We start from the raw sequence: 44,003 nt of genomic DNA, 5'->3' as shown, positions 1-44,003 counted from the left end.
CCCGTGTGAAAGTAGGTAATCGTCAGGCTCCTTATGCTCCAAACAAAAACCCCACCCCTGCAAGGTGGGGTTTTTGCGTTTTGGAGTCGAAATCCGTCGAGATGATCGGTTCCGACACCATCCCATCTCCAGTGCAGGGTTTCAGTCGGTAGAATGGCGTCGAAAGGTTGTAACCATCATGCCGACCCTTTCCGGAGCGCATATGAGAACGAGCCTGTTGATTGCCGCCGTCAGCGCCGCGTTGCTTGTCGCGGCGTGCGGAAAGAAGAACGACGCAAGCGAGTCCAGCCTGGGCGCCGCGATTTCCGCCGACATGAAAACAAACCGCGGTCTGCTGTGCCTCAATCGAAGCGGTCGCGGGCCGTACGCGTTCCCATCGGTTTATAGTAATCGCGATCTCAACGAGTATTCGGCCGCGGCACTGCGCGAACAACTCGCCGCGCTCGAGAAAAGCGGACTCATTGCCCGCGCGGCGCCGACCGCGGCGAACGCCAACGCCAGGCAGAACGGGATCGCGTACGGACTCACTGGCGAAGGGCAGAAGTACGCGGTCGAAACCAACCGCCCCGCCGGCGATCCCAACGCCACGAGCGATCCGCGCGCCTGGACGCTCTGCTATGCGCACGTCAAGCTGGACAAGGTCGTCGGCTGGACCGAGCCCGATCCCACGGCCCATCGCTCGGACGTTACGTACACGTACAAGCTCGAAAGCGTCGCCCCGTGGATGGACGATCGCGACATCAAGCGCGCCTTTCCCGACGTAACCGCCGCCGACCGTGAAGCCGGCGAAACGAAGCTGCACATGATTCTGGAGCAGCGCGAGGACGGCTGGGTTCGGGTAGATTGACACCCCCTGAGTCACGCATGCCGCCATCCTCCTTCGATCTTCACGCCGCTCCGCCGCGCATGTCCGACGTCGCGCGTCTCGCCGGCGTCTCGAAGATGACCGTCTCCCGCGTGCTCGCCGGCCACAGCGTCGCGGATGCGACGCGTGAGCGCGTCCAGAAGGCAATCGACGAACTCGGCTACGTCGCCGATGCCGCCGCCGGCGCATTGTCGTCCGGACGTTCGGAATTCGTCGCCGTGCTGGTACCGTCGCTCGCGAGCTCCAACTTTTCGGACACGGTGCGCGGTCTATCGGCGTCGCTCGAACCGCATGGCCTGCAATTGCTTATCGGCGACACGGACTACCATCTGGATCGCGAGGAACGGCTCGTGCGCTCGATGCTGCGACATCAGCCGCGCTGCATTGCGCTGACGGGTTCACGTCATACGGAAGCGACGCGCACGCTGCTGCGCCGCTCCGGCGTGCCTGTCGTGGAGATGTGGGATTCGCCTTCCGATCCGATCGATGCCGCCGTCGGTTTCTCGAACGTCAGCGCGGCGAAAGAGATGGTGGGCTATCTTGCCGACAAAGGCCACGAACGCATCGGCTTTCTCGGCGGGGCGAGCGAACTGGACCGTCGCGGCCTGGATCGTCTGAAGGGCTTTCGCGCGCAGATGAAGGCGCTCGGTCTCGACGACGAACGCATCGTTCGTCTGGGCGATTCTCCCATCACGATGAGTCACGGCGGCCCCGCGATGGCCGCGTTGCTCGACACCTGGCCCGACACCCAAGCCGTGATGTGCGTGAGCGACATGTCCGCGTTCGGCGCGATAATGGAATGTCACCGGCGCGGCCTCGTCGTGCCGGACGATATCGCCGTCGCGGGCTTCGGCAACTTCGAAGTGGCCGCGTGCTGCACGCCATCGATCACGACGGTCTCCGTCGACGCATACGGCATCGGCTTGCGCACCGGTGCGACCTTGCTCGCGGCACTGGAAGCGCGCGAAGAAGGCATCGTCGGACCGAGCGGCAAGCGCGTGCGCGTAGCCTATTCCGTGGTGCCGCGCGAAAGCGCCTGAGCCGAAGCGGTGCCCCGATGCGTGCTAACATCGAAACGAATGTTACCGGTAACGACACTATAAACAGAGAGACATTCCATGCCCCAACAGAAATCCAGGCGACTGCGCAGCCAAGAGTGGTTCGACGATCCCTCGCACGCCGACATGACCGCGCTGTACGTCGAGCGTTTCATGAACTACGGCCTGACGCGCGAGGAATTGCAGTCGGGCCGTCCGATCATCGGCATTGCGCAGACGGGTAGCGATCTCGCGCCGTGCAATCGCCATCACATCGAACTCGCCGCGCGTACTAAAGCGGGCATTCGCGATGCCGGCGGCATTCCGATGGAATTTCCCGTGCATCCGCTCGCGGAGCAGAGCCGCCGTCCGACTGCCGCGCTCGATCGCAATCTCGCTTATCTCGGTCTGGTCGAAATCCTGCACGGTTTTCCGCTCGACGGCGTCGTGCTCACCACGGGTTGCGACAAGACCACGCCCGCGTGCCTGATGGCCGCGGCCACCGTCGACATGCCCGCGATCGTGCTCTCCGGCGGTCCGATGCTCGACGGCTGGCACGAGGGCAAGCGCGTCGGTTCGGGCACCGTGATCTGGCATGCGCGCAATTTGCTCGCGGCGGGCGAGATCGATTACGAAGGCTTCATGCGCCTGACGACCGCGTCGTCGCCGTCCATCGGCCATTGCAATACGATGGGCACCGCGCTCTCGATGAACAGTCTCGCGGAAGCGCTCGGCATGTCCCTGCCGACGTGCGCCAGCATTCCGGCCGCTTATCGCGAGCGCGGGCAGATGGCGTACGCGACGGGCAAGCGCATCGTCGACATGGTGCGCGAGGATTTGAAGCCGTCGGAGATCATGACGCACGACGCGTTCATCAACGCGATCGTGGTCGCCTCCGCGCTCGGCGCGTCGACGAATTGCCCGCCGCATCTGATCGCGATCGCGCGGCACATGGGCATCGAATTGAGTCTCGACGATTGGCAACGCCATGGCGAACAGGTGCCGCTCATCGTGAACTGCATGCCTGCGGGTGAATATCTCGGCGAGAGCTTTCATCGCTCGGGCGGGGTGCCCGCAGTCATGCGGCAACTCGACCAGGCAGGACTCATCAAACGCGATTGTCTGACCGTGTCGGGCCGCACGATCGGCGAGATTGCGAACGATGCGCCGCCCGCCGACAACGAAGTCATCCGCACCACGGGCGATCCGCTGAAACATGGCGCGGGTTTCATGGTCCTGTCGGGCAATTTCTTCGACAGCGCGATCATGAAGATGTCGGTCGTCGGCGATGCATTCAGAAAGACGTATCTGAGCGAGCCCGGCGCGGAAAACGCGTTCGAAGCGCGTGCAATCGTCTTCGATGGTCCCGAGGATTACCACGCGCGCATCAACGATCCGTCGCTCGATATCGACGAGCATTGCATCCTCGTGATTCGCGGCTGCGGCACGGTGGGTTATCCGGGCAGCGCGGAAGTCGTGAACATGGCGCCGCCCGCGGAGCTGATCAAGCGCGGCGTCGATTCGCTGCCCTGTATGGGAGACGGACGCCAAAGCGGCACGTCCGCGAGCCCGTCGATTCTCAACATGTCGCCCGAAGCGGCGGTGGGCGGCGGTCTCGCGCTCCTGCGCACGAACGACAAGATTCGCGTCGATCTGAACGCGCGCAGCGTGAACGTGCTCCTCGACGAAGCCGAGCTCGAAAGCCGCCGCGCGCAATCCGCATTCGCCGCGCCGGTTGCGCAGACGCCGTGGCAGGAGTTGTATCGACAAACCGTGGGGCAGTTGTCGACGGGCGGATGTCTCGAGCCCGCGACCCTGTATCTGAAGGTGATCGAAACGCGCGGCAACCCGCGCCATTCACATTGAGCGAGCCGCCATGTCCTACGCCATCTACCCGAGTCTTGCGGACAAGCGCGTCGTCGTGACGGGCGGCGGCAGCGGCATCGGCGCGGCGATCGTCGAGGCGTTCGCGAAGCAGGGCGCGCGCGTGTTTTTCATCGACGTCGCCGAGGCCGATTCGCGGCAGCTCGAACAGGCGCTCGCGAGCGAGAAGCATGCGCCGAAGTTTCTGCATTGCGATCTGCGCGATACGGCCGCCATCGAAAAGGTTTTTGACGACATCGCCAGCGAAGCCGGTTCGATCGACGTACTGGTCAACAACGCCGCGAACGACGATCGTCATCAGTGGGACAACGTGAGCGCCGCGTACTGGGACGAGCGCATGGCCGTGAACCTGCGGCATCAATTCTTCTGCGCGCAGGCCGCCGCCAAGCGCATGCGCACCCAGAAGCACGGCGCGATCGTGAACATGGGCTCGATTTCGTGGCATCTCGCGCTGCCCGATCTCACGCTCTACATGACCGCGAAGGCCGCGATCGAAGGACTCACGCGCGGGCTCGCGCGCGACCTCGGCGAGCACGGAATCCGCGTGAACACGGTGATTCCTGGCGCCGTGCGCACGCCGCGTCAGATGAAGATGTGGCAATCGCCCGAGAGCGAGGCAAAGCTTCTCGCGCAGCAATGCCTGCATGAGCGCATCGACCCGGAGCACATCGCGCGCATGGTGCTGTTTCTCGCATCCGACGATGCGGCACGCTGCACCGCGCGCGACTTTTACGTCGATGCGGGCTGGTTCGGGACGTAACGCATGACGTAACGCTTTCAGAGGCGCGCGTCGCGCCGCCGCACGAGCTTCGGCGTCGCCTTGACCGTCGGCATCGTGCCGCTTTCGATGCAATGCTGCACGGCGTCGGCGGCTTCGTGATAGCCGCGTTCATCGAGCCAGTGCCAGACCGCGGCGAGAAAGAGACCGAGTCCCGCCTGCCCGCAATGGGCGATTACCTCGGCGATGCCTTCAGCAAGCGCCTCGTCGCGGCCTTCGGGCCGCATCGCACTCGCTACATGCGATGCCGCCCGCGATACCAGCATCGCATGCATCGTATGCAGTTGCGGGTTAAAAGTGCGTACGGCGTTTTGTCTTTGACTGCTGCCCATGGGGCCCCCGTTTCTGGCACCGACGTGCTGCGTGCCCTATCGATTTTCGAATGCGCCGTTTTCGGCTTGGATGGGCGAATGCAAGAAGTGGGCCGACGCTTCGCTTTGTTCGGAACATTCTCTTTCGCGCCTTGTGCGGCGGCGAAGGGCGCATATTGCTAGTTCCGCAAGGAAAATCGTGCAAAAACGATTCGACATGCATTTCGTACAATCTAGAGCCGTATGCGGCACGCAATTCATCAAAACATGCGTCTTATGTCCTACATTTGGTCCGCTGTGTTTGCGCTGCTCGCCGGTTGCTCGTCAACAACGACCGCGCGTAGTGCGGAGCCCGCGTCCGCACCGGCATCGCAAGCGCCGCAAGCGCTGCACCATGCGAAGCGCACCTTGTCCGGCTTCGAAAACGACTACGGTCATCTGCCGCGGGAATCGTTTCTGAAGTGGCGCTGGGAGCGCTTCACACAAGGCTTGCCGAAGCCGCCCGCGAACGACTATCACTTTCCGATGGCGCATCCCGACATCGCGTGGCTCAAGGCCAACCGCAGCGCCGACACGCTCACGTGGATCGGCCATGCGAGCGCGCTGGTGCAGATCGACGGCGTGAACATCCTCACCGATCCGGTGTTCTCGGAGCGCGCATCGCCGTTCTCATTCGCGGGCCCGAAACGCCACACGCCGCCCGGCCTCACGCTCGATGAACTGCCGCACATCGATATCGTGCTCATTTCGCACAATCACTACGATCACCTCGACAAGCCGAGCATCGAGGCGCTCAACGCCCAAGCGGGCGGCCCGCCGCGCTTTCTCGTGCCGCTCGGCATCAAGCAGTGGATGAACGACATCGGCGTGACGAACGTCGAAGAACTCGACTGGAGCGACGAGACGCACGCCGCCGGGCTCGATATCTGGTTCGTGCCGAGTCAGCACTGGTCGGCGCGCACGCCGTTCGACCGTGCGGAGACTCTGTGGGGCGGCTGGGTCGTGAAGACGCCGGCGGGCGCGGCGCATCCGTACTCGTTCTATTTCGCGGGCGACACCGGCTATTCGCCGGACTTCCGCGATATCGGCGCGCGCTTCGGCGGTTTCGACCTCGCGCTGATTCCGATCGGCGCCTACGATCCGCGCTGGTTCATGCACGCGCAGCACGTCGATCCCGAGGAAGCCGTGCGCATCTTCCAGGACGTCCACGCGAAGAAGGCGATCGGCATTCACTGGGGTTCGTTCGAACTGACCGACGAGCCGCTCGACGAGCCGCCACGCCGTCTCGCCGACGCCGTGCGCCGCGCCGGTCTGCCCGCGGACGCTTTCACCGTGCTGAAACACGGCGAAATGATTCATCTCGACACGCCGAACTCAAGCGCGCCCACAATCGGCCGATAACACGGTCTGGCGGCGCAGCTTTCACGCGCAAGAATTCATCCTACAATTGAGACGTCTCGTCTTCGAGGCGGCTCGCGGTTGCGCGCGGCACGGCAACCGTCTTTATCAACTGATGAGGCTTATCGCGTGAAGCAACTGTCCATTCGGCATCGCATTCTTGCCAGCTTCGGCATCATCCTTTCCCTGATGCTCGTCATGGCCGCACTGTCGTACACGCTGCTCGGCGGAATCGATCGCGAAGCAAAGAGCCTCGAAGACGATTCGATGCTCGGCTTCTCGCTCTCCAGCGAACTGCGCGCGGCATGGTTCGAGAACTACACGATCACGCAACGGCTCGTCTTCATCGATAAAGACGCCGAACAGACGCGCCGCGACACGCAGCGTCTCACCGAAATGCGCGCCACGATCGACAAGCTGATGGACACCTACGTGCCCACCATCTTCGAAGACGAAGACCGTCGCCTCTTCAACGATTTCAAACGCCAGCGCGATCTCTATCTTCCGGTTCAGGACCAGACGCTGCGCGAACTCGCCACGTCGAAGGACACAGCCGCCGCGACCTTCAACACGCGCCTCACGCCGGTATGGGAAGCGGGACAGACCGCGACGCGCGCGCTCGTCGATCACAACGAGACCTTCAACGCCAAATCGGTGGAAAGCATTCGCGGCTCGGTGCAGAAGTCGGAAGCGACGCTCATCGTCATCATGCTGACTGCGATCGGGGCGGCGTCGGTGCTCGGCTTCATGCTGATGAAGGCGTTGACAGCGCCGATGCTGCGCATGGTAGATGTGGTCGACAAGATGCGCACCGGCGACTTGACGCAGCGGCTCGCGCTCGCGCGCCGCGACGAATTCGGCACGCTCGAAGCGGGCTTCAACCGCATGACGGACGAATTGACGGGTCTCGTCGGCCAGGCGCAGAAGTCGGCGGTGCAGGTGACGACATCGGTGTCGGAAATCGCCGCGACCGCGCGCGAGCAGCAGGCCACCGCGAGCGAGACGGCCGCGACGACCACGGAAATCGGCGCGACCTCGCGCGAGATTTTCGCCACGGCGCGCGACCTCGTGCGCACGATGAACGAAGTGTCGGGCGTGGCGGAGCAATCGGCGGCGCTCGCGGGCACGGGCCAGGCAGGACTCACGCGCATGGAGGAAACCATGCGCCTCGTGATGGAAGCGGCGGGCTCGGTGAACGGCAAGCTCGCGATCCTCAACGAGAAGGCGGGCAACATCAATCAGGTCGTTGCGACCATCACGAAAGTTGCGGATCAAACCAACCTGCTCTCGCTGAACGCGGCGATCGAGGCGGAGAAGGCAGGCGAGTATGGGCGCGGTTTCGCTGTCGTCGCGACCGAGATTCGCCGCCTCGCGGATCAGACGGCCGTCGCCACGTTCGACATCGAGCAGATGGTGAAAGAGATTCAGTCCGCCGTCGCGGCGGGCGTGATGGGCATGGACAAGTTCTCGGAGGAAGTGCGCCGGGGCATGCTCGACGTGCAGCAAGTGGGCGGGCAACTCTCGCAGATCATCCATCAGGTGCAGACGATGGCGCCGCGCTTCTCGATGATCAACGAAGGCATGCAGACGCAGGCCACCGGCGCGGACCAGATCTCGCAGGCGCTGTCGCAACTGTCCGAAGCCGCGCAGCAGACGGCCGAATCGCTGCGCCAGTCGACGCAGGCGATCGACGATCTCACGCACGTCGCGAACGGCCTGCGCACGGGCGTGTCGCGCTTCAAGGTGGCGGCTTAAAGCCGCGCCGAGATGCTCTTCGTCCAGTTCACGCTCGGGTCCGACCGTTATCTGCTCGACAGCGCGCAGATCGAGCGCATGCTGCCGCTCGCGCCGCTGAAGGCGTTGCCGGGCGCGCCCGCATGGGTCGCGGGCGTGCTCGATTACGAAGGCGCGAGCGTGCCCGTCATCGACGTCGCGGCACTTGCGCTTCTTCGTGCATCGCAGGAGAGACTGTCGACGCGGCTCGCGCTCGTCATGTATCCGCGTTGCGGCGATGACGGCGTGACGACGCATCATCGGCTCGGTCTTCTGCTCGAACAGGCGACGCGCACCGTGACGTTCGATGCCGCCTCGTTCAGCGATGCGGGCATCGACACGCCGCACGCCCGCTATCTCGGCCCGCTCACGCGCGACGATGCGGGGCTGCTGCAATGGGTGCGCATCGAGCATTTGTTGCCCGATGACGTGCAAGCGCTGCTCTTCGCCGGGAGCGACGCATGAGCGCGTTGCCGAATCCGTTCATCGATGCCGGTCACGGCGAGCCGTTCGGCATCGGCCGCTTCATCGAGCTTTTGCATCGCACGATCGGGCTCGATGCCGAATCGATCGGCGCGAACTCGGTGTCGCGTGCGGTGCGCGAGCGCTACACACTGTGGCGCGGCGAACAGGGCGGCACGCTGGACGACTACTATCGCGCGGTCACGCAAGATGCCGCGCGCATGCAGGAACTGATCGAAGCGGTCGTCGTGCCGGAGACATGGTTCTTTCGCGATCCCGAAGCCTTCGCCGCGCTCGCGCGTCTTGCGCGCGTGCGTCTGCACGAGCGGCCCGCGAAGCCGGTGCGCGTGTTGAGCGCGCCGTGCTCGACCGGCGAGGAAGCCTATACCGTTGCGATGGCGCTGATCGAAACGGGCATTCCCGCCGAGCGCTTCACGATCGAGGCGATCGACGTGAGCGAACGCGCGCTCGCCATTGCGCGCCGCGCGCACTACGGGCGCAACGCGTTTCGCGGACGCGCGCTCGATTTTCGCGAGCGTCATTTCCGCGCAATCGATGGCGGCTGGCAACTCGATCCCGCCGTCGCGCAAAGCGTGCGCTTCTCGCAGGCCAATCTCCTGCAACTCGATACGCACGCGTTCGAGCGCTTCGATTTCATTCTGTGCCGCAACGTGCTGATCTATTTCGACCGTGACACACAGCGCGCGGTCTTTCGCGTGCTCGATGGACTGCTCGCGCAAGGCGGCACGTTGTTCGTGGGCCCGGCGGAGACGGGTCTGCTGATGCGCGAGGGCATGAGCTCCGCGAACATTCCGCTCGCATTCGCGTTTCATCGGGCCGAGCGCGAAAGTATCAGCGTCTTCGACGCCGCGTGGCCGAGTCTGCCCACCGTGAAAACGCCGCCGCCGATGAAGTCCGCGTTCGTCCTGCCTGCATGGGCCAGCGTGCCGCCTGCGGTTCGCGCGGCGCCGCTGACGGTAACGAAGGCGCGCGAAGAAACGCGCGTTCAGCCCGAGCCCGCGAATGGCCTCAAGCATGCGCGCGAACTCGCCGACGCCGGACAACTCGACGCCGCCGCGAGCGCGGCGCATGCGTATCTGGGCGTGAATCCGTCGAACGCGGATGCGTACTATCTGCTCGGCGTAATCGCCGATGCGCGTGGCGAGCATCAGACATCGCGCAGTCATTATCGTCGCGCGCTGTATCTCGACCCCTTGCATCGCGAAGCGCTCACGCATCTGGCCGCATGCCTTTCGCTCGACGGCGACGAAAGCGGCGCGCGCCTGTTGCTCGCGCGCGCGGAACGTGTGACAGGGAGCGCGCGATGAACGCCCGCGATATCAACGTCACGATCGACATCGACGATTGCTGGAATCGCATCGGCGTGCGCGGCGATGCGTCGTGCCCGAAGCTCGAACGCTACGTGCATTGCCGCAATTGCCCGGTTCACGACGAAGCGGCCGCGCGCGTGCTCGATCGTGTGGAAGCGCGCACGTCGATCGAACGGACGAGCGCGGTCTCGTCGAAGGAAACGCAGAGCGGCGGCGAGACCGATACGATTTCGTGCCTCGTGTTTCGCATCGGCGGCGAATGGCTCGGCCTGCCGACGACCGTGTGCGCGCAAGTCGCTCAGCTGCGTCCGGTGCATTCGCTGCCGCATCGGCGGCATCGCGCGGTGCTGGGTGTCGTGAACGTGCGTGGCCGGCTGGCCGTGTGCGCGTCGCTTGCGCGGCTCTTCGGCATCGAGGAACGCGCCGTGAAAGATGCGTCGCACAACCAGGCTCTCGATGCGCGCGAACTCGGCCGTCTGCTCGTGATTCAGCGCGCGCAAGGCCGCGATCATCACGCGAACGGCGCGCATGAAGGTCCGATAGCGTTTCCCGTCGATGCTGTCGACGGCGTGCATCGTTTCACGAGCGCAAAGCTTGAGCCCGTGCCCGCGACGCTCGCGCAGCGGCTGGCATCGCATGCACATGCGGTCGCTGAGTTCAAGGACACGACCGTCGGTCTGCTCGACGCCGATCGTCTCATCGACAGCATGAACCGGAGCCTCACATGACGAGCATCGATCCGGGCCGCTCGTCGTTGCTCGAACTCTTTCAGGAAGAAGCGCGCGGCCAGGCGCAGATTCTTTCCGATGGTCTCATCGCGCTCGAACGCGCACCGCGCGATCCCGTCACGCTCGAAGCGTGCATGCGCGCCGCGCATTCGCTGAAGGGCGCGGCGCGCGTGGTCGGCGTACCGGTGGGCGTGACGCTCGCGCATGTGATGGAAGATTGCTTCGTCGCCGCGCAGGACGGCCGCGTCGTGCTCGACGCGGGCTATATCGACATGTTGCTGCGTGGCGTCGATCTGATCGTGCAGATCGGCGAGGCGCGCGACATCGATGCGCAAACGGCGCTCGAACGCCATGTCGATGCGTTCGTCGATGCGCTCAACGCGCGTCTCGAAGGCACGGAAGCGGCCGAAGCGCCGCTTTCGAGCAACGCCGCCGTGGATCTTTCGCAAGAGCTGACGCTCGACGAAACGCCCGATCCGGTTCAGGCGCCTTCGCGCACGAACGAAGCCCGCATGTTGCGCATGCGTGCCGACACGCTAGATCGCCTGTTGAGCCATTCGGGCGAATCGCTCGTGGAATCGCGCTGGCTGAAGCCGTTCTCGCAATCGATGCTGCGCGTGAAGCGCATTCAGCACGATGCGAGCCGCGCGCTCGAACGTCTGCACGAAACGCTCACCGAAACGAACGCGGCGCAACTCGATGCTCGCGCGCACGCCGCGCTCGACGACGTGCGGCGCCTGACGGCCGAAGCGCATCGTCAATTGAGCGAACGCCTGGCGGAACTCGAAAACTTCGATCGCCGCTCGACGCATCTCGCGCAGCAGATCTACGACGAAGCGCTCGCGTGCCGCATGCGTCCCTTCGTCGATGGAACCGGCGGCTTCGCGCGCATGGTGCGTGACGTTGCGCGCGGCCTCGGCAAGGACGTGCGCCTCGTCATCGCCGGCGAAACGACGCAAGTGGATCGCGACATTCTCGATCTGCTCGACGCGCCGCTCGGCCATCTGTTGCGCAACGCGGTCGATCACGGCATCGAGGAACCGTCGCTCAGGCGCGCGCTCGGCAAGCCCGAGGCCGGCACGATCACGCTCGAAGCGCGCCACAGCGCGGGTTCGCTTTTCATCAGCGTGTCCGACGATGGCGCGGGCGTCGATCTCGATGCATTGCGCCGCGCCGTCGTGCGCAAGAATCTGGCGAACGAGGAAACGGCCGCGCGTCTCACCGAAGCCGAGCTGCTCGAATTCCTCTTTCTGCCCGGCTTCTCGATGCGCGATGCCGTCACGGATGTTTCCGGACGCGGCGTCGGCCTCGATGCGGTGCAGGACGTCGTGCGGCAAGTGCGCGGCAGCGTGCGCGTGACTCAGGAAGCGCACGCGGGCACGCGCTTCACGTTGCAATTGCCGCTCACGCTGTCGGTGATCCGGAGCCTCATCGTCGAGGTCGCGGGCGAGCCTTACGGCCTGCCGCTCGCACATGTCGCGCGCACGCTGGTGCTGCCCGCGAGCGCCATCGACACGCTCGAAGGCCAGCAGCACTTTTCGTTCGACGGCAAGCGCGTCGGCCTCGTCACCGCGCATCAGATCTTGCAGACCGCCGCATTCGAAGCGGCGAGCGATGCGCTCAACGTCGTCGTGATCGGGCAGGGCGCGGCGAGCTACGGCATCGTCATCGATCGCTTTCTGGGCGAGCGCATGCTCGTCGTTCAACCGCTCGACAAGCGGCTCGGCAAGGTGCGCAACATCGCGGCGGGCGCGCTGATGGAAAACGGCGATCCGCTGCTCATCGCCGATCTCGACGACTGGCTGCGCTCGGTCGAAAAGCTCGTCGGCAGCGGCGAACTCGGGCGCGTGGGGGCGGGCGCGGCGCGCGCGAGCGTGGCGAGTGCGAAGCGCGTGCTCGTCGTCGACGATTCGCTCACCGTGCGCGAGCTGGAACGCAAGCTGCTCGCGTCGCGCGGCTACGACGTGTCCGTCGCGGTGGATGGCATGGACGGGTGGAACGCAGTGCGCGGCGAGCGCTTCGATCTCGTCATCACCGACATCGACATGCCGCGTCTCGACGGCATCGAACTCGTCACGCTCATCAAGCGCGATGCGCAGCTTTCCGCCCTGCCGGTGATGATCGTGTCGTACAAGGATCGCGCGGAAGACCGTCGGCGCGGCCTCGATGCGGGCGCGGACTATTACCTCGCGAAAGGCAGTTTCCACGATCAGGCGCTCATCGACGCGGTGCGCGATCTCATTGGTGAGGCGAAGTCATGAAGATCGGCATCGTCAACGACGTATCGCTCGCTGTCGAAGCGCTGCGGCGCGCGCTCGCGGCGCGTCCCGACTTCGAGATCGCGTGGGTCGCGCACGACGGTCAGCAGGCGATCGACTATTGCGCGGCGCACACGCCCGATGTCGTGCTGATGGATCTCGTGATGCCGAACGTCGATGGCGTGCAGGCGTCGCGAACCATCATGGCGCATTCGCCGTGCGCGATTCTCGTCGTCACCGTGGATGTCGGCGCGAACGCATGGCGCGTGTACGAAGCGATGGGCGCGGGCGCGCTCGATGCCGTCGATACGCCCACGCTCGCCGGCGCCGATGCGCGTCGCGGCGCGGCGGCGTTGATCGCGAAGATCGATCAGATCGGCGCGCGGCTCGCGTCGTCGAGTGCCTCGCCCGCAAGCATGTTGAGCATGCCGAAAAGCACCGCGCGGCTCGTCGCGATCGGCGCATCGGCGGGCGGCCCGGCCGCGCTCGCGACGCTGCTCGGCGCGTTGCCGAAGGACTTCGCGGCGGCGACCGTCATCGTGCAGCACGTGGATCGCGCGTTCGCGGAAGGCATGGCGCAGTGGCTCGACGCCCAGTCGGCGCTGCGCGTGCGCGTTGCGCGCGAGGGCGACAGACCCGTGCCGGGCGAAGTGCTGCTCGCCGCGACCAACGATCATCTCCATTTCGCCGATGCTTCGCGCCTCGGCTACACCGCCCATCCCGAGCAACTGCCTTACCGGCCTTCCGTCGACCTGTTCTTTCAGAGCGTGACCGAGCGCTGGACCGGACGCGCGATCGGCGTGCTGCTGACGGGCATGGGCCGCGACGGCGCGATCGGCCTGAAGGCGATGCGCGCGAAGGGCTATCACACGATCGCGCAGGACGAGGCGACGAGCGCGGTGTACGGCATGCCGAAGGCCGCGGCCGCCCTCAATGCGGCGGTGTCGATATTGCCGTTGCCGCGCATCGCCGACGCCATCGCCACGGCATTCGACTGATCACGCAACGAACCAATCGATAAGCACTCAATAAAGGACACGTTCATGAAACTTCCTCATCCCGATCCGCTGGCCGAGCGCGCGAGACGGGCCGCGTCGGCAGCGGCGGCGAGTCTCGAGCGCGCGGGTTCGCGCGCGATGGCGGACGAGCGCGCCGTGTCCGACTTGCTCGCAGCCGCGTTGAACGCGCCGCCCGCGGCCGAGTTGCCGGTGATGGTCCTGCTCGTCGACGATCAGGCGATCATCGCGGAGGCGCTGCGCCGCGCGCTCGCGGATGAGGCGAACGTCGATCTGCATTACTGCGCCAATCCGGAAGAGGCGCTGCGCACCGCGCAGGAAACGCGGCCGACCGTGATCCTGCAAGACCTCGTAATGCCCGGCGTCGATGGCCTGACGCTCGTGCGTCAGTACCGCGAGCATCCCGCGACGCGCGACATTCCGATCATCGTGCTCTCGACGAAGGAAGAGCCGCGCATCAAGAGCGCGGCGTTCGCGGCGGGCGCGAACGATTACCTCGTGAAGCTGCCCGATACGATCGAGCTCGTCGCGCGCGTGCGCTATCACTCGCGTTCGTATCAGAACCTGTTGCAGCGCGACGAAGCGTATCGCGCGCTGCGTCAGTCGCAGCAGAAGCTGCTCGAAACGAATCTGGAGTTGCAACGCCTGACGCATTCGGATGGGCTGACGGGCTTATCGAACCGCCGTCGTCTCGATGATTATCTGAATGCCGAATGGCGGCGCGCGGCGCGCGAACATGCGGCTATCGGATTCCTGATGATCGATGTCGATAACTTCAAGTCGTACAACGATACGTATGGGCACGTCGCCGGGGACGATGTGCTGAAGCTTGTCGCGCATACGATCGAGACGAGCCTCAGCAGTCCAACCGATCTGGCCGCGCGTTTTGGCGGCGAGGAGTTTGCGGTGGTGTTGTTGTCGTCGTCGGCGCCGGGATTGAGGTTGCTCGGCGAGAAGATACGCATCGCGGTGGAGGCGTTGAACGTACCGCACACGGGTTCGGCGAGCGGGCGTGTGACGATCAGCATCGGCGGGGCGACGCAGATGGCCGTTCACGACGATGCGTCGAAACAGCTCGTGGAAGCGGCGGATCTCGCGCTGTATCGGGCGAAAAGGGATGGGAAGAATCGGGTGGTTATTACATGATTCGATGTGCGAAGCGGCGTGCAAAAAACAGCGCGGCGGCATGTTTGCGTCGTGATGAAAAACGGATTCAACGCACATGAAACCAGTTCTGGCCAGTGCTCTGCATCGCCGCTTTGACAGTCGGAGCATGGCAGAACAGCGCACAGCTGACGTTCTCGATCTGCAAGGGATAGGGCTAACCTGGCTTCTAGCAGCAAGCCGTTCGGCACTTCTCTGACGCATCACTGACACGGAAGTACGGCGGCGCTCCTTCTCACAGGGGCGTCGCCGCTACGGAGTCAATGACGCACATTACCGGGATCGACGGTAACTCCAACATCATCGCCGAAAGCGGCGGTCATAGCGGGTGGTTGCTAAACGCAGGGCACGCGAAACCGCTGTCTCGCTTCCTAGGCCTAATCCCATATGTCGCCATTGATCGGACGATTCAATTGACGGCTTTGCGTTGCAACCTGAAATTCAGGCGAACCTTGAACGAGAACCCGCGCCTTCCACTTCGACCACGTTCACCGCACGCCCAGCGTCATCGCCTGAACACGCCAAGCAGCAACGTCGCCAGAAAGATCACGATGAAAATGAAGAACAGGATCTTGGCGATTTCCGCCGCGCCCGTTGCGATGCCGCCGAAGCCGAAGAAGGCCGCGATGATCGCGATGATGAAGAAAATGACAGCGTAACGCAGCATGAAGCCCTCCCGTAAAGAATCGTTTGATCGTCGATTCGCAGCGGGCCGATGCCGCCGCTTTCGCGCATCGTTCAAAGCAACGGGCGTGCCCGGTGCGTCGAACGCGCTCAGGATGCAAAAACGCCGCAACGTTGAAGAAACATTGCGGCGTTGCGGATCGCGTCCTCGTTGGCGCGATGGGCCTGGCTGTCGAGGCTAACGGCCTAGTGTGCGATCGGAGTCGGGATCGTCGACATCATCTTCATCGTCGACGCTGTTTAGCGCATCCGGCAGGTTGTTCTCCAGTTCATCGCGTTCGATCTGATCGGCTAGGTCGAGGGATTTGCGCGTGGCGGGACCGGATGGGCGATTGGCTCCAGACATGGCGTACTCCTTGAACAGATTTCAAAGCCGCGCCGACGATTCGGCGCGAACCAACGGACTAGCAAGGCATGTACGCGCCGGGCTGAAATGCCGCCTTGACGGATCGCTTAGGGATCGCTCGGACGGCCGAGTGGACAGACAATGCTGGCGAGAAAGAAACGCAGTCCCAAACTTGCAAGCGGGACGGCAGATTTTGCGTGCCGGCGCGTAAGGTCAGTATGCACCGGTCCGGCGTCGAGGCAAAGAGGGCGCGCGCTTTTGATGCAGCGCGCATTCCTCCTCATGCATCAATCGAAGCATCAATCGAAGAAATGGGCGACGATCGGATACAGCGACAGCACGAGCAACACCGCCATCGTGATGTTGAAGATGCGCAGCCAGCGCGGATTCGCGAGGAAACGCCGCAACGACATGCCGAACGCCGCCCACATCGTGATACACGGCAGCCCGATCACGACCAGCACCAGCGCCATCAGCGCAGCATTCAGCGAAAGGCTCGCATGCAGATGGATGGTCGTCGCCGCGGTGAGCACCATCATCCATGCTTTGGGGTTGATCCACTGGAACGCGATCGCTTCGTGAAAGCGCATCGGGCGACCCTGGCCATCGCGCATCTGCACCGACGACGATGTGCCGATCTTCCACGCCAGATACAGCAGATACGCGACGCTCGCCGCTTCCAGCACGGTGTAGAGCCACGGCAGACGCTCGAACGCCTGCGACAGCCCCAGACCGACCGCGATCATGAGAATCGCCATGCCCGTGCTGATGCCGAGCACATGCGGCACCGTTCGCTTCAGGCCGAAGTTGACGCCCGAGGCGAGCAGCATCGTGTTGTTGGGGCCGGGCGTGATCGTCGTCACCAGCGCGAAAAGCGCAGCGGCAGGCAGGGCGTTGAGAAGTTCGGCGGGCATGGCGCATTCCGGTGATTGCAGATTCGATGGCGCCAAGTGTACGGAAGCTGTCCTGTACAGTACCGATACAGATTTACAGAAGCTTCCCGGTACGGATCGCGAACGTGGCGGGCCGGTTCCCGCCACGCATATCCAAGACTTAAACCGGAAACGGATTACGTTCCGCGAATCCTTGCTGATGCCAATACGGATACGCCGGCTTGACAGTGCTCGCCTCATCGAGCTTCTTTACCTGCTCGGCAGTCAGATTCCAGCCGACCGCGCCGAGGTTCTGCCGCAATTGCTCCTCGTTGCGCGCGCCGACGATCACCGTCGCGACCGTCGGACGCTGCAGCAGCCAGTTGAGCGCGATCTGCGGCACGCTCTTGCCGGTTTCCTCGGCGACGGCGTCGAGCGCATCGACGACGCGATACAGATATTCGTCCGCCACCGGCGGCCCCATGTCGGCGGTTTTGTGCAGGCGGCTCGTGGCGGGAAGCGGTTGGCCGCGGCGGATCTTGCCGGTGAGACGTCCCCAGCCGAGCGGACTCCACACAATCGCGCCGACGCCCTGATCGAGCCCGAGCGGCATCAGCTCCCATTCGTAATCGCGGCCGATGAGCGAGTAGTACGTCTGATTCGCGACATGGCGCGCGTAGCCGTAACGATCGGCCACATCGAGCGATTTCTGCAGATGCCAGCCCGAGAAATTCGACACGCCCGTATAGCGGATCTTGCCCGCGCGCACGAGATCGTCGAGTGTGGAAAGCGTTTCTTCGACGGGCGTCTTCGCATCGAAGCCATGCAGTTGAAAGATGTCGATGTAATCCGTCTGCAGGCGCTGGAGCGCCGCGTTCACGGCCCTGATGAGATGAAAGCGCGACGAACCGACGGCGTTCGGGTCGTCGTCGTCGAAGCGGAACGTGGCCTTCGTCGACACGATGACCTTGTCGCGCCGGCCTTTGATCGCCTCGCCGAGTATCGATTCCGACGAACCGCGCGAGTAGATGTCGGCGGTGTCGAACATCGTGACGCCCGCATCGAGACAAACGTCGACGAGCTTGCGCGCCTCGTTCACGTCGGTCTCGCCCCATGCCTGAAAGAATTCGCCCTTGCCGCCGAAAGTGCCGGTCCCGAAGCTCAATACGGGAACCTTGAAGCCCGAAGCACCGAGATGTCGATATTCCATTGCCTGTCCTCGTGGATGAAGTCGGAAGGCGCCGCGTTTCGTGCGTGAAGCGCGGCGCAACGTACGTTCATGGACGAGACTACCGCAACCGACCGCCGCATGCAGGACGCGGACGTCAGCGCCTGCGCGCCGCGCGCTCGCCGAGCGAATCGTAGATCGGCGGCACGCGAAGTAGCATCGGCACGATCATCGCGGTGAAGCAGGCGGTGAGCATCGGCAGGAGCAGGGTGAAGCTCGCCGTCATCTCGGTGACGAGCACGATGCCCGTGACCGGCGCGCGCACCACCGCGACGAAGAACGCGGCCATGCCGACCACCGCGAAGGTGGTCGTGTCGCCGGCGTCGGGCGCCATGCCGGGGAACCAGTCGAGACACACGCGCCCGAACACGAGGCCCGTCTGCGCGCCGAGCGCGAGCATCGGCGCGAAGATGCCGCCGGGCGTGCCCGCCGCGTACGACACCGGGCCGAGCAGGAAGCGCAACGCGAACATCGACGTCACACCGGCAAGGGTGCCGCTGCCGAGCAGGGCGCGCTCGCTCAGCGCGTCGCCGCCGCCGGCGAGATCCGGCGCGAACCAGGCGAGCAGGCCGACCGCCGCGCCGACCGTCGCCGCGCGCGCCGTCGCGTGCTTCACGGAGCCGGACGGCGCGATCGATTCAGCGACATCGAGCGTCCAGACGATGAGGCGGCTATACGCCGCGCCGACCAGTCCCAGCAATGCGCCGAGCAAAAGATGCGCGCCGCTCATTTCGAAGCCGGGAAAAGGTTGCGCCGGGACGTGAAAGTCGGGGAGATCGCCGTGCAGCAGGCGCGCCATCGCAATCGCGCTCGCCGATGCGCCGAGCGCCGCGACCGCCGTGCGCGTATCGAAGCGGCGCATGAGTTCTTCGAGCACGAAGACGGCGCCCGCGATCGGCGCATTGAACGCGGTCGCGAGCCCCGCGCCCGCGCCGGCCGCGAGCAGCACGCGGCAATCGACGACATTGCGCCTGAAGAACCTGCCGATGGCATGCGCGATCGATGCGCCCATCTGCACCGTCGGGCCTTCGCGGCCGAGCGCGAGCCCCGCGCCGATGGCGAGCACGCCGCCCGCGAACTTGATCGGAATCAGCACGAGCGGCGCGGGCGGCAATCTGCCGTGCAGCACCGCTTCGACATGCGGAATGCCGCTGCCGCTCGCCATCGGCGCGAAGCGTGCGACGAGCCACGCGGCGAGCGCGGCGGCCGCCGATGCAGCGAGCACGACGAGTACGATGGCCGCATCGTGTCCCGCGTGCGCCCACGCGACGAACGCGTTGCGCCACGCATCGGCGCGTTCGAGGCCGAAGCGAAAGAGCACGCCGATCGCGCCCGTCGCCGCGCCCACGACAACCGATGCCGCCGCGAGCGCAACCAGTCCCGCGTGCTCGTCGTCCTGATTGTTGACTTCGTTATCGTTCATCGCGCACGTCGCTCCGAAAGCGGCAAATGCAACGAAGCGTATCACCGCGCGGCGCGGCGGGCATGGTGCTTGCAAAACGAAAGTTATTTCGACGCGGAGTGCTGTCGAGAGGCACATGAGTCAAGCAAATCACGACGAACCGTTTTTTCAGCCTGGACGCAATTGCGCGAGCGTGCGCCATGCAGAGCGCTTCAGCCTGCTCATCGACGGCGCGGATTATTTCCGCGTGCTGCGCGAGGCGCTCACGCGCGCGGAACGCACGGTGTTTATCCTCGGCTGGGATATCGACAGCCGCATGAAGCTCACGCCCGAAGGCGCGGGCGACGGCTATCCCGAAGCGCTCGGCGATTTTCTGCACGCGCTCGCCGGCGACAAGCGGCGCCTGCGCATCTACATTCTCGCGTGGGATTTCGCGATGCTCTACGCATTCGAGCGCGAGTGGCTGCCCGTCTACAAGATGGGCTGGCGCACGAACCGGCGCATCGCTTTCCAGATGGACGGCAGGCATCCGCTCGGCGGCTCGCAGCATCAGAAGATCGTCGTGATCGACGACCGCCTCGCGTTCGTCGGCGGTCTCGATCTCACGCGCTCGCGCTGGGATACGACCGCGCATGCGCCCGACGAGCCGTTGCGCCGCGATGCGAACGGCGCGGCATATCAGCCGTTCCACGATGTCCACACAATGTTCGACGGCGACGCCGCGCGCGAGATCGGCCTGCTCGCGCGCGAACGATGGGCGCGCGCATGCGGCAAGCGCCTCGCGATCCGCGCGCATCGCGCGGCGCTTGCACAAGATCCGTGGCCGCCTTCGCGACGCGTCGACCTTGAAGATGTCGATATCGCCATCTCGCTCACCGAGCCCGACTATCTCGGCCGCCAACCTGTACAGCAGATCCGCACGCAGTATCTCGACGCCATCGCGCGGGCGCGGCGCAGCATCTATATCGAGAACCAGTACTTCACGTCGGGCACCGTGGGCGCGGCGCTTGCCGGTTCGCTCGCGCGCGAGGATGGCCCCGATCTCGCGATCGTCGTGCCGCGCAATCAAAGCGGCTGGCTGCAGGAAGTGACGATGGGCGTGTTGCGCGCGCGCCTGCATACGCTGCTCAAGCGCGCCGATACGCATGGCCGTTATCGGCTGCTGTGCCCGAGCGTGCCCAATCTCGGCGACGAGATCGTCAACGTGCATAGCAAACTGATGATCGTCGATGACGAATTGCTGATCGTCGGCTCGGCCAACCTGAACAATCGTTCGATGGTGCTCGACAGCGAGTGCAACGTGTCGATCGACGCGGGCGCCGATGCGCGCATCCGCCGCGCGATCGCGACGATGCGCGACACGCTGCTCGCCGAGCATCTCGGCTGCGAGATCGCCGATGTCGTGCGCGAGCGCGATGCGCGCGGCGGCATGAACGCCGCGATTCAGGCGCTGCTGCGCGACCGCGATGCGCATCGCACACTGGTGCCGCTCGACCCGCAAGTATCGAAGGAGCTCGATCAGCTGATTCCGCCGGAAGCGTTGATCGACCCCGAAACGCCGATCGCCGCCGACGAACTCGTCGATCAGTTCGTGCCCGCTGAGAAGACGCGCCCGCTCATCGGACGCTTTGCGCTGCTCGGCGTGCTCGCGTTGACGATCGTGCTCGTCGCCGCGCTGTGGCACTGGACGCCGCTCGGCGACTACGCGAACCTGAAGTCGCTCACGAACGCGACGCGCCATATCGACTCGCTGCCGTTCGCGCCGCTGTGGATCGTCCTCTGTTATGTCGTCGCGGCGGTCATCGCGGTGCCGGTCACGCTGCTGATCGCGGCGACGGGCATCGTCTTCGGCGCTTCATGGGGCGGCGCGTACGCGTTCCTCGGCACGATGGCCGCGGCCGCCATTTCGTATTCGCTCGGCAACTGGCTTGGCCGCGATGCGGTGCGCAAGCTCGCGGGCGCGCGCGTGAACCGGCTGTCCGAACGCGTCGCGAAGCGCGGCATCGTCGCGGTCGTCGTGTTGCGGCTCTTGCCGGTCGCACCGTTTTCGATCGTCAATCTCGTCGCGGGCGCATCGCATATCCGCATGCGCGACTTCATGATCGGCACGATGCTCGGCATGGGGCCGGGCATCTTTCTGACGGTCGCGTTCGCGCATCAGCTCGTCGCATCGCTGCATCGGCCGACGATCGGCTCGTTCGCGGTGCTGATCGGCATCGGCGCGGCGTTGATCGGCATATCGCTGCTGTTGCAGCGCTTTCTTGGCCGCGCGGATCTTCAGGAAGCGCACGAAGGCGCGCCGAGCGATGCCGACAAGCCGCGCGCAAGCGACGAAGCCCGACGCGCGAACGAACTGCGCGAGAACGGCACCATGCCGCGCGATGCCGCGAGCGCATCGTCGAAGAACGAGCGTCCCGACGAGGTCAATTCATGACGCTGATGCACGAAGCCGGAATCAATAGCGAAGCCCTGAACGACATCCGCGCGCGCGAGTTGCGTATCGCCACATACAACCTGCATGGCGCAATAGGCATCGACGGCAAGTTCGCGCCGGAGCGCATCGGCGAAGTGCTCGCCGAGATCGATGCGGACATCTTCGCGCTGCAGGAAGTGCCGCTCGGCGGCAACGGTTCGCCCGATGTACTCGACGTGCTTCAACGCATGACGAACCTGCATGCGGTCGCCGGCCCGACGCTCGACACGCCCGAGCGCCGTTACGGCAACGCGGTGCTAACGCGTTATCCGGTGCGGGCGGTGCGCACGCTCGATCTCTCGTTCAGAAGCCGCGAGCCGCGCGGCGCTCTCGACGCCGACATCGATTGCGGCGGCGAAGTATGGCGCGTGGTCGCGACGCATCTCGGTCTTGCATCGAGCGAACGGCGCGCACAAGTGGAGCAGGTGTTGCAGAACTTCGATACGCCGGCGCTGCCCGTGATCCTCCTCGGCGATCTGAACGAGTGGTTCGTCTATGGCCGCACGCTGCGGCGTCTCGTCACGCACTTTCATCGCGCGAGCGCGTTGCGCACCTTTCCGACGCGCTATCCGCTCTTCGCGCTCGATCGCATCTGGGTGCATCCGGGCGAGCGTCTCATGCGTGTCGACGTGCATCGAACGCGGCTCTCGCGCATCGCATCCGATCACTATCCGCTCATCGCTCATATCGAACACCGCGCGCGTGCATCGTCCATGCAGTGATAAAACGCGTGACGTGTGCGACGTAAACGCAGCGAAGAAACATTGCCAACGATGCCTTCATGGCTCGCGTGTCAGCGAGACGCCACGAAAAACCCCTATAAAAACGATATAAAAGCGCAAAAGACTCGCACGAACTCGTCTGGCCTATGTAGAATCCGGCGTGATACGAACGCATCGGTGCGAACGTATTCGAATATCACTGACCAAAAAACAGGTAGGAGAAACATGCCGACTTCCGCTAAAACCGCTGCCAAGAAGGTCCCGGCCAAGAAGGCCACGGCGAAGACCGCCGCCGCACCGGCGAAGAAAGCTGCAGCACCGAAGGTTGCCGCGAAGAAAGTAGCCGCGAAGAAAACCACGGGCGCTCCCTCGCCGATCAAGGATACGTTCACGAAGGCATCGCTCGCGACGCATCTCGCGGACCGCGCCGCAGTCGACCTGAAGGCGGTGAAGGCCGTGCTGGTCGCGCTGGAAGACACCATCCTCGGTTCGATCCATAAGAAGGGCGCTGGCGAATTCACGCTGTCGGGTCTGCTGAAGATCTCCGCGCAAGCCGTGCCGGCGAAGAAGAAGCGCTTCGGCAAGGACCCGTTCACGGGCGAAGAGCGCTGGTTCCCGGCCAAGCCGGCAAGCGTTCGCATCAAGGCGCGCGCGCTGAAGAAGCTGAAGGACGCCGCGGCTTAAGTTCCTTTTCGCAGGCGTTGCGGCTTCGGTTTCGTTGGCGAAATCGAAGCTCGATGAAAAAGAGGCCAGCTTCCGTCATCGGGATGCTGGCCTCTTTTGCTTAGGTGTTTGCGTTTAGCCGCGCATCTTGAATGGAGCGAAGATCTCGCTCAACCAATCCGCGAAAACCCGTACACGTGCCGAGAGCTGACGGTTATGCGGATAGAGCACGGACACGGGCATCGGTGGTGGCGCAATGTCTGGTAGCACGACTTGCAGACGACCGTCGGCGAGCGCATCGTCGACGTGATAACGCGGCACCTGAACGATGCCGAGTCCCGCGATAGCCGCTTGCGTATAAAGCTCGACGCCCGACACCGACAGCGACGCCCGCAATTCGATGTTCTCGATGCGCTCGTCGACCGCGAATTCGAGCGGCAGCACGCGCCCCGTCGCGCTCGACACGAAGTGCACCGCGCGATGCGATGCGAGCGCTTCGAGATCATGCGGCGTGCCTTCACGCGCGAGATACGCGGGACTCGCCACGGTCACCTGTTCGAGCAGCGCGACGCGCCGGCCGATCATCGACGAATCCTGCAACGTGCCCGCGCGCAGCACGCAATCGACGCCTTCGCGCACGAGATCGACGAGCCTGTCGTCCTCGCCGATATGCAGTTCGATCTGCGCGTGCCGTTCGAGAAACGCGGGCAGTCCCGGCATGATGAAGTGCCGCGCGAGCGTGCCTTGCAGATTCACGCGCAACAGACCCTTCGGCTCCGCATGCCGGAACGAGCCTTCCGCTTCCTCCAGATCGGCGATCAGACGCACGCAACGCCGATAGTGTTCTTCGCCATCGTGCGTGAGACGCACGGTGCGCGTCGTGCGTTCGAGCAGGCGCGCGCCGAGGCGCTCTTCCATGCGCTTCATCAGATTGGTCACGGTGGCGCGCGGTATCTGCAAATCGTCGGCGGCCTGCGTGAAGCTATGCCGTTCCGCGATGCGCACGAAGACCTGCATTTCCTGGAATCGATCCATGGATACGAGATTGTTGAAGCAACTGGAACGATGATACTAAGCCACACGCGATGATTGCGGAAACGGAATGATTCATCATGCTTCCCATCGAACAGCTTACTTTGAGGGCACATCATGAATCAGATCAATACGAAGCGCGTGGCCATCGTCACGGGTGCGTCGCGCGGCATCGGCGCCGAGATCGCGCGGCGTCTCGCGCGTGACGGCTTCGCGGTCGCGGTGAACTATGCGTCGAGTGCGAAGGAAGCGGACGCGCTCGTCGCGGAATTGCGCGAAGCGGGGAGCGCATCGATCGCGGTGAAGGCGGATGTCGCCAACGCCGACGACGTGCGCCGCATGTTCGAGACCGTCGAAGCGCAACTGGGCCACGTCGATGCGCTGATCAACAACGCGGGCGTGCTGAAGACGATGCCGCTCGCCGACACGAGCGACGCGCTCTACGAGCAGACCTTCGGCATCAACGTGCGCGGCACGTTCAACACGCTTCGCGAAGCGGCGGCGCGCATGAACGGCGGCGGGCGCATCGTCAATTTCTCGAGCACGACGCTCGCGCTCAACATGCCGGGCTATGCGATCTACAACGCGACGAAGGCCGCGGTCGAATCCTTCACGCATGTGTTCGCGAAGGAATTGCGCGGGCGCGGCATCACGGTGAACGCGGTCGCGCCGGGGCCGGTGGCGACATCGCTTTTCCTCGACGGCAAGACCGACGAACAAATCGCCTCGTTCTCGAAGATGCCGCCGCTGGAACGACTCGGTCAGCCAGACGATATCGCGTCGGTCGTCGCGTTTCTCGTCGGGCCGGATGCGGGTTGGGTCAACGGACAAGTGCTGCGCGCGAACGGCGGCATCGCGTGAGACGCGTTTAGAACATCAGCGCGAACTGATCGGCGGCGATGGGGCGGGGCTTCATCGCGCGTTTCGTCTGCTGTGCGAGGACAGCGACCGCGCGCGCCGGCGCGTCCTGCACGACGAGATGGAACGCAGGCCGCGCATCGCACGCGATCCACGTGAGCTGCCCTGACGCGAGACGTTTCGCGATCAGGCTGTACACGTCGCCATCGAAAGGGCGCAGATCGGGTGCATCGGCGAGCAGCGTCGCAATGTCTGCAAGCGTCGCGCAGGTGCCGATATAGCACCATCGATCGATCACGTGCCATGCCTCGCGGCCGGATTGTTCGTCGCGCTCGGCGATGGCGATAGGCCCTTCGTGCGGCCATTTCACGAGGCGTGCAGGGTCGAGCGCGGCGAGGGCGCGCGCGGCGTGATCCGCGAATGTTTCGGCGCCCGCGCACGATCCGAGGCAGCGCTTCACCTGATAGCCGAAGCAGCCGCGCCCGCGCGAGATGGGCGCTTTTTCGAGTCCGAGCGTCGCGTGACAGAGCGTGTGTTCGTCGGCGAGATGGCGCATGAACGCGAGCGCCTTCGCCCGCGATGCGAACACGCCGAAGAGATGATCCTCGCGCGACAGATCGCGCCGGTTCGCCTTCACGAGCGTCGGTGCGCTCGCGCCCGGCAGCCACTGCCACGCGCACGTTGCCGACGCGCCCTTCAGCAAGCGGTTGTGCGTCGGCTTCAATGCCTTGACGAGCTGCGCCTCGAGCAGCAGCGCGCCGAGTTCTCCGACCGTCTCACGGCATTCGATGCGTCGGATGGCCTGCGAGATCGACAAGTCCTTCTGAAGCCTGTGATCGCCCGAAAAATGCGCTGCGACGCGCTGCTTCAGGTTGATGCTCTTGCCGACATAGAGCGGCATGTCGCCGTCGCCGTGAAAGAGATAGACGCCGGGCGTCGATGGCAGCGCGTCGAGCGCGCCTTCGGGCAGCGCGGCGGGCAAGCTCGCGCGCCGCACCAGCGTCTTGATGGCGGCATCGACGAGATCCTGCGGATAAAGCGCGTGAATCTTCTGCCAGAACTGCCAAAGCAGATCGGCGTCGGCGAGCGCGCGATGTCGTCCTTCCGGCGCGAGATTCAGCCGTGCGATGAGCGCATCGAGACCATGCCGCTCGACCGATGGAAAGAGCGCGCGCGACAGCCTCACCGTGCACAGCGTATCCGCGCGAAACGCGATGCCCGCGCGCCGGAATTCGTTCTTGAGAAAGCCGTAATCGAAGCGCGCGTTGTGCGCGACGAAGAGCTTGCCGTGCAGGCGCTCGGCGAGCGCGGGCGCGAGTGATTCGAAGCTCGGCTGGCCACGCAGCATTGAATCTTCGATGCCCGTCAGGCGCGCGATGAACGGTGGCACCGGGACGCCCGGGTCGACGAGCACGCTCCAGCGCTCGATGCCGGCGGTACTCGCTTCCACCACGCCGATTTCGGTGATGCGATCCTCGTTGGCGTTCGAGCCCGTGGTCTCCAGATCGACGAATACGATCGGCCGCGCGAGTCCCGCGAGCAGGGCATCGGCGAGGGAATCGGTTTCGTCTTGAAGTGCGTCTGGCATGGATGAAACGTTGAGCATGAACGCCGAGTCTAGCGCAAACGAGCATGCATCATCGCGGCGCGTCAAAAAATCCGCACACGTGGAGTGCTTTCGTTCGATACTGCAAGAAGCCGCTGAAAAACGCCGCTCAAAAAAGCCGCTGAAAAACGCGAAGGACGCAATGATGCAGATCTACGATGAAATGCGTCAGGACGATTCCGTGCGCCGTCACTACGCACGGTTTTCCCGCTGGCTCGCGATGCAGAGTCCCGAGACGATCGCGCGCAAGCGGGCGGAGGCGGACGTGCTGTTCCGGCGCGTCGGCATCACGTTCGCGGTGAACGGCGACCTCTCCGGCACCGAGCGGCTGATTCCCTTCGACATGATTCCGCGCATCATTCCCGGCGACGAATGGCGCGTGCTCGAAGCCGGTTTGCGGCAGCGCGTGCAGGCGCTCAATCTCTTTCTGCACGACGTCTATCACAACGGCGATATCGTGCTCGCCGGACGCATTCCCGCGGAGCAGGTTTATACGAACGCGCAGTATCGGCCGGAGATGCAGGGCGTGGACGTACCGCTCGACGTGTATGCGCACGTCGCGGGCGTCGACGTCGTGCGCGCGGGTGCGGCGGGCGAGTTCTACGTGCTCGAAGATAATCTGCGCGTGCCCTCGGGCGTGTCGTACATGCTCGAAAACCGCAAGATGATGATGCGGCTCTTTCCCGAGCTCTTCGTGCAGAACCGCGTCGCGCCGGTCGCGCACTATCCCGACTTGCTGCTGGAGACGTTGCGTTCGATCGCGCCCGAAGGCGTCGACGATCCGACTGTCGTCGTGCTGACGCCCGGCATGTACAACCCGGCGTATTTCGAGCACACGTTCCTCGCGCAGCAAATGGGCGTGGAGCTCGTCGAAGGCAAGGATCTCTTCGTCGACGACAACTACGTCTTCATGCGCACGACGCACGGGCCGCGCCGCGTCGACGTGATCTATCGCCGCGTGGACGACGACTTTCTCGATCCGCTCGCGTTCCGCGCGGATTCGGCGCTCGGCATTTCGGGCTTGCTGACGTCCTATCGCGCGGGCCGCGTGACGCTCGCGAACGCGATGGGCACCGGCATCGCCGACGACAAGTCGATCTATCCGTTCGTGCCGGACATGATCGAGTTCTATCTCGGCGAGAAACCGATCCTCAACAATGTGCCGACATATCAATGCCGCAAGGCCGACGATCTCGCGTACACACTCGCGCATCTGCCGGAGCTCGTCGTGAAGGAAGTGCACGGCGCGGGCGGCTACGGCATGCTCGTCGGGCCGGCATCGACGAAGGACGAGATCGAAGCGTTCCGCGCGCTGCTTCTCGCGCGCCCCGAAGGTTATATCGCCCAGCCGACGCTCGCGCTCTCCGCATGTCCGACGTTCGTCGACGCCGGCATCGCGCCGCGTCATATCGACTTGCGGCCGTTCGTGCTCTCCGGCCGCGATGTGTCGATGTGCGCGGGCGGCCTCACGCGCGTCGCGCTGCGGGAAGGCTCGCTCGTCGTCAATTCGTCGCAAGGCGGCGGGACGAAGGACACGTGGATGGTCGATTGACTCACTTACCGCACATCACCTCATGCTGAGCCGCACTGCAGATCACCTCTTCTGGATGGCGCGCTACATGGAACGCGCGGAGAACACCGCGCGCATGCTCGACATCGACATGGAAGGCGCGCTCCTGCCGCAAACGCCCGAGCAGGCGGCGCGTTCGCACCGCTCGGTGCTGAAGATATCCGAGCTGGAGGAGATGTTCGACGAGCGTCATCCGGGATCGCGCTCGCGCGACGACATGCTGCATTTCATGGTCGCCGATGCGCGCAATCCATCCAGCATCCTGTCATGCCTGCAGGCGACGCGCGAAAACGCGCGCGCGGTGCGCGGCACGCTCACGACGGAAAGCTGGGAGACGATCAACTTCACGTGACTAGAATTCAATCAGCGGCTCGCGAACATGGAGCTCGAGACGGGCCCGGATGCGCTCTTCGAATGGGTCAAGTACCGCTCCAATCTCTGCCGCGGCGTGATGCAGGGCACCGCGTTACGCGACGACGCGTTCTTCTTCATGCAGCTCGGCGCCTATCTCGAACGCGCGGACAACACCGCGCGCATTCTCGACGTGCGCTTCGCCGATGCAACGCCCAACTCGCGCGAGGCGGCGCGCCAGCTCAAAGACTTCTACTACTGGACGTCGATACTCAGTTCCGTGTCGGCGCTGGAGATCTATCGCAAGGTGTATCGCGATGTCGTGACGCCGGCGCGCGTCGTCGAACTGTTGATTCTCAACGAGCAGATGCCGCGCTCGCTGCTCGCATCGCTCGACGGCGTGTGCGAGACGCTCGCGAAGCTGCGCACGGATGCATCGAAGGAATGCGAGCGCTTCGCGGGCAAGCTGCGCGCGGACGTGCTGTACTCCGACATTCGGCTCATTCTGGAGACGGGCGTGCACGGCTGGCTCACGCAGTTCCTGAAGCTTGTCGACGAACTCGGCCTGCGCGTGATGCACACCTTCCTCATGTTGCCGATCGCGTGAATCATGCTGCTGACCATACGCCACGACATTCGTTATCGCTACGCCACGCCGGTCACGTATTCGATCCAGCAGTTTCGCGTCAGCCCGGCGAGCGGCGCGTCGCAGATCGTGCGGCACTGGCATGTCGAAGCGCCGGGCAAGCTCGACGCGACGCGCGACGCCTACGGCAACGCGTTGCACACGCTCGTGCTGACGAAGCCGCACAGTGAGATTCATGTCAGCGTGACGGGCGAAGTCGAGACGGAAGCGCTGGCGGACGGCCGTCTCTTCGACGAGGCCGGGCCGATTCCGCTCGAGCATTTCACCTGCGCGACGCCGCTGACGATGCCCGATGCCGCGATCCGCGCGCTCGCGCATCGTGTGCCCTCGCTGGATACGCCCGCGTCGCTCATCGCGCTGGCGGAGCGCATCGGCGAGCGCGTGCAGTATCGCAACGAGCCGGCGTATGCCGCGGGCACGGCCGCGCAGGCGCTCGCGAACGGCTTCGGCGATGCGCGCGACTTCGCGCATCTGCTGCTCGCATGTTGCCGCGCGCGAGGCGTGCCTGCGCGCTGCGTGAGCGGCTATTTCGACGCGGGCGCGCAAGAGCCCGTGACGGCGCACGCATGGACCGATGTCTGGGCGGAGCACGGCTGGATATCGGTCGATGCGACGCAGGCCGCGTTCGCGGGCGAGCGCCATTGCCGGCTCGCGGTGGCGCGCGACTACGAGGCCGCGGCGCCGGTGCGTGGCTCGCGCGTCGGCGGCAAGGATGAGACGCTCTCGGTGCTCGTCAGCATCGATGCGCATCAGGATCAGTAGCGGGCTGGATGCGACGCGCGGTCACGCTCAGTACAATGTGGGTTTGCTCGTTTCAGGATCGATTGACATGACTTATTGCGTGGGTATGTGCGTGGACGAGGGACTCGTGTTTCTGTCCGACACGCGCACCAACGCCGGCGTGGACCACGTAAGCGCCGCGCGCAAGATGGTTGTTTTCGAACAGCCGGGAGAGCGCGTGATCGTTTTGCTCGCGGCCGGCAATCTCGCGCTGACACAGGCCGTGACGCATCTGCTCGCGGAGCCGTCCGATCCCGCCGCGCCCACGCTCTATAGCGTCCCGACGATGGCGGAAGCGGCGCGTATCGTCGGCGACGCGGTGCGCGAGGTGCATCGGCGCGATGCGCTGTCGCTCGCGGAATTCAGCGTCGACTTCAATTGCAGCTTTATTCTCGGCGGACAGATCTGCGGCCAGCCGCCGCGTCTTTTCATGATCTACGCGGCGGGCAATTTCATCGAATCGACGCGCGTGTCGCCGTATTTTCAGATTGGCGAATCGAAGTACGGCAAGCCGATCATCGATCGCGTCATCACGCCCGCGTCGCCGCTCGATGAAGCTGCCAAATGCGCGCTCATTTCGATGGACTCGACGCTGCGCTCGAATCTCTCGGTCGGTCTGCCGCTCGATTTGCTTGTGTACGAGAAGGACTCGCTGCGAGTCACGCGCTTCGCCACGCTCGACAACAACAGCGCGTATTACCAGATGATCAACAAGACCTGGGGCGAGCGTCTGAGGCAACTCTTCGGCGAGATTCCGAACCCGTCGTGGACCGAACTCGACAACGTCCCGCTGCGCCCGCGCGAAACGCGCAGCACGGTGCCGCGGCTCGTCATCGGGGATTTGCCGAGCCCCGGCGCGCCCGCGCAGACGCTCGCGGAAGACGTCGAGCAGAAGGGCAAGGGCCACGCGCCGCAACTCTGAAGTCACATTCCCGAGCGCATAAAAAAACAGCCATCGGAAATCCGATGGCTGTTCGAGGGTGCCGATGTCCTCCCGGCGCGGCACTTGCGTGCCACGCCAGTCGGTTGTTCTTAGAACTTGTGGCGCAGACCGATCAGCACCAGTTCCTGGTGGCTGCGGCCGCTGTCGAAGCCGAAGTCGCTGATCGAAGCCGTCGCGCCGACCGTCGAGGTCGTGCCGTCCGAGTTCGTCACGCGCTGCGTGCCGCTTGCGTGCTGATACGCGCCGACAGCGTAGACATCCGTACGCTTGGACAGCGAGTAGTCGGCGCCCAGGCTGACCTGGTGGTAGTTCGCCGAAGTGTCGCCGCTGGCGTGCGTGTACGTGTAGCCCAGGCCGAGCAGCGTAGCCGGCGTCAGCTGGAAGTTCACGTAGCCGTTGCCGACCTGGAACTTCTCTTGTTCCGCGAAGAGCGAGCTGCCGTCGTTCTTGTACTGCGCGAAGCTGTACGATGCGCCGACCGTGAACGGGCCGAACACGTATTGGCCAGCGCCGCGTGCGATGCCGATAGCGTGAGCCGTCGAGTAGCCGCCGTTGATCACCGAGTTGAACAGCGAGTCCGACGACGGGCTGTTCCAGCCGGAGTTCGTCCCGGTCAGAGGCGTGCGGCCTGCGCTCGGGTTGTTCACGTACAAGTAGCTGGCCGCGACGGAGAACGGACCGTTGCCGTACGTCGCTGCGCCGCCCCAGGTCTGGCCCTGGCCGGTCGTGCCTGCCAGATTGCTGAAGCCGTAGATGCCTTCGAACTGGAAGCCCGAGAACACCGGCGAAACGTACTTGACGGCGTTGCTCACGCGCAGGCTGTTGTCGTAGTTGTCGACGTCGCCCGGCGTTGCGAATGCTGCGCCCCAGTAGTTGTCGCCCGTGAGGCCCTGAACCATGTCGACGGACGGGTCATATTGACGACCCAACGTGACCGTACCCCACTGGTTGCCGCTCAAGCCGACGAACGCTTGACGACCGAACTCGCGGCCGCCCTGGTTCAACCGGCCGGTGCCCGGATCAAAGCCGCTTTCCAATTGGAAAATTGCCTTCAGGCCGCCGCCCAGATCTTCCTGACCCTTCAGGCCCCAACGCGGGCCGGAGAGCGTACCGTTGACCATGCCGAAGAGGTGGTCGCCGTTTGCGTTAGCGTGGCTCACGTATGCGAGGCCGGTATCGATCACGCCATAAAGCGTGACGCTGGTTTGTGCTTGCGCCGCGCCTGCTGCGCCGAGAAGCGCCAGCGAGAGGGACGTCAGTGCGATTCGTTTCATCGAATTCTCCACGCGAATGATTAAAATCGTTGTTGCCGGCGCAGAGAATAACGCAACGTTTCGTAACTTAAGAAACGAAAAAATATTGACTGTCTCGAAAAACACACACTCGGGCCGAATGCCCGCCTGTTAAGGTTCTCCGGCATCTCAAAGGGGAATTTTGCGAGACAGGGGCGTTTCGGAAAAGTTCCGCGCGCAATCGGACATTCGGATTGCGATTTTCAGCGTCGATATTCGATTACGTTCGATTCAAATAACAAAGAGCTTTCCCGGCGCGGGATTTTTCGGATTCGACGGACAGCCGCGCCCTATGCGCGGAAGGTCAGTTGCGGAAGTCGGCGTCTTCCGGCCGCGCAGCATCGCGCCGGGACAGCAATGCGACGGCCAGGCCCGCGCCCGCCGCGACGAGCACGGCGCGCCACGGATGACGCCGCACCGCCGCGTTCGCATGCGACGCCTTGCGGCCCGCGCCGATCATCGCGAGCGCGGTGACGCGCGTCGCAGTCGATTCCGCCCGCGCCACCTTGCGCGACAGTTCCAGCGCCCGCGCCACGGCGGACACCTTCTTGCGCGCCTGTCCCGTCAGTTGTTGCGCATGCTGCGCACGCGCACCGATCGCGCGTCGCGCGCTCGCCGTGACCGGCGCGTCCGCGCGAGCGCTCGCCGGCGTGACGGGCGCAACCGTCGATGGGCCCGCAGCCACCGGCGCGGCGGTGCGCGTCGACGCGGCGAGCATGGAACCGATCTTCGCGCGGCTTCCGGGCGGCACGCGGCCGTTGCTTTGTTGTCCCCATGCGCCGCGCGGATCATGCAGACGCGCGCGCGCCGCCGAAAACTCCGCGCCGAGCAAGAGCACGGCGGCGGAGAAGTACAGCCACATCAGGAGCACCGCGAGCGAACCCGCCGCGCCGAATGCGCTCGCGGTGCCCGCGTGCGTCAGATAGACCGCAAACAATTTCTTGCCCGCCGAAAACAGCAGCGCGGCGACGAGACCGCCTACGAGCGCATCGCGCCATTCGACGGGCGCATCGGGCAAAAACTTCAACAGCGCGCCGAACGCCGCCGTGAGAATCGCGAGGCCGACGCAGAGCTGCACGATATCGCCGACGATCACGAACGGCGAATTCGCCCACAGCCACATGCCGACCGCCTGAATCGCGGTATCGAGCACGAGCGAGACGATCAGCAGGAACGCGACGCCGAGCACGAGCCCGAAGGAGACGAGCCGCACGCGCACCATCGCCATGACGCTCGAACGCTGCTCTCCGGTCAGCGGCCACACGATATTGAGCGCCGTGTTGAGGGAGGAAAACGTCGCCGACGCGCCGACCGCCAGCAGCACGAACGAAATGATCGCGGCAATGCCGGTCCCGCCGCTGCGATGCGCATTCTCGACGATGCTTTGCACGCTGGCGGCCGCCTGGTCGCCGAGGAGTCCGTTCACCTGATGAAAGAGCTGCCCGCGCGCCGCTTCCGGCCCGAACACCCAGCCCGCGACTGCGATCACCATGACGAGCGTCGGCGCGAGCGAGAACGCCGAGTAGAAAGCGATGCTCGCGGCCATCGCGGCGCAACGGTTCTCCGAGAATTGCTTGAGCGCGCCCATGATCCAGGAAGCATCTTTTTTTACAACCGCTTCGATCTTCTGCGTGGAGACGGAACTCATGACGACCTCTCGATTCGATGATGTAGCGCGGATGCCCGGCGACGTTTATCGACCGAGCACGTTCCATTCCAGGCGCGCGACTTGCTGGACCGGCGCGATCCGCAGCGGCAAATAGGCGCATTGGTGCAAACACCGTGTCAACCTGTCTGCGCGATGTAATCGGCCACCATATACTTTAGACACCCACTTACGACGCCGAGGGCAATCATGCTCCAGATGTCACGGCGACAGTTCCTGAAGGTTTCCGCAAGCACGCTGGCCGGTTCGAGCCTGGTAGCAATGGGCTTCTCTCCGACACCCGCGCTTGCCGAAGTCCGGCAGTACAAACTGTCGCGCACCACGGAAACGCGCAACACCTGCCCGTACTGTTCGGTCGGGTGCGGCATTTTGATGTACGGCCTAGGCGACAACGCCAAGAACGCCAAGGCGAGCATCATCCATATCGAGGGCGATCCGGATCATCCGGTCAATCGCGGCACGCTCTGCCCGAAAGGCGCCTCGCTCATCGACTTCATTCATAGCCCGAGCCGGTTGTTGTATCCCGAGCATCGCGCGCCGGGGTCGAACGAGTGGAAGCGCATCTCGTGGGAAGAGGCGCTCGATCGCATCGCCGTGCTGCTCAAGGAAGATCGCGACGCGAACTTCGTCGAGACCACGCCCGACGGCAAGAAGGTCAATCGCTGGCTGACCTCGGGTTTCCTGGCGGCGTCGGCGGGGAGCAACGAGGTCGGCTATCTGACGCACAAGACCGTGCGCAGTTGGGGGATGCTCGCATTCGACAACCAGGCGCGTGTCTGACATGGCCCGACGGTGGCAGGTCTTGCCCCGACGTTCGGCCGTGGAGCGATGACGAACCATTGGGTCGACATCAAGAACACGGACCTGATTCTCGTGATGGGCGGCAACGCGGCCGAGGCGCACCCGTGCGGCTTCAAGTGGGTGACCGAGGCGAAGGCGCATCGGCGGGCGCGGCTCATCGTCGTGGATCCGCGCTTCACGCGTACGGCATCGGTCGCGGATTTCTACGCGCCGATTCGCACCGGCACGGACATCGCGTTCCTGGGCGGCGTCATCAACTATCTGCTCACGAACGACAAGATCCAGCACGAGTACGTGAAGAATTACACGGACATGTCGTTCATCGTGCGCGAGGACTTCGCGTTCAAGGACGGCCTGTTCTCGGGCTACGACGCGGACAAGCGCAAGTACGACAAGGCGAGCTGGGACTACGAACGCGGCGAGGACGGCTACGTCAAGACCGATCCGACCTTGCAGCATCCGCGCTGTGTCTACAACCTGCTCAAGCAGCACTACGCCGCCTATACGCCCGAGATGGTGACGAAGGTCTGCGGCACGCCGACCGACAAGTTCCTCAAGGTCTGCGAGATGCTCGCGACGACCGCAGCGCCGAATCGCGCGGGCACGATCCTCTATGCGCTTGGCTGGACGCATCACTCGGTCGGCGCGCAGATGATCCGCACGGGCGCGATGGTGCAGCTTCTGCTCGGCAATATCGGCATCGCGGGCGGAGGCATGAACGCGCTGCGCGGGCATTCGAACATTCAAGGCCTGACGGACCTCGGCCTGATGTCGAACCTGCTGCCCGGCTACATGACGTTGCCGATGGAAAGCGAACAGGACTTCGACGAGTACATCAAGAAGCGCGCGGCGCAGCCGTTGCGGCCGAATCAGTTGAGTTACTGGAAGAACTATCGCGCGTTCCACGTGAGCTTCATGAAATCGTGGTGGGGCGACAACGCGACGGCCGATAACAACTTCGGGTTCGACTACTTGCCGAAGCTCGACAAGGCCTACGACATGCTGCAGGTCTTCGAGCTGATGGCAGCGGGCAAGATGAACGGCTACATCTGCCAGGGCTTCAATCCGCTCGCGGCCGCGCCGAACAAGGCGAAGATCGGGCTGGGTCTATCGAAGCTGAAGTGGCTCGTCGTCATGGATCCGCTCGCAACCGAAACGTCGGAGTTCTGGAAGAATCACGGCGAATTCAACGACGTCGATTCGTCGAAGATCCAGACCGAAGTCTTCCGTCTGCCGACGAGCTGCTTCGCGGAAGAGCGCGGCTCGCTCGTGAGCTCGTCGCGCGTGCTGCAATGGCACTGGCAGGGCACGACGCCGCCGGGCGAAGCGCGTAGCGATCTGGAGATCATGTCGGGGTTGTGGCTGCGTATGCGAAAGGCGTATCAGGAAAAGGGCGGCAAGTATCCCGATCCGATTCTGAAGATGACCTGGCCGTATGCGGACCCGGAGAGCCCGACGCCCGAAGAGGTCGCGATGGAGTTCAACGGCCGCGCGCTCGCCGATGTCACCGATGCCGCGGATCAGACCAAAGTGCTCGCGAAACGCGGCGAGCAGCTCTCGAGCTTCGCGCAACTGCGCGACGACGGCTCGACCGCAAGCGGCTGCTGGATCTTCTGCGGCTCGTGGACGCAGGCGGGCAACCAGATGGGCCGGCGCGACAACTCGGACCCGACGGGCATCGGGCAGACGCTCGGCTGGGCGTGGGCGTGGCCGGCGAATCGCCGCGTGCTGTACAACCGCGCATCGTGCGATGTGAACGGCAAGCCGTTCGATCCGTCGAGGAAGCTCATCGCATGGAACGGACGCGCATGGACGGGGCCCGACATCCCCGACTTCAAGGCCGACGAGCCGCCGGACAAGGGCATGAGCCCGTTCATCATGAATCCGGAAGGCGTCGCGCGTTTCTTCGCACGCGACGGCATGAACGAAGGGCCGTTCCCCGCGCATTACGAGCCGTTCGAAACGCCGCTCGGCTACAACCCGTTTTTCCCGGACAACAAGGCCGTGACGAGCAATCCGGCCGCGCGCGTGTTCGCCGACGATCGCGCCGCGTTCGGCACCGCCGACAAGTTCCCGAACACGGCGACCACGTACCGGCTCACCGAGCACTTCCACTACTGGACCAAGCACGCGCGCCTGAACGCGATCGTGCAGCCGCAGCAGTTCGTGGAGATCGGCGAGGAACATGCGAAGGAAGTGGGCGTCGTCGCGGGCGATCGCGTGAAGGTGTCGAGCAATCGCGGGCATATCGTCGCGGTGGCGCTCGTCACCAAGCGGATCAAGCCGTTGACCGTGGAGGGCAAGAAGGTGCATACCGTCGGCCTGCCGTTGCACTGGGGCTTCAAGGGCCTTGCGCAGCCGGGCTATCTCGTCAACACGCTGACGCCTTCCGTGGGCGACGGGAACTCGCAGACGCCCGAGTTCAAGTCGTTTCTCGTGAAGGTCGAAAAGGCATAAGGGGGACGAGATGGCTCTGCAATCGCTCGATATCAAACGTGTCTCGGCGACGACCACGCCGCCGCCGGGCGACCGCGTCCCCGCGACGGGCACCGTGGCGAAGCTCATCGACGTATCGAAGTGCATCGGCTGCAAGGCGTGTCAGACGGCATGCATGGAGTGGAACGATCTGCGCGACGACATCGGCCATACGACCGGCGTCTATGACAACCCGCGCGACCTCACGGAGCATTCGTGGACGGTGATGCGCTTCACCGAATACGAGAACCCGAAGGGCGATCTCGAATGGCTGATCCGCAAGGACGGCTGCATGCATTGCGAGGATCCGGGTTGTCTGAAGGCGTGTCCGTCGCCGGGTGCGATCGTGCAGTACACGAACGGCATAGTGGATTTTCACGAGGAGAACTGCATCGGTTGCGGTTACTGCATCACGGGATGTCCGTTCAATATTCCGCGGATCTCGAAGGAAGATCACCGCGCGTACAAATGCACGCTGTGTTCGGACCGTGTCGCGGTCGGGCAGGAGCCCGCGTGCGTGAAGACGTGTCCGACCGGCGCGATCATGTTCGGCACCAAGGCCGACATGCATCAGCAGGCGGCGGAACGTGTCGAAGATCTGAAGGAGCGCGGCTTCGCGAATGCCGGTTTGTACGATCCGGCGGGCGTGGGCGGCACGCATGTGATGTACGTGCTGCATCACGCGGATCAGCCGGAGCTGTATCACGGACTCGCGAAGGATCCGCACATCAGCCCGCTCGTGTCGATCTGGAAGGGCGTGACGAAGCCGCTCGCGATGGCGGGCATCGCGCTCGCGGCGCTCGCGGGCTTCTTCCATTACACGCGCATCGGCCCGAACGAAGTCAGCGAGGATGACGAACTCGAAGCGCATCGCGAAGCGGACGAAGTGCGGCGTCGCCGGGAAGGCGGACAGGAGCGTGAAGATGAAACACGATAGCGAACTGCGCGACGTGAAGGGCCATCGTCTGATCGTGCGCTACACGCCGAACGAGCGCAGCAATCACTGGATCACCGCGATCACCTTCGTGCTGCTCGCGCTCTCCGGGCTCGCGATGTTCCATCCGTCGATGTCATGGCTCTATGCGATCTTCGGCGGCGGGCAATGGACGCGTATTCTGCATCCGTTCGTCGGCTGCGTGATGTTCATCTCGTTCCTGATTCTCGCGCTGCGCTTCTGGCATCACAACTATCTGGACAAAAACGACATCCAGTGGATGAAGCAGATGAACGACGTGCTGACCAATCGCGAGGATCGCTTGCCGGAGATCGGCAAGTACAACGCGGGCCAGAAACTGCTGTTCTTCGTGATGGTCGCGAGTCTCGTGCTGCTGCTACTGAGCGGGATCGTGATATGGCGCGCGTACTTCGCGTTCTATTTTCCGATCACGGTCATTCGCATCGCATCGGTCGTGCATGCGGCGACTGCGTTCGTGCTGATCGTGTCGATCATCGTGCATATCTATGCCGCGCTGTGGGTGAAGGGATCGATCGGCGCGATGACGCGCGGAACGGTCACGTACGGATGGGCAAGGAAGCATCATCCGCGGTGGTTCAGGGAGATTATCGGAAAGTAGGGGGCCTGTCGCAGTGGCGGGCCAGCGTACGCGGGGTGCGGTCCGTTTCATATCGAATTAGCTGATATCCTTGATCGACCGCTCATCCCCGCGAGGAAACCTTCCGTGGTTCAACGCATAGTCGAAGCCGCGAAAATCGAATCGCTCGATCCCTCGGCGATTCCGCGCTTGCGCATGCCCGAGCGCGCCACGATATTCGCCGCCCGCGCCGCGCGTCTCCTGCAACTCGCCGACGCGAGCAATCCTATCGCCGGTTATCTGCGTCTGATGGCCGCGCTCGCCGATGCCCAGCAGCGCGTGCTCGCACACTTCAACGCGCCGATGCCTTCGCGCGCATCGATCGAACTGAACCAGCGTCATTCGATGCCGATCGTGCCCGCGCTCACCGACGCGCGCGATCCCGCGTGGCGCGACGTGCTCTTCATGCTGCTCGACGGCATCGAGGCCGCGGGCGCGCTGACGCCCGCGCTCACGCAACTCGTCGGCCGTCTGCGCGCACTGGACGCCGCCGCGCTCGACAGCCAAGCCGATGCCGTCCTCGCGCTGCGCTTCGCCGAAATCGATCCGGCGGCCGCGCCCTTCGTCGCGGCCGCGCTGCAAGTCGTGTGGACCGATCTCGCGAGCCGCATCGACATGAAGGACGTGCCGTATCTCGACACGCCCGGCGTATGCCCCGTCTGCGGTTCGGTGCCGGTGGCGAGCATAGTGCGCGTCGGCGGCGCATACGACGGCTATCGCTTCGCGCAATGCGGCCTGTGCGCGACGGAGCTTCACGTGGTCCGCGCCAAGTGCACGAATTGCGATTCGACCAAAGGCATCGCCTATCACGTGATGGGCGCCGGCGACGAACCCGAAAGCGAGCATTCCGCGAAGGCGAAGAGCGCGCCGCTCAAGGCGGAGTCGTGCGACGAATGCGGCACGTATCGCAAGATCGGCTATCAGGAGAAGGCCTACGATTTCGAGCCCTACGCCGACGATCTGGCGAGCCTCACGCTCGACCTCTTGATGGGCGAGGCCGGCTATCGGCGCGCGGCGCCTCATCCGTGGCTGTGGCCCGAACATTCGGAAGACGAGCAATGAGCGACGTCAAAGGCGGCGAGGGCGGCGAACTGCGCGCATTGATGGCCCGCGTGCCGTCGGTCGAGCGCGTGCTCGCGTCGGCGGAATTCGAGGCGGTGATCGCCGGGTACGGACGCACGCAGACGCTCGCCGCGTTGCGCGAAACACTCGACGCATGGCGCGCCGATGCGCAGGCAGGCCGCGCATCCGTCGATGCCTTGAGCGATGCGCAGCTCGCGCGCACCGTCGATGCCAGGGTCGCCAAGCGCGCGCGAAGCAGCGTGCGCAGCGTCTTCAATCTCACGGGCACGGTGCTGCATACCAACCTCGGCCGCGCGCTCTTGCCCGACGAAGCGGTGCGCGCGGTGGCCGAGATTCTCACGCGGCCCGCGAACCTCGAATTCGATCTCGACACGGGCGCGCGCGGCGATCGCGACGATCTCATCAACGGCTTGATCTGCGAACTGACGGGCGCGGAAGCCGCGACCGTCGTGAACAACAACGCGGCGGCGGTGTTGCTCACGCTGTCCGCGCTCGCGCCGCGAAAGGAAGTGATCGTGTCGCGCGGCGAGCTCGTCGAGATCGGCGGCGCGTTTCGCATTCCCGACATCATGAGCCGCGCGGGCGCGAAGCTGCGCGAAGTCGGCACGACGAATCGCACGCATCTGAAAGACTACGACGAAGCGATCAACGCGCGGACCGCGCTCCTGATGAAGGTTCATTGCAGCAACTACGCGGTAAGCGGCTTCACGAAGGAAGTGACGCTCGCGGAACTCGCGCCGCTCGCGAAAGCGCGCGGATTGCCCCTCGCGATGGATCTCGGCAGCGGCACGCTCGTCGATCTCGCGCAATGGGGCTTGCCGCGCGAGGCGACGGTGCGCGAGACCGTGGCGGCGGGCGCGGATCTCGTCACCTTCAGCGGCGACAAGCTGCTGGGCGGGCCGCAGGCGGGGCTGATCGTCGGGCGGCGCGAGCTCATCGCGAAGATCAAGAAGCATCCGCTGAAGCGCGCATTGCGCGTCGGCAAGCTGACGCTCGCGGCGCTCGAAGCGGTGTTGCGGCTGTATCGCGCGCCCGAAACGCTCGCCGAACGTCTCACGACATTGCGTCTGCTCACGCGTCCCGCCGACGCCATGCGCCTCGCGGCCGAACGCATCGAGCCTGCGCTGCAAGGCTTCGTCGGAGACGAATTCACGGTGAGCGCCGAGCCGATGTTCAGTCAGATCGGCAGCGGCGCCTTGCCCGTCGATGTGCTGCCGAGCTACGGGCTCGCGGTGCGCCTCGCGAGCGGCAAGCGGCCGGGCGGTGCGCTCAACCGCATCGAGAAGCGGCTGCGCGACTTGCCGCGGCCGGCGCTCGGGCGCATCGCGGACGGCGCATTGCGGCTCGATCTGCGCTGTCTCGAAGAGGCCGATGAAGCCGCGTTCGTCGCGCAACTGGAAGCGCGCGCATGATCGTCGGTACGGCGGGGCATATCGATCACGGCAAGACCACGCTCGTGCGCGCGCTGTCGGGCGTCGACACCGATCGTCTGAAGGAAGAGAAGGCGCGCGGCATCTCCATCGAACTGGGCTACGCGTACGTGCCGTTGAGCGACGGCGGCGTGCTCGGGTTCATCGACGTGCCCGGACACGAGAAGCTCGTGCACACGATGGCGGCGGGCGCGTGCGGGATCGACTTCGCCTTGCTCGTGATCGCCGCCGACGATGGCGTGATGCCGCAAACACGCGAACATCTCGCGATACTCGAACTGCTCGGCGTGAGGCACGGCGCGGTCGCGGTGACCAAATGCGATCGCGTGGAGGCCTCGCGCGTGCGCGACGTGCACGCGCAAATCGAAGCGCTGCTCGCGCACGGCCCGTTGCGCGACGCGCCCTTGTTCGACACCGATGCGACGAAGCCCGACGACGATGGCGTTGCCGCGCTGGACGCACATCTTCGCGATGCCGCCGCGCATTGGCGCGCGCGTCGCGACGACGGCTTTTTCCGGCTCGCGGTCGATCGTGTCTTCACGTTGACGGGGCAGGGAACGATCGCGACGGGCACGGTCTTCGCGGGCCGCGTGAACGTCGGCGACATGCTCGCGCTCGCGCCGCGCGATGCGGGTGGCGCGCCCGTGCGCGTGCGCAGTATTCACGCGCAGAATCGCGCGACGCAGACGGGCCGGGCAGGCGAGCGTTGCGCGCTCAATCTCGCGGGCATCGACAAGGATGCGCTCGCGCGCGGCGACTGGATCGTCGATGCGGGGCTCGCGCGTGCGGCCGAGCGGCTCGATGTCGAACTGAGCTTGCTCGATGACGCGCAACTCACGCTCACGCATTGGGCGCCCTTGCATGTGCATCTCGGCACGACGCATCGCGTCGCGCATGTCGCGCTGCTCGAAGCGGACACGCTCGCATCGGGGCAGACCGCGCGCGTGCAGCTCGTCTTCGATCAACCCGTCTGCGCGTTGCCCGGCGATCGCTTCATCGTGCGCAATGCGCAGGCGAACCGGACGGTCGGCGGCGGGCGCGTGCTCGATCCGTTCGCGCCCGCCCGCAAGCGCCGCACGCCGCAACGCCGCGCGTGGCTCGATGCACTCGCCGCGATGCTCGACACGGACCGCGTCGATGCGCTCTTCGCAGAGGCGCCGTATGGCTTGCCGCAATCGCTCATCGAGCATCTTTGCGGACGATCGATGTCGGCGGAAGGCCTGCGCGCGGTATCCACACACGACGACACGCTTTACATTGCGTCGCGTCATTGGGACGCCATGCAAACGCGTCTCGTCGGCGCGCTCGCCGCGTTCCACGAACGCTTTCCCGATGAACAAGGCGCCGACGCCGCGCGTCTGCGCCGCATGGCCGCGCCGCTCGCGCCCGATGCGCTGTGGCGCGCGCTTGTCGACGATGCCGTGGCGAGCGGAACGATTGCGAGAGGCGGGCCGTGGCTGCATCTGCCATCGCATGCGGTGACGCTCGACGAAAGAGAGGAGACGCTGGCGCGCGCGGTGCTCGCATCGCTGGAACAGGGTCGTTTCGAGCCGCCGTGGGTGCGCGATCTGGCGCGCGCGCACGGCATCGGCGAGGACGAGATGCGCAGGCTCCTCAGGAAGCTCGCGCGCCGCGGCGACGTGTATCAGGTCGTACGCGATCTGTTCTATTGCCGCGCGTCGATCGGCGCACTGGCGAAACTCGTCGCGCAGCAGGCGCACGTGCAGGGCGGCGCAATCGGCGCGGCCGCTTTCCGCGATGCGAGTGCGCTCGGCCGCAAACGCGCGATACAGATTTTGGAGTTCTTCGACCGCGTTGGGTACACTCGATTCCACCGCGACCTTCACCTGTTGCGCGGCGATAGCCTCTGGCACGAGTCCGTCTGACGATTGCGCTTGCGCGCTTTCGCCTGTCGATCACGATGGAGCATTCCTACTTCAAGCTGTTGCATCTCTTGTCGGGCCACCCCGAGTGGGCGCTCGCGGTGGTGCTGCTTGCGTCGTTTCTCGAATCGGTCGCGTTCATCGGCACCTTCGTGCCCGGCAGCACCGCGATGTTCATCGCCGGGGCGCTCGTCGGCGCGGGCGCGCTGAATCTCGGCTGGGTATTCGTCTGCGCGATCGCGGGCGCCATCGCGGGCGACGCCGCGAGCTTCTGGTTCGGCCAGCGCTATGCGGACACGATCGCGCAGATGTGGCCGTTTCGCGCGCATCCGGGCGCGCTCGTCGCAGGCAAGAGGTATTTCGATGCGCACGGCGCGAAGAGCGTCGTGCTCGCGCGCTTCGTCGCGCCGATGCGCGCCGTCGTGCCTGTCGTCGCGGGCGTGGCGGGCATGACGCCCGCGCGTTTTCTCGCCGTCAACATCCTGAGCGCGCTCGTCTGGGCGCCGACGCACATCCTGCCGGGCGTCGTGTTCGGCGCGTCGATCGAACTGGCGGGCGCGGTGTCGATCCGGCTCGTCGTGATTCTGATCGTCGTCACCG

General features: G+C 64.7%; 36 protein-coding genes and 1 pseudogene (1 of these 37 cut by a window edge). 27 read left to right on the top strand and 10 right to left on the bottom strand.

Going from position 1 to position 44,003, the window contains the following annotated elements:
- The first annotated feature begins 73 nt into the window (after positions 1-73).
- The 4 genes from NCS28_RS20250 to xylB all read left to right on the top strand — a co-directional run bounded on the left by NCS28_RS20250 (position 74) and on the right by xylB (position 4,546).
- Positions 74-847 (top strand): SEN1982 family lipoprotein, encoded by a 774-nt coding sequence (locus tag NCS28_RS20250; RefSeq protein WP_250515531.1) that lies wholly within the window; start codon positions 74-76, stop codon positions 845-847.
- 17 nt (positions 848-864) lie between these two features.
- Positions 865-1,905 carry a LacI family DNA-binding transcriptional regulator gene (locus NCS28_RS20245; RefSeq protein ID WP_250515530.1) on the top strand — a complete coding sequence of 347 codons (1,041 nt, stop codon included), beginning with the start codon at positions 865-867 and terminating at the stop codon, positions 1,903-1,905.
- A 78-nt stretch (positions 1,906-1,983) separates the two neighbouring features.
- On the top strand, positions 1,984-3,768 hold the full coding sequence (locus tag NCS28_RS20240) for an IlvD/Edd family dehydratase (RefSeq protein ID WP_250515529.1): 1,785 nt from the start codon (positions 1,984-1,986) through the stop codon (positions 3,766-3,768).
- 10 nt (positions 3,769-3,778) lie between these two features.
- Entirely contained in the window at positions 3,779-4,546 is a 768-nt protein-coding gene (xylB, locus tag NCS28_RS20235) for a D-xylose 1-dehydrogenase (RefSeq protein WP_250515528.1), read from the top strand.
- A gap of 17 nt (positions 4,547-4,563) precedes the next feature.
- Here the strand turns inward: xylB and NCS28_RS20230 are convergent, their stop codons facing one another.
- Positions 4,564-4,830 carry a hypothetical protein gene (locus tag NCS28_RS20230; protein WP_250515527.1) on the bottom strand — a complete coding sequence of 89 codons (267 nt, stop codon included), beginning with the start codon at positions 4,828-4,830 and terminating at the stop codon, positions 4,564-4,566.
- 321 nt (positions 4,831-5,151) lie between these two features.
- On the opposite strand from NCS28_RS20230, the gene NCS28_RS20225 reads away from it, so the two are divergent.
- The 8 genes from NCS28_RS20225 to NCS28_RS20190 all read left to right on the top strand — a co-directional run bounded on the left by NCS28_RS20225 (position 5,152) and on the right by NCS28_RS20190 (position 14,987).
- Positions 5,152-6,276, top strand: a complete 1,125-nt coding sequence (locus NCS28_RS20225; RefSeq protein WP_250515526.1) for an MBL fold metallo-hydrolase — start codon at positions 5,152-5,154, stop codon at positions 6,274-6,276.
- 126 nt (positions 6,277-6,402) lie between these two features.
- Positions 6,403-8,028: a methyl-accepting chemotaxis protein gene (locus NCS28_RS20220; protein WP_250515525.1), complete on the top strand. Its 1,626-nt coding sequence runs from the start codon at positions 6,403-6,405 to the stop codon at positions 8,026-8,028.
- Between the two features lie 12 nt (positions 8,029-8,040).
- Complete coding sequence (locus NCS28_RS20215; protein WP_250515524.1) at positions 8,041-8,511, top strand: chemotaxis protein CheW; 471 nt, start codon at positions 8,041-8,043, stop codon at positions 8,509-8,511.
- Positions 8,508-9,836, top strand: coding sequence for a CheR family methyltransferase (locus NCS28_RS20210; protein ID WP_250515523.1), 1,329 nt, complete (start codon positions 8,508-8,510; stop codon positions 9,834-9,836). Before NCS28_RS20215 ends, NCS28_RS20210 begins: the two co-directional genes overlap by 4 nt.
- Entirely contained in the window at positions 9,833-10,567 is a 735-nt protein-coding gene (locus tag NCS28_RS20205) for a chemotaxis protein CheW (RefSeq protein ID WP_250515522.1), read from the top strand. The genes NCS28_RS20210 and NCS28_RS20205 overlap by 4 nt, the downstream gene beginning before the upstream one ends.
- Entirely contained in the window at positions 10,564-12,828 is a 2,265-nt protein-coding gene (locus NCS28_RS20200; protein WP_250515521.1) for a hybrid sensor histidine kinase/response regulator, read from the top strand. The genes NCS28_RS20205 and NCS28_RS20200 overlap by 4 nt, the downstream gene beginning before the upstream one ends.
- Positions 12,825-13,823 (top strand): chemotaxis response regulator protein-glutamate methylesterase, encoded by a 999-nt coding sequence (locus NCS28_RS20195; RefSeq protein WP_250515520.1) that lies wholly within the window; start codon positions 12,825-12,827, stop codon positions 13,821-13,823. The genes NCS28_RS20200 and NCS28_RS20195 overlap by 4 nt, the downstream gene beginning before the upstream one ends.
- Before the next feature lie 45 nt (positions 13,824-13,868).
- Positions 13,869-14,987, top strand: coding sequence for a diguanylate cyclase (locus tag NCS28_RS20190; protein WP_284505265.1), 1,119 nt, complete (start codon positions 13,869-13,871; stop codon positions 14,985-14,987).
- A gap of 523 nt (positions 14,988-15,510) precedes the next feature.
- Here the strand turns inward: NCS28_RS20190 and NCS28_RS20185 are convergent.
- From NCS28_RS20185 to clcA, 5 genes are all read right to left on the bottom strand, one after another.
- Positions 15,511-15,672, bottom strand: a complete 162-nt coding sequence (locus NCS28_RS20185) for a DUF1328 family protein (RefSeq protein ID WP_035509367.1) — start codon at positions 15,670-15,672, stop codon at positions 15,511-15,513.
- A gap of 195 nt (positions 15,673-15,867) precedes the next feature.
- Complete coding sequence (locus NCS28_RS20180) at positions 15,868-16,035, bottom strand: hypothetical protein (RefSeq protein WP_250515519.1); 168 nt, start codon at positions 16,033-16,035, stop codon at positions 15,868-15,870.
- A gap of 299 nt (positions 16,036-16,334) precedes the next feature.
- Positions 16,335-16,949, bottom strand: a complete 615-nt coding sequence (locus NCS28_RS20175; protein WP_250515518.1) for a LysE family translocator — start codon at positions 16,947-16,949, stop codon at positions 16,335-16,337.
- Between the two features lie 139 nt (positions 16,950-17,088).
- Positions 17,089-18,117 (bottom strand): aldo/keto reductase, encoded by a 1,029-nt coding sequence (locus tag NCS28_RS20170; RefSeq protein WP_250515517.1) that lies wholly within the window; start codon positions 18,115-18,117, stop codon positions 17,089-17,091.
- Between the two features lie 115 nt (positions 18,118-18,232).
- Entirely contained in the window at positions 18,233-19,558 is a 1,326-nt protein-coding gene (gene clcA, locus NCS28_RS20165; protein WP_250515516.1) for a H(+)/Cl(-) exchange transporter ClcA, read from the bottom strand.
- A gap of 115 nt (positions 19,559-19,673) precedes the next feature.
- On the opposite strand from clcA, the gene NCS28_RS20160 reads away from it, so the two are divergent.
- The 3 genes from NCS28_RS20160 to NCS28_RS20150 all read left to right on the top strand — a co-directional run bounded on the left by NCS28_RS20160 (position 19,674) and on the right by NCS28_RS20150 (position 23,416).
- On the top strand, positions 19,674-21,971 hold the full coding sequence (locus NCS28_RS20160) for a VTT domain-containing protein (RefSeq protein ID WP_250515515.1): 2,298 nt from the start codon (positions 19,674-19,676) through the stop codon (positions 21,969-21,971).
- Entirely contained in the window at positions 21,968-22,732 is a 765-nt protein-coding gene (locus tag NCS28_RS20155; protein ID WP_250515514.1) for an endonuclease/exonuclease/phosphatase family protein, read from the top strand. Before NCS28_RS20160 ends, NCS28_RS20155 begins: the two co-directional genes overlap by 4 nt.
- A 225-nt stretch (positions 22,733-22,957) precedes the next feature.
- Positions 22,958-23,416 carry an HU family DNA-binding protein gene (locus NCS28_RS20150; protein WP_061117918.1) on the top strand — a complete coding sequence of 153 codons (459 nt, stop codon included), beginning with the start codon at positions 22,958-22,960 and terminating at the stop codon, positions 23,414-23,416.
- A gap of 114 nt (positions 23,417-23,530) precedes the next feature.
- Here the strand turns inward: NCS28_RS20150 and NCS28_RS20145 are convergent, their stop codons facing one another.
- A complete protein-coding gene (locus tag NCS28_RS20145) occupies positions 23,531-24,430 on the bottom strand; it encodes a LysR family transcriptional regulator (protein ID WP_250515513.1) in 900 nt (299 codons plus the stop codon).
- Positions 24,431-24,544: 114 nt separating this feature from the next.
- Here NCS28_RS20145 and NCS28_RS20140 point away from each other — a divergent pair, with 114 nt between their 5' ends.
- On the top strand, positions 24,545-25,288 hold the full coding sequence (locus tag NCS28_RS20140; protein WP_250515512.1) for an SDR family oxidoreductase: 744 nt from the start codon (positions 24,545-24,547) through the stop codon (positions 25,286-25,288).
- Positions 25,289-25,295: 7 nt separating this feature from the next.
- On the opposite strand, the gene NCS28_RS20135 is transcribed toward NCS28_RS20140, so the two are convergent.
- On the bottom strand, positions 25,296-26,873 hold the full coding sequence (locus NCS28_RS20135) for a 3'-5' exonuclease family protein (protein ID WP_250515511.1): 1,578 nt from the start codon (positions 26,871-26,873) through the stop codon (positions 25,296-25,298).
- Positions 26,874-27,036: 163 nt separating this feature from the next.
- On the opposite strand from NCS28_RS20135, the gene NCS28_RS20130 reads away from it, so the two are divergent.
- From NCS28_RS20130 to NCS28_RS20115, 4 genes and pseudogenes are all read left to right on the top strand, one after another.
- Complete coding sequence (locus NCS28_RS20130; protein ID WP_250515552.1) at positions 27,037-28,443, top strand: circularly permuted type 2 ATP-grasp protein; 1,407 nt, start codon at positions 27,037-27,039, stop codon at positions 28,441-28,443.
- A 22-nt stretch (positions 28,444-28,465) separates the two neighbouring features.
- Positions 28,466-29,419: pseudogene (locus NCS28_RS20125) on the top strand (alpha-E domain-containing protein).
- Between the two features lie 3 nt (positions 29,420-29,422).
- Positions 29,423-30,220: a transglutaminase family protein gene (locus NCS28_RS20120; RefSeq protein ID WP_250515510.1), complete on the top strand. Its 798-nt coding sequence runs from the start codon at positions 29,423-29,425 to the stop codon at positions 30,218-30,220.
- Positions 30,221-30,287: 67 nt separating this feature from the next.
- Entirely contained in the window at positions 30,288-31,160 is an 873-nt protein-coding gene (locus tag NCS28_RS20115) for a proteasome-type protease (protein WP_250515509.1), read from the top strand.
- A 110-nt stretch (positions 31,161-31,270) separates the two neighbouring features.
- On the opposite strand, the gene NCS28_RS20110 is transcribed toward NCS28_RS20115, so the two are convergent.
- Both NCS28_RS20110 and NCS28_RS20105 read right to left on the bottom strand, forming a co-directional pair.
- Positions 31,271-32,455, bottom strand: coding sequence for a porin (locus tag NCS28_RS20110; protein ID WP_250515508.1), 1,185 nt, complete (start codon positions 32,453-32,455; stop codon positions 31,271-31,273).
- Between the two features lie 322 nt (positions 32,456-32,777).
- Positions 32,778-34,121, bottom strand: coding sequence for a YihY/virulence factor BrkB family protein (locus tag NCS28_RS20105; protein ID WP_250515507.1), 1,344 nt, complete (start codon positions 34,119-34,121; stop codon positions 32,778-32,780).
- A gap of 207 nt (positions 34,122-34,328) precedes the next feature.
- Between NCS28_RS20105 and fdnG the strand changes: the two genes are divergently transcribed.
- The 7 genes from fdnG to NCS28_RS20070 all read left to right on the top strand — a co-directional run.
- A complete protein-coding gene (gene fdnG / locus NCS28_RS20100) occupies positions 34,329-37,397 on the top strand; it encodes a formate dehydrogenase-N subunit alpha (RefSeq protein ID WP_250515506.1) in 3,069 nt (1,022 codons plus the stop codon).
- Between the two features lie 10 nt (positions 37,398-37,407).
- A complete protein-coding gene (gene fdxH, locus NCS28_RS20095; RefSeq protein WP_250515505.1) occupies positions 37,408-38,352 on the top strand; it encodes a formate dehydrogenase subunit beta in 945 nt (314 codons plus the stop codon).
- Positions 38,339-38,989 (top strand): formate dehydrogenase subunit gamma, encoded by a 651-nt coding sequence (locus NCS28_RS20090; RefSeq protein ID WP_250515504.1) that lies wholly within the window; start codon positions 38,339-38,341, stop codon positions 38,987-38,989. The genes fdxH and NCS28_RS20090 overlap by 14 nt, the downstream gene beginning before the upstream one ends.
- A gap of 105 nt (positions 38,990-39,094) precedes the next feature.
- Complete coding sequence (gene fdhE, locus NCS28_RS20085; protein WP_250515503.1) at positions 39,095-40,069, top strand: formate dehydrogenase accessory protein FdhE; 975 nt, start codon at positions 39,095-39,097, stop codon at positions 40,067-40,069.
- A complete protein-coding gene (gene selA, locus NCS28_RS20080) occupies positions 40,066-41,502 on the top strand; it encodes an L-seryl-tRNA(Sec) selenium transferase (protein WP_250515502.1) in 1,437 nt (478 codons plus the stop codon). Before fdhE ends, selA begins: the two co-directional genes overlap by 4 nt.
- A complete protein-coding gene (gene selB / locus NCS28_RS20075) occupies positions 41,499-43,406 on the top strand; it encodes a selenocysteine-specific translation elongation factor (RefSeq protein WP_250515501.1) in 1,908 nt (635 codons plus the stop codon). The genes selA and selB overlap by 4 nt, the downstream gene beginning before the upstream one ends.
- 35 nt (positions 43,407-43,441) lie before the next feature.
- A protein-coding gene (locus NCS28_RS20070; RefSeq protein ID WP_250515500.1) for a bifunctional DedA family/phosphatase PAP2 family protein crosses the window boundary here: on the top strand, positions 43,442-44,003 show its 5' end (the start). The gene runs 1,442 nt beyond the window's last position; the window shows 562 of its 2,004 coding nt (coding positions 1-562); it begins with the start codon at positions 43,442-43,444; the stop codon falls past the right edge of the window.

Source organism: Caballeronia sp. INDeC2 (assembly GCF_023631325.1).
In the GTDB taxonomy this organism is placed as follows: domain Bacteria; phylum Pseudomonadota; class Gammaproteobacteria; order Burkholderiales; family Burkholderiaceae; genus Caballeronia.
This window is presented reverse-complemented; position numbering and strand designations above follow the sequence as displayed.

Bases quoted from the DNA above. Each gene is read 5' to 3' on its own strand.
- NCS28_RS20090 (WP_250515504.1), top strand. From the start codon at position 38,339: ATGAAACACGATAGCGAACTGCGCGACGTGAAGGGCCATCGTCTGATC.
- selA (WP_250515502.1), top strand. From the start codon at position 40,066: ATGAGCGACGTCAAAGGCGGCGAGGGCGGCGAACTGCGCGCATTGATG.
- NCS28_RS20245 (WP_250515530.1), top strand. From the start codon at position 865: ATGCCGCCATCCTCCTTCGATCTTCACGCCGCTCCGCCGCGCATGTCC.
- NCS28_RS20200 (WP_250515521.1), top strand. From the start codon at position 10,564: ATGACGAGCATCGATCCGGGCCGCTCGTCGTTGCTCGAACTCTTTCAG.
- NCS28_RS20240 (WP_250515529.1), top strand. From the start codon at position 1,984: ATGCCCCAACAGAAATCCAGGCGACTGCGCAGCCAAGAGTGGTTCGAC.
- NCS28_RS20110 (WP_250515508.1), bottom strand. From the start codon at position 32,455: ATGAAACGAATCGCACTGACGTCCCTCTCGCTGGCGCTTCTCGGCGCA.
- NCS28_RS20160 (WP_250515515.1), top strand. From the start codon at position 19,674: ATGAGTCAAGCAAATCACGACGAACCGTTTTTTCAGCCTGGACGCAAT.
- NCS28_RS20230 (WP_250515527.1), bottom strand. From the start codon at position 4,830: ATGCTGGTATCGCGGGCGGCATCGCATGTAGCGAGTGCGATGCGGCCC.
- xylB (WP_250515528.1), top strand. From the start codon at position 3,779: ATGTCCTACGCCATCTACCCGAGTCTTGCGGACAAGCGCGTCGTCGTG.
- NCS28_RS20105 (WP_250515507.1), bottom strand. From the start codon at position 34,121: ATGAGTTCCGTCTCCACGCAGAAGATCGAAGCGGTTGTAAAAAAAGAT.
- clcA (WP_250515516.1), bottom strand. From the start codon at position 19,558: ATGAACGATAACGAAGTCAACAATCAGGACGACGAGCACGCGGGACTG.
- NCS28_RS20180 (WP_250515519.1), bottom strand. From the start codon at position 16,035: ATGTCTGGAGCCAATCGCCCATCCGGTCCCGCCACGCGCAAATCCCTC.
- NCS28_RS20150 (WP_061117918.1), top strand. From the start codon at position 22,958: ATGCCGACTTCCGCTAAAACCGCTGCCAAGAAGGTCCCGGCCAAGAAG.
- NCS28_RS20195 (WP_250515520.1), top strand. From the start codon at position 12,825: ATGAAGATCGGCATCGTCAACGACGTATCGCTCGCTGTCGAAGCGCTG.
- NCS28_RS20135 (WP_250515511.1), bottom strand. From the start codon at position 26,873: ATGCCAGACGCACTTCAAGACGAAACCGATTCCCTCGCCGATGCCCTG.
- NCS28_RS20185 (WP_035509367.1), bottom strand. From the start codon at position 15,672: ATGCTGCGTTACGCTGTCATTTTCTTCATCATCGCGATCATCGCGGCC.
- fdxH (WP_250515505.1), top strand. From the start codon at position 37,408: ATGGCTCTGCAATCGCTCGATATCAAACGTGTCTCGGCGACGACCACG.
- NCS28_RS20120 (WP_250515510.1), top strand. From the start codon at position 29,423: ATGCTGCTGACCATACGCCACGACATTCGTTATCGCTACGCCACGCCG.
- NCS28_RS20145 (WP_250515513.1), bottom strand. From the start codon at position 24,430: ATGGATCGATTCCAGGAAATGCAGGTCTTCGTGCGCATCGCGGAACGG.
- NCS28_RS20190 (WP_284505265.1), top strand. From the start codon at position 13,869: ATGAAACTTCCTCATCCCGATCCGCTGGCCGAGCGCGCGAGACGGGCC.
- NCS28_RS20215 (WP_250515524.1), top strand. From the start codon at position 8,041: ATGCTCTTCGTCCAGTTCACGCTCGGGTCCGACCGTTATCTGCTCGAC.
- NCS28_RS20130 (WP_250515552.1), top strand. From the start codon at position 27,037: ATGCAGATCTACGATGAAATGCGTCAGGACGATTCCGTGCGCCGTCAC.
- NCS28_RS20210 (WP_250515523.1), top strand. From the start codon at position 8,508: ATGAGCGCGTTGCCGAATCCGTTCATCGATGCCGGTCACGGCGAGCCG.
- NCS28_RS20140 (WP_250515512.1), top strand. From the start codon at position 24,545: ATGAATCAGATCAATACGAAGCGCGTGGCCATCGTCACGGGTGCGTCG.
- NCS28_RS20205 (WP_250515522.1), top strand. From the start codon at position 9,833: ATGAACGCCCGCGATATCAACGTCACGATCGACATCGACGATTGCTGG.
- NCS28_RS20115 (WP_250515509.1), top strand. From the start codon at position 30,288: ATGACTTATTGCGTGGGTATGTGCGTGGACGAGGGACTCGTGTTTCTG.
- NCS28_RS20170 (WP_250515517.1), bottom strand. From the start codon at position 18,117: ATGGAATATCGACATCTCGGTGCTTCGGGCTTCAAGGTTCCCGTATTG.
- NCS28_RS20225 (WP_250515526.1), top strand. From the start codon at position 5,152: ATGTCCTACATTTGGTCCGCTGTGTTTGCGCTGCTCGCCGGTTGCTCG.
- NCS28_RS20175 (WP_250515518.1), bottom strand. From the start codon at position 16,949: ATGCCCGCCGAACTTCTCAACGCCCTGCCTGCCGCTGCGCTTTTCGCG.
- selB (WP_250515501.1), top strand. From the start codon at position 41,499: ATGATCGTCGGTACGGCGGGGCATATCGATCACGGCAAGACCACGCTC.
- NCS28_RS20155 (WP_250515514.1), top strand. From the start codon at position 21,968: ATGACGCTGATGCACGAAGCCGGAATCAATAGCGAAGCCCTGAACGAC.